Below are 47,193 nucleotides of genomic sequence, written 5' to 3'. Positions count from 1 at the left end.
AACATCGTCGCCCGCAGGGCAAGCTGAAGCTGTGCGGCCAATTCATGGAGATGCTCGGCAAGCCAGCGGGCGACCTTCTCGCCGGGCTGTCCGGTGTCCGTTGACGCCCATGCGCCTGTCTGATTCGGGTTGGCAATGTCCATGTAACGGTGAACCCGATAGGAATTCCCAGAAGCGGGCTGGCATGGGGGCACCGTGGCACCCGCTTGCCAAATTGTACCTATTGTAGTCAGCCGGCACGGCACCGTCTATACGCGCTGTGTATCTCCTGTGGTCATGTTGTGTGTACAGACTGGGCGGCGTGGCGTAAGCTTGACAATAGCTGATACACAACCAGTACAGACAGTGCGCGTAGGAGCCGGTACACTAGATTTGTCGGTCGGCAGGCATGCGAACGGCGCAGTTACGACAGGTGGTAGTACATCACTGCGGTATGATATGCTCAAACTATTAGTCGTCGAGGATGATCCAAACATACGCAACCTGCTGACGCGCCGGCTGAACCGCGAGGGGTTTCAGATCATCACGGCGAGCAATGGCGTGCAGGCGGTCGCGCTGGCGCGGGCCGAGCGGCCCGCGCTCATCCTGCTCGACATTGATATCCCCATCCTCGATGGCCGGAAGACAGCGCAGCGCCTGCGGGCGCACCCGGAGACGCAGGGCATCCCGATCATTGTGCTGACGGAGTCGCAGCTTGAAGAGAGAGATGATCAGCTCGCGGCGTATGGGTGCGATGCCTATGAGCCAAAGCCGATCAACTTTCCGCAGATGATCGCGCGGGTCCGCTGGCTTGCCCGACCGGATGGCGGCGAGCGGCTGCGCGCTCCAACGCCGATGAGCATGTGCTGAGAGCGACTATGCGTTTATTGTCCCATCCCACTCCCGCCGAGCCGCATGCGCTCGCCCAATGGCGCGAGCATATCATGAGCCGGGTCTTCCACCTGATCATCCTGGCGTTTCTGCCGCTGCTCGCGCTGGATGTCATCAGGCTGCTCGCACAGGCCGCCTATGTCGCGGTTGTGGCGGATCTGCTGCTCGGCGTCGCTGGCGTGGCCCTGGCCGTTGCGCGGGGCGTCCCCTACCAGTGGCGCATCTTCTCAACCCTCGGCATCAGCCTGATCTTCAGCACCTATTTGCTGATGAGCGGCGGCCTTGTCTCCGCCGGTCGGGTCTATATCGTCGCCGACGTCCTCATCGCGGCGCTCATCCTCAGCCGCCGCTCAACGCTGCTGGTCTGGCTGAGCGGCGCGGCGGCGCTGCTGCTCAGCGGCATCGCCTTTGCCAGCCGCTCCTCCGCCGAGGTCGCCGCAGTGGCGCAGCGGCTCACCGACCCGAGCACATTGCTGCTGAGCGCCCTGATCACCCTGACGCTGAGCGGGATGGCTGCGCTCAGCATCATCTCGCTGGTCGGCATACTGGGCCAGAGCCTCCGCGCCACTGAGCAGGCGCTCGTCGATCGTGATCGGGCGAACACAACCCTGGAGCAGCGGGTGGCTGCGCACACCGGCGAGTTTGAGCTGGCCGTCGATGAGCTGCGTGCGCGCGAGGTGCGCCTGCGCTCGATCCTCCAGACGGCGCTGGACGGCTTCTGGGCGATCGATATGCAGATGCGCTTCACCGATGTGAATGAGGCCTACTGCGCGATGTCAGGCTATAGCCGCGCCGAGATGTTGACGATGCGCATCCCTGATGTCGAGGCGGCCGAGCAGACAGCGGAGACCGACGCCCGCATCCGCAGGATCATGGCCACCGGCTCGGATCGCTTCGAGACCCGCCACCGGCGCAAGGATGGCCGCATCTTTGATCTTGAGATCGCCGTCACCTATATCTCCGACGGCGCGGGCGAGATGGTCTGCTTCTGCAGCGATATCACCGCGCGCAAGCAGGCCGAGCGCGAGCGCGCCATGCAGCTGCGCTACGCCGAGGCGCTGGCCCATTGCTCGCAGCTGCTGCTGCGCCAGCCTGAGAGCGACGCCGAGCGATGGGAGATCCTCGATGCTGCGCTCACCAGGCTGTGCGAGACGGTCGGCGTGAGCCGGCTCTATGTCTTCATGCCCCCGGACGATCTTCAGGGCGAGATCGCCCTGAAGATCCTGGCAGACACGCACGCGCCGGGTCTGCCCGCCTACATCGAGCCGTCGCCCGTGCAGATCTTGGACGCCCCGCACGAGATGCTCGTCGCGCTTGGCGAGGGCCGCTGGTTCGGCGGGCCGGTCCCCGGCCAGTTCCCCCATAACCCTCACTTCCAGCAGTCGCTCGATCAGAATGATGTTCAGGCGATCCTGATGATCCCAGTGCTTCTCGGCGGGAAGATGTGGGGCACGCTCACCGCCCTTGACCGGGTGCATGCCCGCGAGTGGGATGCGGCGACCATCCAGCTGCTGCGCACCGCCGCCGAGATCATCGCCACCTTCCAGCAGGGCTGGGAGGCGAACCAGGCGCTGCGCGAGCGCGAGCACTTCATCCAGCGGGTGATGGAGGCGACCCCCGATGTGGTTCACGTCGTCGAGCTGGCGACGCGGCGCAGCCTCTTCATCAATCGCCCGATCGCCCCGGCGGTCGGCCTCGCCCCCGAGCTGGTGCAGAGGGTTGATGAGGATGCCCTGCGGCTGATGCTGCACCCCGACGACTACGGGCAGGTGGCCGATCACTACGGCCGGCTGTCCGCCGCCGCCGACGGAGAGGTCTCCGAGGTCGAGTATCGCGTCCGTCTCGGCGACGGGCGCGAGCGCTGGCTCCTGAGCCGGGCCCAGGCCTTTGCCCGCGATGACGCAGGGCGCGTCACGCAGATCCTCAGTATCGTCCAGGACATCACCGAGGACAAGCACACTTCGCATGCGCTGGTGTCCAGCGAGGCCCAGCTGCGGGCGCTGCGCGATGCCCTGCCCGACATGCTGTTCATCGTGCGCGCCGACGGCACCATCCTGGAGTTCTACGCGTCGCGCCAGGATGATATGCTGGCGTCGCCAGAGTCGTTCCTCGGCCAGAGGCTCGACCAGGTGCTCCCGCCGGAGGTCGCCAGGATGGCCTACGCCGCCATAACGCGGGTGCAGGCGTCGGGCGATATGCAGCTGTTAGAGTATATGCTGTCGCTGGGCGTGGGCGAGCGGGCGTTTGAGGCGCGGATCGTGCCGATCGCCGGCGACACGCTGCTGTTTGTCGTGCGCGACATCACCGAGCGCCGCCAGTCCACCGAGGCGCTGCTTCGAGCTAAGAATGCCGCCGAGGCCGCCGATAAGGCCAAGTCGACCTTCCTGGCCCACGTCAGCCACGAGATCCGCACCCCGCTCACCGCGATCATCGGCATGGCCAGCCTGCTGCAGAGCACACACCTCTCGGCGCAGCAGCGCGAGTATCTGGCGACTATCCGCACCGGCGCCGAGACCCTGCTGACGATCATTGGCAACATCCTCGACTTCTCAAAGATCGAGGCGGGCCAGATCGAGCTCGACTTGCAACCCTTTGATCTGCGGGCCTGCCTGCACGATGCGGTCGATCTCGTCGCGCTCGACGCCGGGCGCAAGGGGCTCGCGCTAGAGTATGTGGTCGATGCGGCGGTGCCCGTCTCGCTGGTGGGTGATCGCGGGCGGCTGCGCCAGGTGCTGGTGAACCTGCTGGGCAACGCGGTGAAGTTCACCGAGCGTGGCTCAGTGCGGCTCGCGGCGGGCGGGCGGGCGCTCGCCGATGCCGAGTACGAGCTGGCGCTGAGCATCCGCGACACGGGGATCGGGATCGCGCCCGAGTATCTGTCGCAGATCTTCGAGCCGTTTGTACAGGCCGACAGCACGACGACCCGGCGCTTCGGGGGCACCGGGCTGGGCCTGACGATCAGCAGGCAGATTATCGAGCGGATGGGGGGCGAGATCCGTGTGACCAGCGGGCCGAGCGCGGGCTCAACCTTCATGATCCGCCTGCCGCTGCACATCGCCGCCCTGCCCATGCCCGCACATGTGGGCGCCGCAGATGCTGGCCTCAGGCCGATGCGGAGCCAGCTGCGCGTGCTCCTGGCGGAAGACAACCCGATCAACCGGGAGGTGCTGTCGCGGCTGCTGGAGAGCCTTGGCATCGTGCCCGACCTGGCGCAGCATGGGCTTGAGGCGCTGTCCGCCGTGGCCCGCCAGACCTACGATGTCGTGCTGATGGATATCCAGATGCCTGAGCTCGACGGCGAGCAGGCGACCCAACGCATTCGCGCGCTGCGGCATATTGCCCAGCCCCATATTATTGCGCTGACCGCCTCGGCGCTTCGCGGCGACCGCGAGCGCTACCTGGCGGCGGGCATGGACGACTACCTCAGCAAGCCGGTGCAGGTCGAGGATCTGTGCGCCGCCTTGGACCGGGCTGGCCTGCGCGGCGGTGAGCCGGCCCGATCTGAGCCGGCCCTCGCCCCGGCGCCGTCTGCGGATGCGGCGCGGCCAGATGATATGATCGACTGGCACATGATCGATCGCCTGCTCGCATCGGTGGGGGGGGGGCAGGATCAGGTGTCGGCGATCGTGCTGGATCTCTTCCGCAGCGAGCTCTCGGCCCAGGTGGAGGATATCGCCGGCGCGATCGCCGCCGATGACCGGCCCCGCATCCGTCTCCTTGCCCACAAGCTGCGCGGCGGCAGCCGGCAGCTCGGCGCAGCGCTGCTGGCCGATCACTGGGAGCTGATCGAGGCGGCGGCGCAGATTTCGGGCGAGCCGCTCGCCGAGCTGCTCGCCTATGCCCGCCATCTCTACGCTGCGACGCTGGCACAGCTCACTGAGCGTCTGGGCCATACCCCATCGGCGTAGCATCGCCTGGGGCGACCGGCAGGCTCAGCGTGAAGACCGACCCCTGGCCCGGCGCGCTGCTCACACTGATCGTGCCGCCCATCAGGCTACTGAGCCGCTGGCAGAGGGCGAGCCCGATGCCCATGCCGCCGTGCTGCCGCGTGCTCCGCATATCGCCCTGGGTGAACTCGGTGAAGATCTGGCTGATCTGCTCGTCGGTCATGCCGATCCCGCTATCGGCGATCACGAAGCGGATCATCGCCGCAGGCGCGCCCGGGGTGAGCGATCCGTCCTCGCGGGTCACGCGCAGGCAGACGCTGCCGTCTGCGGTGAACTTACAGGCGTTCGCTAGAAGCTGCTGGAGGATCTGGCGCAGATTCGCCAGATCGGTGATCACCACGCCGAGATCATCGGCGCACTCAACGCTGAGCGTGTTGTCGTTCTGCGCCGCGAGCGGGCGCGCCCCGGCGATCACATTGGCGACGAGGGTGCCGAGCTCAACCGGTCCCAGGCTCAGGCGGGCCTGGCCGGCCTCGATCTGTGAGAGCTCGATGACATCGTTGACCAGGGTGAGCAAGTGCTGGCCGGAGGCCGTGATCTGGTCTAGATCGCGGAGGGCCTGCTCATGCGCGGCGGCCCCCAGCTCTTCAATGAGCAGCTGGCTGTAGCCGATGATCGCATTGAGCGGGGTGCGCAGCTCGTGGCTCATCGTGGCGAGGAATGCGCTCTTGGTGCGGCTCGCCGCATCGGCCAGCTCGGCCAGCTCGCGCTGGGTCTCGTACATCTGTGCGTTGCGCACCGCCAGCGCGATCTGCCCTGCCACCGCCCGCATCAGGCCAGCGTGCTCAGCGGTAAAGAAGCCTCGGTCTTGGTGCGCGAGCGTGATCACCCCCAGCACCTGCGCGCGATCCAGGATGGGCACGGCCATCGCCGCGCCGGCCGCGCCCTCCAGCTGGAGCCAGCGCGGGTCGCGGGTGGTGTCGTCGATGATGGCGACCTCGCGCTGGCGCACGGCCCACCCGGCGAGGCCATCCACAAGCACACGCGTGATCACCGCGCGCTCGACCTCGTAGGGGGCGGCGCTGCTCTGGAGGCGGATGCTCTCGAAGACGCTCAGATCCTCGGCGAGCAGGAAGATGCTGCCCCGGCTGGTGCCGACGAGGGCGGCCGATGTCTCAAGCACGCCGCGGAGCGTCTCGCGGAGGGTGGGCCGCGCGGCGGCGGCCTGGGCGACGGCGGCAAGCCCGGCGAAGAGATCTTTCTGGGCGCGCAGCTCGGCCTCCCCGCGCTTGCGCTCGGTGATGTCGCGCAGGACGATCAGGCAGCCGGTCTGCTGGCCGCGCCGGTTGCGCAGCGCCTTGCGCCGCACATCGTAGGTCCTCGCGCCCGCCCCCGCGCCGAGCGTCAGCTCCTGGAGGGCATCGTCGGCGCGCTCGGGCGCGGCGAGCAGCGCGGCGAGCTGTGGCGCGACGGCGGCGAGCGGCTGCGCGACGGCCGCGCCGAATGCGGCGGCGAAGATCTGCTGCCCGACCGGGTTGATATCGGCCACGCGCCCGGCGTCGTCGAGGACGAGCACGCCGTCGCCCATCTCCTCGATCAGGCGGTTGCGCGCCACGGGGACGATCGTCAGCAGGCGCGAGCTGTGGCTGGCCCAGCTGCACAGGATCCCGCTGGCCGTGAAGAGCAGCGGCGTCAGGTCGACGTCCAGCGGCAGGCCAATCTGCGCCAGGTAGAGCAGGTTGCCGGCCAGCGGGATGAGCCCGGCACCCATGAGCGCGGCCCCCTGGGAGCGGTAGAGCGGCGCCGCGTGCCAGGCCGCCCGCACGAAGAGCGTGCTGCCGATCAGGATCAGGGTGTAGGAGTAGAGCGTGTGGACCCAGAACCACCAGCCGTGGGCCGTGTCGAGCAGCAGCATGTCGCCGACGGGCTTCAGGGCGACCGTGGCCCAGATCAGGCCGTGGGCATCGTTCGACCAGGCCAGGGCCAGCGTGATCAGGGGGGTGAGGGCCAGGGCGGCGAGGCGGCGCGGGCGGAGCCAGCGGTCGTGCCCGCCGTAGCGCCAGGCGTAGATCAGCCATAGCGGCGGGATGCTCACGATCGAAAGATACTCGAGCCGCACCCAGAGCATGACCCGGTCGAGGTCGCGGCTCGCTAGCTCCATGGCGTACGCCGAGGACCACCAGCTCAGGGCGAGCATCAGCAGCGCGAAGCTGAAGTAGCCGCGCGTGCGGTGGTACATCGCCCACGCGGCCAGAGACGCCGTGAGGGCGGCCGCGCCGATCAGCGCCACAGCGAAGAGGGAGACAAACTGCGCGCTCATGAAGTGCTACTTTGGATGTGTTGTTGCGGAATGCGCGACCGGGAGAGTGAACGAGAAGGTGCTGCCCGCGTTGGGGGCGCTGGAGAACCAGATCCGGCCGCCCTGGAGCTCTACGAGGCGGCGGGTGATATTGAGCCCCAGGCCGCTGCCCGGCTCACCCCCATCGCGCGCGCTCATTGTACGGAAGAACGGGCTGAAGATACGATCTTGCTCATTGGCGGGGATGCCGATGCCGCTGTCGCGCACGGACACCTCGATCATCGCGGCGTCGAGCTGCGCGGCGCTGAGCACAATGGAGCCATACGGCGGGGTGTACTTGCCGGCGTTGCTGAGCAGGTTCGTCAGGATCTGGATGAGCCGCACCTCGTCGGCCATCACGAGCGGCAGATCGGGGGGGATGTCGATGCGCAGGCGGTGGTGCCGGTCGGCGAGCAGCGTACGCATCGTGTTGCTGGCGGCGGCGGCGGCGACGGCGAGCCGGGACGGCGACGGATCAAGCCGCAGATGGCCCGAATCGATCTCCGAGAGATCGGTCAGGTCGGCGAGCAGCGTCTTCGTCAGGTTAGCGAGGCTGCGGATCACGCGCACGCCCTCCTCTTGCTGCGCGGTGATCGGGCCGAACACCTGGAGCAGCAGCAGATCGGCGTAGCCGGCGATCCCGGTGATCGGGTTCTTCAGCTCGTGGGAGAGGATCGCGACAAAGTCGCTCTTGGCGCGGTTGGCGGACTCGGCCGCCGCCAGGGCGGCCTGCTCGCGGTCGTGCAGCCGCTTGCGCACGAGGCAGGCCTCGACGCGCGCATCGAGCAGCACCCGGTCGACCGGCTTGAAGAGGAAATCATCGGCGCCGAGCGAGATGCATCGGGCGACATCCTCGGTGCTGTTGAGCGCGGAGACGACGACCACTGGCGTGTGCCGCAGCGCCGGGTCGGCCTTTAAGATGGTGAGCGTCTCGAAGCCGTCCATCACCGGCATCATGATATCGAGCATGATCAGGTCGGCCCGCTGCGTGCGGAGCAGATCGATCGCTTCGCGGCCATTTGCCGCCTGCATCACCCGATGCCCCAGCCGCACGAGATAGAGCTCGATGAGCTGCCGGTTCTGCGGCAGGTCATCGACCACCAGGATCGTGGCGGGCTGGGGCATCTCGTTGATCATCGCGGGCTCGCATCGGCGGATGTGAGCCGCAGCCATGCCGTATAGGTGGGCGCCCGCTTGCCCGCGATCTCTCTCGTCGGGGGGGGGGCTGCGGGAGCGTTGCGGTGCTCCAGCTCCTCGCCGATCAGATCGCTGGTGGAGCGTCTGATCGTGACGGGGTAGCTGCCGCTCGCCGGGTCGGGGCTGTAGCTATAGTGGCCGCTGGTCCATGTGAAGAGATCGAGGATGGCCTGCTCGCCGGCGTGCAGCGGGCGCCGGTCGCTCTTGCTAAGGATGATCGCGCTCACGACCTGGCCATCCCGTAGCCAGAGCAGCGCCCACGCGGTCTCGTTCGAGATCTGCAGCTTGCCGCTGCGCGCGTTTCGCCCAAATATATAGAGTAGGCGCAGTGTAGAGATATTCGCTAGTGTACCTTCGGTTTCCATAAGAGCCCCCTTGTATGTATGTATGCCCTGCTCGGCTGAAAGGTGAGCGCGTAGCCGCCCTGCGGCGCGCTACGACACGGCCGCCATGATCCGCGGCAATGGCTCTGGGTAGATCGCTCCCAGCGAGACGATCATTCCAGGGCGGTAGAGCCCCTCCTGGATTACAACCTTGTTCAGCGCCTCGATCACCTGCGGGTCGTAGCGCGAGCCGCTGCACGCACGGAGCTCAGTGAGCGTCTCATCGACGCTCCAGGCGTGCTTATACGGGCGCTCGTGGGTCAGTGCGTCGAAGGCGTCGGCCACCGCGACGATCCGCGCCATGATCGGGATGTCGTGGCCCCCGATACCCTGAGGGTAGCCGGCGCCGTCCCATCGCTCGTGGTGGTAGAGGGCGATCTCGTGGGCCGCCTGGAGCAGCGGGAAGCGGCTATCCTCAAGCATGCGCGCCCCCATCGCCGCGTGCTCCTGCATCCGCCTGAGCTCCTCTGCGGTGAGTCGGCCCGGCTTGCGCAGGATGTAGTCGGGGATCGCGATCTTGCCGATATCGTGGAGCGGCGCGGCGCGGCGGATGAGCTCGACCTGCTCCTCATCGAGGCCGATCGACCGGGCGATCAGCGCCGAGAGCCGGCCGACGCGCTGGGTGTGCAGGCCCGTCTCCTCGTCGCGGTACTCGGCGGCCTGCGAGAGCCGTAGGATGACCTCGGTCTGGGCCTCGTCGATGTCGCGCAGGCCACGCTGGACCTGCTGGCTCAGGTGATGGTTCTGCGTCTGGAGCTGCAGGTAGAGGCGGCGCGTCTCCAGCAGGTTTTGGATCCGCAGCACGACCTCGGTCGGGTCGAAGGGCTTGGTCAGGAAGTCCTTCGCCCCCAGGGACAGGGCGTGCCGCCGCGTCTCGGGGCTCATATCGGCGGTGAGCACCAGGATGGGCAGGTAGACGCCTTCGGGGATGCACTGGTTCAGCAGCTGCATGATCGTGATGCCGTCGAGGCCGGGCATCATCAGGTCGAGCAGGATGATATCAGGCTGGTACTCGATATAGGTCGACAGGGCCTGGTAGGGGTCGCTCAGGCTCTGAACAGAGGTAAAGCCCTCGTGCTGAAGAATGCGCTTGAGCAGCTGGAGGTTGATCTCCTGATCGTCAACCAACAATATCTTTTTATCAAAAAGGCTTACGCCCCGATTCATAGAAGGCCCCCTTTGCTCACGCCCAGATACCCGTTGGCTGTACTATGGTATACGCTGGGGGCGGGGAGGTCTATGCGCTTTCTGTGTTAGTTGTGATGTGATCATGTGCGAGGTGCCAGGGGTGATGGCCCTATCGCAGCACAAACAGCGTCCCGATGGCCTGCTGTAGCGTCGCGTGGGTCTGGAGTTTTGACAGGTCGACCCCCAGGCTGACGAGCGCCTGGGCGACCTCGGGCCGGATGCCGACCAGGATGGAGCGCGCGCCGAGCAGGCGGGCGGCCTGCGCGGTGCTGAGCAGCACCCTGGCCACGTGGGTGTCGATGATCGGCAGCCCCGTCACATCCAGGATCAGCGTCCGCGCCCGCTGGGACTCGATCTGCGCGAGCACGCGCTGGAGCAGCAGGCTGGCTCGCGCGCTGTCGAGCGCGCCGACGAGCGGAACGACCAGGGCGTCATGGCTGATCGGGATCATTGGCAGCGAGAGGTCTGTGATCAGATCGCTCATGCGCTCCCGGGCATCCAGCGACTCCTGGAGGGCGAGCGCGTGCGCCTCGCTCTCGGCCAGCGAGACGCTCAGCGCGGCGGTGCGCTCGGCCACCTGTCGCTCAAGGCTGGCGTTGCTCATGGCCAGGGACTGGTTGGCCAGCTGAGTCTCGGCGCGGGCCTGCCGCGCATCGCGGAGCGCCCGCGCGGTGGTGACCATGTTGATGACCACGATCATCGCGGCGAAGGCCTGGAGTATGCCGGCGTTGACGCTTGTGACCAGGATGCTCGGCGCTACTTGGGCCTCCTGCCGGCTGAGCAGGGCGGCCATGATCAGGGCGGCCAGATTCATCGCCACCATGCCCCAGGTGGCGATCGGCGACAGGATGACTCCGGCGATGAGGATGTTCAGGAGGAAGTAGTAGGCGCTGGCCGAGAAGTCCGCCGAGCCGAATATCGGGACAAGCACCAGGCTTGCGGTGGTGGAGATGATGACGAGCGTCGCCACGAGGCTCACGTGGCCCCGGTGCGTCAGCACGATCAGCCACGCGCCCAGGGGTAGCGCGATGATCGAGTTGATCAGCGGGCCGTTCCGGCCGTTCAGCACTGTGATCGGTAGGGTCAGCAGCGTGATGCCGATCAGCCCCCAGAGTATCGTGAGCAGGTTCTGCCCTCTGCGTCGAAGATCCTCGTCGGCGTGGATCATGACGAAGATGCGGGACAGTCGACGTGCGTGGAGCATGACGTTACCTCAGAGAAGGTCTTTGACACTGGTACTCAGCTGGACGCGGTGTGTGGTCGCTCAGCCGTGACTCCCAGCGGCCAGGGTCATCTGAGGGCCGATGCCGCGATCATTCTACGCCTGGCTCCTGGCGCGCACTATGCGACTTCTGTATCGGCTCCGGTGCGGTTGCGTATCAGCCGCGGGGCATCTCTGCCCCGCGTTTGCGCACTGTGGCGTTCTGTAGCCATTGACAGGCGCTGTCACAGCTCTATGATACATGATATCTGCTGCGGTAAGTGCTCCCCGCGCAGCACATGACACATATCATGATGACGCCCTCTACGCAGGGGACATAGACCTATCATGCGCGATCAGCTACGATATAGATACGCGTGTGGACGGTACCACCCGTCTGATGAACTGACTCATACCATATCCTACACTACAACCATGCCGCTGCACTGGCCCTCCCAAAACCTGACTCGTCAGATCTTGCTCGTGATGTTGATCAGTATTACGGTTGTCTTGGCTATCTCGACCGCCCTGAGCATGCGTGCGTCGCAGGCCTACCATAAGGAGGATATGCTTGAGCGGGCCCTGAGCCAGCTCGACGTGATCAGCTATGCGGCCAGCGTCTACTTTGCCCAGGGGGATACGCACCAGCTGATCTTGACCGGCCAGTCCGCGACGGAGGGCGGCGAGCCGCTCTTTGTGGCCTTCTACGCGCTCGATGGCCAGCTGCTCGGGGCGACGGCGGCCCCGCTTGCGCCCGATCAGGCGCGGGCGGGCTTCGGCGATCTCCTCCAGCGCGCGCAGGAGCGCCACGACTATCAGGAGCGCTGGAGCGGCGACTTTCTTGAGATCGCGCACCCGATCATCTATCAGGGCCAGGCTGCCGGCATGATCGCTATGCGCTTTAGCACCGCCGACCTGTCGGCGGCCTTTCGGCGCGAGCTTGTCAGCAGCATCACCACGGCCGTGCTTCTGATTATCGTGCTCAACCTTGTGGTCGGGCTGCTCCTGCGGCAGCTCGTCCTGATGCCGCTGCGCCGGCTCATCTCCGCGACGACCCAGATCAGCGCCGGGCGCTGGGTCGACCCGCCCGGCCAGGATCGCCCCGACGAGTTCGGCGCGCTCGCGCGCTCGTTTGGCCACATGCTCCGCGCCCTCCGCGCCCGCGAGTCAGAGCTCCATGCGCAGGTGGCGGCGACCCACCGGCTGAACGCCGAGCTGGACGCGCGGGTCGCCAAGCGCACCAGCGAGCTGGCGCTGGCCAAAGAGGCCGCCGAGGATGCGAACCGCATGAAGAGCCAGTTCCTGGCCAACATGAGCCACGAGCTGCGCACGCCGCTCAACGCCATCCTTAACTTCACGCAGTTTCTCGGCAAGGAGCGCTACGGCACGCTCAGCGAGCGCCAGCATGCGCTTCAGCAGCGCGTGCTGGTGAATAGTGAGCATTTGCTAGGCCTGATCAACGATATCCTCGACCTCTCGAAGATCGAGTCTGGCCATATCGATCTTGTATACGAGGACATCGACCTGATGCCTGTCTTGCGCGGGGTGATGGCGACGACGGTCGGCCTGACGAAGGAAAAGCCGATCCACATCGACCTGGATGTTCCCACAGCGCTGCCCATGGTAAGGGGCGACAAAACCCGCATCCGCCAGGTGCTGCTCAACTTGCTCTCGAACGCGGCGAAGTTTACGCACCAGGGCGCGATCACGCTGCACGTCGAGCGGCGCGATGATCAGATGCTCTGTGTCACCGTCCGCGATACCGGCATCGGGATCGCGCCCGAGCACCACCGCCTGGTGTTCGAGGAGTTCCGCCAGATCCAGGGCGACATGACGCGCGAGTATGGCGGCACTGGGCTGGGCCTGTCGATCAGCAAGCATCTGATCGAGATGCACGGCGGCCAGATCTGGCTGGAGAGCGCCCCCGGGGCTGGGTCGGCGTTCTCGTTCACCCTGCCCTGTGCGGACTCGGCGGCGCGGAATGGCAAGCATAAGGGATGTGTTCCTTGCTCCCCTTGAGGGAGAGGGGATGAGGTGAGGGATGTGCGGCGGCAAACGCTCAAGCGGTTACGAGCCTTGTCTATCTGGAGAAAGGAAGTGTGGGTCATGATCCGGCGGCGCACAGGTTTTACTGCCATCCTCGTATCACTGATCGCGCCCTTACTGCTCGTCGCCTGCGGACGGGCTGAGGCAACGTCACTGCCCGCGACGCCGCTGCCGGCGGGTGCCGTTGACACCACGCGCTACAAGAAGGCCCCGCCCTATACATTCTGCTTTAGCAATGCCTCGGCCTCAAACTCCTGGCGCCTTTCGATGGTTGAGCACGTCCGCTACGAGGCGCGGCACCACGCAGAGATCGCCACCTATCGCGAGGCCGATGCCAAAGATGACCCGGCCACCCAGATCAGCGACATCCAGCGCCTGCTGTCCGAGGGCTGTGATGCGCTGCTCGTCAGCCCGGCGAAGCTCGATGAGCTCAAGCCGTCGATCGACGCGGCGATGGCCCAGGGCGTCCCGGTGATCCTGATCGACCGCACCGTGACGGGTGACAACTACGTCTCCTATGTCTCGGCCAATAACTGCACCATCGGCCAGCTCCAGGCCGAGTGGCTGGTGCAGGAGCTGGGCGGGCGGGGTGATATCGTGCTCCTTTCGGGCGTTAAAGACTCGAGCGTGGCCGAGGATCGTATGCGCTGCGCCCGTGAGGTCTTCGCCAAGGCACCTGAGATCCACGAGCTGGCCCAGGCCTACGCTAACTGGTCGCCGGTCGATGGCAAGAAGGCGATGCAGGGCTGGCTGCAGACGCTCGGCCATATCGACGGGATCTGGTCTGACGGCTCACAGGGCGTGGGCGCGGTGGAGGCATACCTGGAGGCCGGCGTGCCGGTGCCGCCGATCACTGGGGGTGATATTAACTCGTTCCTTAAGCAGTGGAAGCGGAACGGCTTCTCGGCGGTGGCCGTCAGCTACCCCGCGCGGGTCGGCCAGCTTGGGGTGACGACCGCCCTTGATGTGCTCGCCGGTGTGCCGGTGCCACACCACGTCGATATTCCGCTCAAGGTGATCACGAACGATACGCTAGATTCGTATGTACGCATGGACCTGCCAGATGGCTTCTGGGGCGACTCGGACCCCGAGGTCGTTAAGCTGATGTTCCCGCAGTGAGACGCTGGCGATGAAACATCACCATGAGCAGCCACGGGCTGGGTGCCTTCTGTCCATGCCCATGGGCGACATCTTCCTCTTGCTGAGCACAGTGATCCTGCTGCTCATCGGCGGTATCCATCTCTACGCGTGGTTCTGGCTGCGCCAGGATGGTGCGGTGATCGCGCAGCTCCTCCCGCCCCTCTGGGCGCTTATATGGGCGCTCTCATGGCTGGTCCTGATCACGCTGATCCTGGCCCGCCGGAGCGCCGTCCAGCAGGAGGGCCAGCCCCCCATCGACGGCACCGCGGAGGCCGCCGAGCTACGCCAGCAGGTCGACGCGCTCGAGCGGCGCGTGGCAGAGCGCACGGCCGAGCTCCAGCAGGCGAACGCGCGCCTCGGCGAGGCCGCGCGGGCGGCCGAGGAGGCCAGCATGGCGCAGCGCCAGATCCTCGCCGACATGTCCCATGATCTGCGCGCACCGCTCAACGCCATCCTCAACTTGACGCGGTTCCTCGGCAAGGAGCGCTATGGCACGCTCAGCGAGCGCCAGCTGGATCTCCAGCAGCGCGTGCTGGCCAACGCCGAGCGCATGCTGGGCCTAATTAACGCCACCCTCGGCTATCGCGCGGTTGAGGGTGGCGCGGACATGGAGCCGCCGCCGCCCGCGCCGGGGCCGCCGCGCCCCGCGCCGGATGCGGGGCGCGACGCGCCGCCGATGGTCGTCATCGTCGATAATGATCGAAGCTCCCAAGAGATCTGCCGCCTGCACCTTGAGCCCCAGGGCTACGCCGTCACCCCTGTGCTCGACATCCGCCACGCGATCGAGCGAATCCGGCAGATCCGGCCGCAGCTCGTGATCCTCGACGTGCTGATGCCGCACCTCAACGGCTGGGATGTGCTGGGGGAGCTAAAGACGAGCCCCGACATCAGCCCGATCCCGGTGCTGATCTGCTCGACGGCCGATCAGCAGCGGCTGGCGATCACCCTGGGCGCGAACGACTACCTGCCCAAGCCGATCGACGGTGCGGCGCTGATACTGCGCATCCGCCGCCTCATAGAGCCGCTGGCGACGATCCTGGTGATCGATGACGACCCCGACGCGCGCGAGATCGTCCGGCTCTCCCTCGACGAGCAGCAGTGCCGTGTGGTCGAGGCGACCGACGGGCGGGCCGGGCTGGCCTCTGTGGAGTCTGTGCGCCCCGACCTGATCGTCCTCGACCTGATGATGCCTGGCATGGACGGCATCGCCGTGCTTGAGCGGCTGCGCGCCGAGCCGCGCACCGCGCGGACACCGATCATGGTGCTGACCGCCAAAGAGCTGACTGCCAGCGAGCGCGCATGGCTCCAGGCGCGCATGATCTGCTGCGTCCAGAAGGGCCAGCTGTCCGCCGACCAGCTCCGAGATCAGATGACGCGGCTCATACGATCATCTATAGTGTCTCTATGATGGCGCAGCTGCCCTCGTCCCGCCGGTAAACGAAGACTGGATCCCTCGCGCCTTCATCAAAATGAACCCTGGTGGTGACCCAATGACGGAGCTGTCTACTATTCTTATCGTCGATGATCAGCCCGAGCTGCTGCTCGGCCTCCAGATAACCCTAGAGGCTGCCGGGTATAACGTGCTCACGGCGCTTGACGGCAACATCGCCCTCGACATCCTGCACCGCAATACCATCAGCCTCATCCTGGCCGACATCGCGATGCCCGAGCTCAACGGCTACCAGCTCTTCGAGCAGATACGCGCCGACCCAGAGCTGCTGCGCATCCCGTTTATCTTCCTGACCGCGCGGGCGATGGCGAGCGACATCCGCTACGGGAAGACCCTCGGGGTCGATGATTACCTGATCAAGCCGATCAAGCCCGAGGATCTGCTCGCCGTCGTCGAGGGGCGGCTGCGCCGGGCGCGTGAGCTCAAGGCGGCGGCCCCGCCGGATCTGAGCGCGGCGGAGCGCCTGCCGCCTACGCCCTCACCCGCCGCCAGCGCGCCCGAGCTGGCGAGCGACCTGATTGAGGTCGGCGGACTCTGGGTCGCGCCGAGCCAGCACCGGGTCTGGCTCAACGGCGACGAGATCACCTTCTCGGCGCGCGAGTTCCGCGTGCTGGAGTGCCTAGCCCGTCGGGCTGGCCAGGTCGTGCCGCCGCGTGAGATCGTGAAGGTCAGCCACATGATCGACACCGACGACATCGATGCCAGCGGCCTGCTGCGGCCGCTGATCCGGATCCTGCGGCGCCGGCTGGGCTACGAGATCGGCGAGATGGGCTGTATCGAGAATGTGCGCGGGGTTGGCTACCGGCTCGTCGCGCCTGAGGGATAGCCGAGCGCAGGAGCAGGAGCTATGGCACAGATTGGCCACGTCCTCGTGGTGGATGACGACCCGGTGATCCGACAACTCATGCAGCGTTCGCTGGAGGCCCAGGGCTGCACGATCACTGTTACCGGCACAGCGCGTGAGGCCGTTGCTGCGGCGCTGGCCCAGCCGCCCGACCTCATCCTGCTCGATGTGATGCTCCCCGACCTCGATGGGATCGAGCTCTGTCGCCGCGTGCGTGCCGAGGTGCAGCTGGCCGAGGTTCCGGTGATCATGATCACATCGCTCAACGACCCCGACGCCCGCATGCGTAGCCTAGAGGTCGGCGCTGACGACTTTATCACCAAGCCGATCGATTTCATCGAGCTGCGCGCCCGGGTAGGCTCGATCCTGCGCCTGAACCGCTACCGGCTGCTGCTCCAGGAGCGCACGCAGCGGCAGCGCGCTGAGGAGGAGATGGCCCGGCGCAACCGCGAGCTATCGCTGCTGAACGGCTTCATCGTCACGTCTGCGGCCAGGCTCCAGACATCCCTGCAAATGGAGGGCGCCGTCCACCACGCATGTACCGTGCTGGCCCAGGCCCTCGGCCTAGCGGCGGCCGAGGCCTGGCTGCTGCCCGACGATGGCGCCGAGCTGCTGTTCACATCGTCGCTAAGCCTGGCGCCTCCGTCGGCCCAGCCGGTAGCGTCGGCGATCCTGTCGTATGAGCGGGCGCAGCAGCTCGTGGCGGCCTATGGCGCCATGCCGTCGGCCCTCGATAGCGCGCTGGCCGAGCCCATGCGGTGGCCCAACAGCCAGCACGAACCGATGCCCCACGCTGTGCCGATCATGCTCAACGGTCGGGCCTCTGGCGCGATTGTGCTGCTCGCCGAGAGCGAGCGCCGCTTCGACGCCCAGGACCGCGCGTTCGCCCAGAGCCTGGTCAGCGCGCTCGGGCAGGCGATCGAGACCGCCCTGCTCAACCGGCGGCTACAGCGCCACGCCGAGCAGATGGAGGAGATGGTCGCGGTGCGCACCAACGAGCTTCAGGCCGAGCGAGATCGCACCCAGGCCATCCTTGAGGCTCTCGGCGAGGCGGTGTTCGTCACCGACGAAGACTGTATCATCAACTACGCGAACCCCGCGACGACCATCCTGACGGGCTACAGCGGCGAGGAGCTGATCGGTAGATCCTGGTGCCTGCTGCAGCACGACGAGAGCGCCAGGCTGCTCTACCAGACGATCCACAGGCATGTGCGCGCCGGGAAGATGTGGCGCGGCGAGCTGCTGGACAGCCGGCGCGATGGCTCCACCTACGACGCGGCGCTGACGGTCGCCCCGATCTTCGACCCGCAGCGCCCCGACACGCCCGCGGGCGTCGTCAGCGTCCACCGCGATATCACGCCGCTCAAGGCGGCCGAGCGCACGAAGGACCTGTTCATCTCGAACGTCTCGCACGAGCTGCGCACGCCGCTCTCGATCATCGCGCTGCACAGCGGCAACCTCGACACCCTCTACGACCGGCTCGGCGAGGAGCGGCGGCGACACCTGATCCGCGAGGTGCGCGCCCAGGCCCAGCTGCTCGACGATCTGATCAGCGATATCCTCGACCTGAGCCGGATCGACAGCGGCGGTCTGCTGAGCGAGGATCGCCGGATCGACCTTGGCGAGATCCTGTCGCAGGCCGTCGCGCAGCTGCGCCCGCTGGCGAGCAGCAAGGGCCTGCGCATGGAAGTGCAGGCCGAGCAGAATCTGATCCTGTCCGGCGACCCGGCCCAGCTCGGGCAGTGTGTCCGCAACCTGATCAGCAACGCGATCAAGTTCACCGCCGGTGAGGGCGTGATCCGCTGCGAGTGTCGCCGGCTGGATGTCGGCCCGCCCTCGCCCGGATGGCCCGGCTATAGCGCCGCCGACACCGGGTTCTGGGCCGGGCTGCGCATCGTCGATACGGGTATCGGCATTGACGCCAAGCATATCGGGAACCTCTTCGAGCGCTTCTACCGCGTCCAGAGCCAGACCCACGTCCCGGGGACGGGGCTCGGCCTGGCGATCACACGCGAGCTGATCACGCGCCATGGGGGCTGGACGGGGGTGGCCTCGACGCCCGGGAGCGGGAGCACCTTCGCATTCTACCTGCCCCTTATCGATGAGCGCTAAGGCCCACTGATGCTAAAGAAACTGTTCCCGACCGAACAGATCGAGACTCCCATGCTGCACGCATGGCGCGAGCATGCGCTGAGCGGGGTGCTCCGGATCATCATCGCGCTCACCTTCCTGCCGCTTGTCGTCGACACGGTCGGCTCCTACCAGCGCGGCCAGATCGAGCATATCGTCTTCAATGGCGTGTTCTACACCATCCTGGTGGCGTTTGTCCTCGTGCGATCCATCCCCGTCCAGAGGCGCGTGATCGTGATTATTGGGATCTGGCTCGGCTTTAACGGCTATATCCTGATGCACCTGGGGCTCGTCTCATCGGGGCGAGACAACCTCTTCGCCATCGTTATGCTGGCGGCGCTGCTCCTCAGCCGCCGGCAGGCGTTCGTCGTCTGGCTGCTCGTTGCGGCGATGATTGGTGCGGGGCTGACGATCTTTTCACAGCAGCCCGCCGAGCATATCGCCGAGGCGGTCGCGCGGATAACCGATGTGAATACGCTGCTGACCCATGGCCTGCTCATGATCGGCATCAGCGGGGTGATGGCCACTCTGGCGCTCAGGCTCCAGAGCAGCTTCAGCAAGAGCTTACAGGCCGCTGAGGAGGCGCTGGCCGAGCGCGACCAGCTGAACGCCGAGCTGGAGCAGCGCGTGGCCGAGCGCACGGCCCGGCTTGAGCAGGCGCTGGCAAACCTGCACGCCAGCGAGGTGAAGTACCGGACGCTGTTTCAGACGATGCCGGCCGGCGTCGTGATCACCGATGAGCGCGGCCAGCTGCTGGAGCACAATCTGGCCGCCGGGGATATCGGCGACCCGCTCGGCGCGGCGGGCGCCGCCGCCGCGCAGCTGATACGCGCCGACGGCGCCCCGATGGCGATGGACGAGCACCCGGGGGTGCGGGCGATCCGCGAGTCGCAGCCGATCAGCGACGCGGAGGTCGGTCTGCTCAGGCAGGGCGGCATCCCATCCTGGTACGCAGTCACCGCAGTGCCGCTCGATCTGCCCGGCTACGGGGCGATGATCGTTTATAGCGAGATCACCGCGCGTAAGGCGGCGGAGCAGATGCTCAAGCGTCAGCTCCAGATGCAGGCCACCATCGTGCGCAGCTCACAGATGCTGCTCGACCCAGCGCTCACCGACGATGATCAGCAGCGCCTGCTGACGGCATCGTTGGAGGCCATCTATACGGCGACCGAGGTGAACCGGATCTACTTGCTGCGAACGATCGACGACCCGCAGCAGGGCCTCTCAGCCCGCGTGGAGATCCAAGCCGGCCCCGCCGAGACCACGATGCTGCGCGGCCGGCAGATTGCCTGGGGCCACCTGCCAGACGGCGTCCGCCACAGCCTGGAGTCAGGCAACCTCTGGCTCGGCCCCATCCAGGGCATGCTGCCCCCGCTGCCGTGGCTGCACCGGATCTTCGATGAGCAGGAGATCCGCTCTATCCTCTGCTTCCCGATCTTTGTGGGACAGGTGTGGTGGGGGGCGATCTTCTTCAGCGACCCGCAGCCCGACCGGGTGTGGAGCACACACGAGACGCTCCTGCTGCACACGATCTCCGGCGTCATCGGCACCACGCTTCAGCGCTGGCAGACGGAGACCAGCCTGAGTCAGCAGCTGCGCTATGCCGAGACGCTGGCGCACTGCTCACAGCAGCTGATCAGTAAGGGGGAGTCCCAACAGGCGCACGAGACGATCATGCGCGGCGTGCTCGACACGCTGCGCGAGGCGGTTGACGCGAGCCAACTGGCGCTCTACCAGAGCGTCCAGAAGCCGAGAGCTCTCGCCACGGCCCACGCGCCCGACGTGCCACCCCCGACCATCCCGAGCTCTGAACAACGAAGTGATATTCCGCCTGAGATCAACGCGGCTCTCGCTGCCGGTCAGGTGTTCAACGGCCCGGTTGGCGGGCACTTCCCAGATAGCTCAAGCTTCGCGGAGTTCCTCGCACAGAACAGAGCCCAGTCGAAGCTCCTGATCCCGCTCTTCCTCGATGGAGAGCAATGGGGCCTGCTTGCGACGACTGATACACGTAAGGCCCGCACATGGGATGAGCCGAGCGTCCAACTGCTGCGCACCGCCGCCGAGATGCTTGCCGCCGCGCAGCAGGGCTGGGAGGCCACCCTCGCCCTGGCCGAGCGCGAGCACTTCATCCAGCGCGTCATGCACTCGACGCCCGATATCATCTATGTCTTCGACCTGACCACCCGCCGCACCGTCTACATCAACCATGATCTATCGACGATGGTCGGCCACACCCCTGAGCAGATCCAGGTAGATGGCGTCGTGGCGTCTGATCTGCTGCTCGACGACGAGGATCTCGCCCGGCTGGAGGCGCACCGTCGCCGCCTGATCGCGGTCGGCGACGGCGCGGTGTCCGAGCTGGAGCACCGGGTGCGGCTCGCCAACGGCGAGCTCCACTGGGTGCTGAGCCGCGACCAGATCTTTATGTACGATGAGGAAGGGCGCCCGAGCCAGATCCTCTGCATCGCCCAGGACATCACCGAGCGTAAGGTTGCCGAGCAGGCCCTGGCTGCCAGCGAGGCCCAGCTACGAGCGCTGCGCGACGCCCTGCCCGATGTGCTGCTGATGATTCACGCTGACGGCACTATCCTCGACTACCACGCGCCACCTCATTCGCCGCCGCTGAGCCCGCCCATCGAGATCCAGGGACAGTCCATCATGGACCTGCTCCCCATATTCCAGATCCCCGACTCAATCATTGCCCAGATGCAGACGGCGATGTCTCATGTGCTGACGGCGGGCGGGGTCGCGACCTTCGAGTTTCAGCTGGGCCTTGGTATCGAGCAGCTCGTCTACGAGGCGCGGGTGGTGCCGGTGGTCGACGACACGCTGCTGTTTGTCGTCCACGATATCACCGAGCGCAAGCAGGCGACCGATGCGCTGCTCCGGGCCAAAGAGGCGGCTGAATCCGCCGACCGGGCCAAGTCGACCTTCCTGGCCCACATGAGCCACGAGATCCGCACCCCGCTCACCGCGATCATCGGCATGGCCGGCCTGCTGGCCGAGAGCTCGCTGAGCCCCTCGCAGCGCGAGAGCGCCGCGATCATCCGCACCGGCGGCGAGACTCTGCTCAGCCTGATCGGCAATATCCTTGACCTCTCGAAGATCGAGGCCGGCCAGTTTGATCTCGTCACGCAGCCCTTCGATCTGCGGGCGATCTGCCAGGCCGCGATCGACCTCGTCAGCTATGGCATCGCGCGTAAGGGTATCGGCCTCACCGTCCAGATCTCCCCGAACACACCCGACATGGTGATCGGCGATGGCGTCCGGCTGCGCCAGGTGCTCGTCAACCTGCTCTCGAACGCGGTGAAGTTTACCAGCCATGGCGCGGTGTGGCTCACACTGGACAGCCGTCAGCTTGACGCCGAGCAGTATGAGATCGTGATCGTCGTGCGCGACACGGGCATCGGGATCGCCCCCGAGCAGCTGGAGCGGATCTTCCGGCCCTTCGTACAGCTTGAGCGCGTGCTGGCCCACCAGGAGAGCGGGACGGGGCTGGGCCTGACGATCAGCCAGCACCTTGTCAAGCTTATGGGCGGGCGGCTTGAGGTGATGAGCGAGACTGGCGTCGGCACGGCGTTTACGCTGACGCTCCCCATCACCGCCGCGCTGGCCCCGCCCTCAGCGCTCGATGCGACGGTGGCGCGCAAGCCGATCACCGCGCTGCGCGTGCTGGTCGCCGAGGATAACCTGATCAACCAGGAGGTGCTTCGGCGCATGCTCGAGCAGCTCGGCGTCACGCCGGTGATCGTGGGCGATGGTGAGGCCGCCCTTGAGCACGTGCGCGCCGCGCCGTACGATCTGGTGCTGATGGACATTCAGATGCCGATCATGGACGGCGAGACGGCCGCCAGGCGCATCCGCAGCCTGGCGGATGAGATCGTCCAGCCCTCCATCATCGCGCTGACCGCCTCGGCGCTCCGTGGCGACCGGGAGCGCTACCTGGATGCCGGCATGAACGACTATCTGAGCAAGCCGGTGCTGCTTGATGATCTCCAGCGTGTGCTGGAGCCGCGCGCGTACGGTGTGCTCCCAGCCCCGCAGGCGGCGCCGACCCCGGTCGCCCCGAGCCCCACGACGACAGACCCTGCGGAGCTGATCAACTGGCCGGCACTCATGCGGCTGATGTCGTCATTCCAGATGCCGCTGGCAGATGCGGCTCATCTCGTCTCCAATCTCTACGAGCGCGAGCTCCTGGTGCAGATCTGCGCCATGGGCCCGGTGGCGCGGGCCGATGACCTGTCTTCGGTGGCGCTCCTGGCCCACAAGCTGCGCGGCGGCTGCCAGCAGCTCGGCGCGAGCGCGCTCGCGGACGTGTGTACCGCGCTGGAAACTGCCGTAAAGCACCTCGACAGACCCGCCATCGACGGCGAGATCGCGCAGCTGCGCGCGCTCTATGATCGCACATGGGCGCGCCTTCAGGAGCATATCCGCTCACTCGGCTGAGATTGGCACACACGGCGGCCGTCGCACGAGAATGCACCATAGCTGATACACAGCAACTATATATCCGCCGCCCCGCCCTTGCTATGATAGTTAGGGTTCATAACGAGATTAATCCTTTCACCACAGTACCGCAGAAGTCACGCGGTCGATGGTATCATTTCTCGCTGTGCTCAGAATGACACCATTGACCGTGGTGGGAAGACCCTTCGCTTCGCTCAGGGTGACATGGGGATGTGGCTTCCTGGGGGACAGCGTGACTTCTGCGGTATTGCCTTTCACCCCTCAGCCTGCGTAGCGGGCTTTGTACCAGTAGCCCGCGGCTTCAGCCGCCGGGCGGGTGCCGGGGGCCTGAAGGCCCCGGCTACGGTTACGAAGGCCGCTGAATCAGCCTGAGGGACGTTATTCTTTTATGAGCCCTTAGGGCGGCGCGGTGCGTACCCGTTTGCCTGGCAGCAGCGAGGCGTAGGTGCGGCGATGGCACACAGCATAACCGGTAAGGTGATGATCGGGGTCGGCGTCTTTCTCGCCTTCCTCACGCTGATCGCCGCCCAGGCGGTGTACGGGATCACGATCACATCTGAGGCGCTGAGCCATCTGACGCGCACGGTGCTGCCACAGGTCACCCTCGACGGGCAGTTCGAGCTACGCATGCTGCGTGCAACCGCTGACATCTCACGGGTGTTCTACGACCGCTCGCCCGATGAGCTGGCCATCGCCCAGGAGCAGGTCGCGCTCGCGCGACAGGCGATGGACGCCCTAGCGCAGATCGAGGATGGCGATGCCGACCCGCTGTTTGCCCAGCTGCGCGCGCGGCGGCTCGTGCTGCTGGGCAGGGCCGAGGCATTACTGGCCGAGGCCGCGCTACTGGTGGACGACCACGACGCGACGATCGCCGCCTCGCAGATCGATGCGCTGGAGCAGATGGAGGTCGATCTCGACGACCTGATCGCGCAGCACAGCATGCAGACCGCCCAGGCGATGAGTGCGGGCGCGCGGGAGGCTGAGGCGCCGGTGCGGGCGGCGCGCAACGCGGCCCCGATCGGATTCGGCGTTATCGGCCTGGTGGCGATCCTGGTGAGCTGGCTCTTCCACATCCAGATCGTGCGGCCGGTGCGCGCCCTGGCCGGCGTGGCCACCGCAATTGGCGCGGGCCAGCTCGATCAGGACATTGACACCAGCGGGGTCGATGAGGTCGGCCACCTCCAGCTCGCCCTGCGCCAGATGGTGATGAACCTTCGCGACCGCGAGCGGGCGCTGATGGAGCACACTGCCCAGATCATCGAGCATCAGCGCGTGGAGCTTGAGCTCACCAAAGAGCGGGATATCGCCGAGGCCGCGAGCCAGGCCAAGAGCTCCTTCCTCTCGGTGATCAGCCACGAGCTGCGCACTCCCCTCACCGCGATCATCGGCTACAGCCAGCTGATGGAGCACCTGGTGGCCGCCGACGACTACCGCAGCGTCGCGACGGATCTGCACCACATCTACGATGCGGGGCGGCATCTGCTCACGCTGATCAACGATGTGCTCGACCTCTCGCGGATCGAGGCGGGCCGGCTCCAGCTCTCCGCCGAGCGTGTCGATGTCCCCTACCTCATCCACAGCGTCGTCTCGACGGTCAAGCCGCTGATCGAGCAGAACGGGAGCACGCTCCAGATCAGCTGCCCCACGCACATGGCGATGATGTACACCGACCCGCTCAAGGTGCGCCAGGCGCTGCTGAACCTGCTCGGCAACGCCGCCAAGTTCACCGAGGCGGGGACGATCTGGCTTAGCGTGGCGCAGGAGCGGGACGGTGATGCCGACTGGGTCACATTTGTGGTCGCCGACACAGGGATCGGCATCGCCGCCGACCAGATGCCGAAGCTGTTCAAGCCGTTCTCGCAGATCGACGACTCGCTGAACCGAAGGTATAGCGGCACCGGGCTCGGGCTGGCCCTCAGCCAGCGGCTCTGCCATCTGCTCGGCGGCGACATCACGGTGGAGAGCATCTTTGGCGTGGGATCGACCTTCACCATGCGGCTGCCCGCCATCGCGCCCACCGAGCCCGCCGCGCAGCTGGAGCCTCTCGTCAGTCTGGCCGCCGCACCCGCCGTCGCAGAGGCTGCGCCCGAGGAGCCGGTGCCGATTGTCAGCGAGAACCTGGTGCTGGTGATCGACGGCGACCCGGCGGTGGGCAGCCTGATCGCGCGCGCGATCGGCCCCGAGCACGCTTGTGTCGTCCACGCCGCCAGCGGTGCCGGGGGCGTCGAGCTGGCCCGCGACGTGCTACCCGAGCTGATCTTGCTCAACCTGCTCATTCCCGACATGGACGCCTGGCACGTGCTGGCGACTCTGAAGGCCGACCCTGCGCTCGCCCCCATTCCGGTCGTGATGATCAGCATCGACAACCAGCGGCAGCGCGGGCTTACCCTTGGCGTGGCCGACTTCATCACCAACCCGTGCGATCAGGCCACGATCGCGGCGGCGCTGCGCTGGCTCCCCGCGCCCACGCCAACGTCCGGGTACATCCTGGTTGTCGAGGATGACTCCGCGACCGCCGACCTGTACCTGCGCGCGCTGGAGGGCGAGGGCTGGCGGGCCGTCGTCGCCGAGAGCGCGCGCGAGGCGCTCAGCGCGATCACCGTCCACCACCCCGCCGCGATCGTGATCGACCTGCTGATGCCTGACATGGACGGGGTACAGATGATCAGCACGCTGCGCACGCGCCCCGGCAGCATCGCATGCCCGATAATCATCATGGCAGCCAGCGATTTGAGCGGGGCGGAACGCGCCCAGCTCAAGCGCTCGGCTCGTCAGATCCTAACCAATGGCGCCCACACTCTCGATGATCTGCCCCGACAGATGCATAGCTACTTCGCGGCGCACATCGGCGCTTCTTTGAAGCATACGACGGAGATTCCCAATGACTAAGATTCTGATCGTCGAAGATGATAAGACAAACTGCGATATGCTCGAGCGGCTGCTCAGCATCCACGGGTACGAGGTCATCACCGCGCCCGACGGGGCTAAGGCGCTCTCGGCGGCCAGGGATCAGCAGCCCGATCTGATCATCATGGATATGGGGCTGCCCATCCTCAACGGCTGGCAGGCAACCTATCGTCTGAAGTCGTCCTCCGCAACCTGCCATATCCCGGTGATCGCCCTCACCGCCTATGCGCTCACCGAGGATCGGACGCGCTGCCTCGCGGTCGGCTGCGACGACTATGACACCAAGCCGATCGATCTGCCCCGGCTGCTCGGGAAGATTAAGACGCACCTGGATCGTGCGACCGCCGTCGGCTTTGTTGTGTCGATGCCCACGGGCGGCTCTGACGACGATAGCTAAAGAGAGGGCCAGAGAGGGCTTCACCCTCACGCAAACTCACCACAGTTGATACAGACATAGCATAGACCTCGCCGAGACGCGCGCGTACTATGAGTATGGCACCTTGTCTGCGTCCGAGGTGATGCCCGCCACACGCAGGCGACCATCTCCGTCACAGCCATGCGGTTCCGCCGCCGCAATCCCTGAAAGGGACGCTATGCTCAGCCTAGTCCGCAGACCCACGAGCGATGAGGCGTCGCACCCAACCATCAGCAGTGCTACCGCTGCCCGGTCGATCTCGGCCGGGCAGCGCCAACACGTCTCCCGGCTGCTCGGCAAGCTGGGCTACGAGGTCGGAGCAACACTCGTAATCATCACCGACATGAGCGGCGCCCCCATAAGCTCATGGAGCCGGATGAACGAGATCGACACTGATGGCGTGGCGACGCTTAGCGCCGCGAGCCTGATCGCACGCCTCGCCCTAAGCGGCCTGCTCGGATCGGCCTCATCGAACGTGGGCATCGTCCAAGAGCACGATACCCATAGCCTGTTCCTCTTCCACATCGCCACAGACATGGCCATGGTCGTGGTCGTCGAGGGGCCGGCGCAGCTGGGCTGGGTGCGAGTCGCCGCGCGACGGGTTGGCCAGATGGTGGTCGGCCTGCTCGCGGCAAATAACCTCCAAAGCTAACCATTGAGCATCGAGAAGCGCGGCCCCGGTGTGATCATCGACGTTGCCTTGGGCCTGCCGACTACCGGCCATCGCGAGATCATGGCCGGCTCGCCGCCGACAGCTCTGGCCACGTCCACATATACCAGAGGTATAGCCGCGCGGCAAGCTCCTGGTTGCTGAGCCCCTCGTCGACAAAGATGCGGACATAGCCCTCAGGCTCGGCGCGGGCCATGGCGCGATCATGCGCGTCTATGGCCGAAACCGGATCGCCTGCAGCCTAGAGAGTCAGCGCCTGCATAATCAAGATCTCGATCGCGCTGCCGACGGCCCCCGGCATCCGCCGCCCCGAGCAGCCGGACGAGCAGCGCCAGCGCATCCTGGAGATGTCCGTCGGCGCGCTCCTGGCCGGCGCATCGCCCTGCTCGTGCGCGACCAGAGCCAGCCCCAGATGCAGGTGCGGGGCGGCGCACCTGAGCGCCTCCCTGGTGGTACGCTACGGGCCGTAGAAGTTCTTCATCACGGCGCGCGTCATCGTCCAACCCTCTCTCGTAAGTGATACCCATTTCTACATCACAAATGACACACAAAAGCACTATACGTGGCTCGTGCTCGCTGCTACACTGTGGAAAGAGTTGATGTATTTGCACTCAGGCAAGGCTTCAGATTGCAGATTGCAGATGTGGTGTCGTAGAACGCCATGCACGGCATCAAACTGTAAAGTAACCTGAAACCTTGTCTCATCTCAAAAAGGGGCCTCTATGGCCTGTGAACCTACGACAGCCGCAGTGATCGTCGTCGAAGATAACCCGGACAACCTCTTCATTGTTATGGACCTGCTCAACGCGGAGCTGAACGTGCGCTACGCCAACAGCCGCGCCTCTGGCTACCAGCTCTTCAAGCTGATCGCCAGCCAGCCCACGCTGGAGGTCGACCTGATCCTGCTGGATATACAGATCCCCTATGAGGACGGCTACACGGTGCTCAAGCAGATCCGAAGCCACCCGCGGCTTCAGGAGACAAAAGTCGTCGCGATCACCGCCAACGTGCTCCCCGACGATATCCAGCGCGCGCACGACTCTGGGTTCGACGGCTTCATCGGCAAGCCGCTCAACGCCGATCGTTTTCCCGCGCAGATCGAGCGCATCCTGCGCGATGAGCCGGTATGGGAGCCGCGCTAGGGCCCGCCCATCGGTATGGTAGAGTTCAGGGCCCGCCCGCAGACTATCCGTACGCGCACCAGCAGGAGCACGCATCTATGCATCACATCAGCGGCTACCGCCTCATTGAGCAGGTTGCGGAACACACCCACTGCGCTATCTACCGCGCCCACAGCGACCGCGACAACCGCCCGGTCATTCTCAAGCTCCTCGCCGACCCTCGCCCCTCGCCGGAGGATCTGGACCGCTTTCAGCGCGAGTACGCGATTCTGCGCGCCCTCGACGTCCCGGAGGTCATTCGCTGCTACCGCATGGAGCTGGTCGACCGCCGGCCGATGCTGGTGCTGGAGGACTTTGGCGGGACGGCGCTGAGCCAGCTCGGCCTGGCCGGGCGGCTCCACATCGAGCAGTTCCTCGATATCGCCATCGCCATCGCCGCCAGCATCGGCCAGGTCCACCAGGCTGCGGTCATCCACAAGGATATCAACCCGGCCAACATCGTCTACAACCCGGCCACAGGCGAGCTCAAGCTGATCGACTTCAGCCTGGCCACCCGCCTGCGCCGCGAGGAGGTTGGCTTCCAGAGCCCGGCCACCCTGGAGGGCACCCTGGCCTACCTCTCGCCCGAGCAGAGCGGGCGTATGAACCGGCCAGTGGACTACCGCACCGACCTCTACTCGCTGGGGGTGACGCTCTACGAGCTCGCCACCGGCCGGCGCCCGTTTCGCAGCGAGGACCCCCTCGAGCTGGTCCACGCCCACCTGGCGCGCCAGCCCCAGCCGCCGCAGCAGCTGAACCCGCAGCTCCCGCCCGCCGTCGCGGCAGTCATCATGAAGCTGCTCGCCAAGAGCGCGGATGATCGCTACCAGTCGGCCCAGGGCCTCCGCGCCGACCTCGCCTACTGCCGCGAGCACCTGGGTATGCCCGAGGATCTGGCCGGCTTTGTGCCGGGCCTGCACGACCGCGCCGAGCGATTCCAGATCCCGCAGGCGCTCTACGGCCGCGATGCCGATGTCACGCAGCTGGTGGCGGCCTTCGCGCGGGCCGCCGACGGCGGCCGTGAGCTGCTGCTGGTGTCCGGGCCGCCCGGCATCGGGAAGACGGTGCTGGTCCACGAGATCCACCGGTCGGTGACCGCGCGGCGCGGCTTCTTTGTGGGCGGCAAGTTCGATCAGCTCCAGCGCACCGTGCCCTACCGGGCCTGGGCGCAGGTGTTCACCGACCTGATCGCCCATCTGCTGACCGAGAGCGCGGAGCGCCTGGCCGCCTGGCAGGCCACGATCCAGGCGGCCCTGGGCGACAGCGCGAGCGTGCTCATCGCGCTCATCCCCAACCTGGAGCTGGTACTCGGCCCCCAGCCTGATGCCCCGCCCCTGGAGGGTAAGGAGGCCCAGAGCCGCCTCGAGTTCCTCCTGCGCGGCTTCGTCCGCGCCCTCGCGCGGCCGGAGCACCCGCTGGCAATCTTCCTCGACGACCTCCAGTGGGCCGACGCGGCCTCGCTGAGCCTGCTCCAGCTCCTGCTGAGTGAGGCGGACACCGGCTCGCTGCTGCTGATCGGGGCCTACCGCGACGCCGAGGTCGGCCCGGCGCACCCGCTGATGATGACTATCGCCGATATCCGCCAGGCTGGGGCAACCATCACCAGCCTGGAACTGCAGCCGCTCAGCCGGGATGAGGCCAACCAGCTGATCGCCGATACGCTGGCCTGCCCCACCGATCTGGCGCAGCCTTTTACCAACCTGCTCTACCAGAAGACCCAGGGCAACCCCTTCTTCACCACCCAGCTTCTGCAGGTGCTCCACGTGGAGCACCTGATCACCTTCGATACGGCGGCCGGCCGCTGGGAGACCGACCTGGCGCAGGTGCGGGCCTTCGCCCTCACCGACGATGCGGTGGCCTTTCTGGCCCAGCAGCTGCAGAAGCTCCCGCCGGAGACCCAGGCGCTGCTGGCGCTAGCGGCCTGCATCGGTGGCCAGTTCGACCTGGCGACGCTGGCCCTGGCGGCGGGGCGCCCGGCGGACGCGGTCGGCGCTGACTTTTGGCACGCGCTGCAGATGGGGCTGGTACTGCCCACCAGCGAGCGATACCAATTCCGCTCCGTGACTAGCGCGGAGGTGGCGCAACAGGGCACGGCGCAGGCCGGGCCGACCTACCACTTCCTGCACGACCAGGTACAGCAGGCGGCATACTCGCTGCTCGCGGAGAGCGATCGCCAGGCCACCCACCTGCGCATCGGGCGGCTGCTGCTGGAGCACACCCCGGAGGCGATGCGCGAGGCACGGCTCTTCGACATCGTGTACCAGCTCAACCAGGGCCGCGCGCTGCTGACTGAGCAGTCCGAGCGCGATGCGCTCGCCCGGCTCAACCTGCGGGCCGGGCAGAAGGCCCGTGCGGCGGCGGCCTTCCCGGTGGCGCGAGCCTTCTTCACCACTGGACTTAACCTGCTGGACGCAGATGGCTGGCGGCACGACTACGAGCTGACACTGCGGCTGACCGAGGCCGCGGCCGAGGCCGCCTACCTCTGCGGCGACTTTGCCACAATGGAGCAGCTGGGGGCGGTGGTGCTCGCCGAAGCGCACTCGGTCCTCGACCAGATCAAAGTGTACGAGGTCATGCTCCAGACCATGCTGGCGCAGAACCAGCTCGTGGAGTGCGTCCAGCTGGGGCTGCGCGTGCTGCGCCAGCTGGGGGTAGATCTCCCGGATGAGCCTGGCCCGGCCGACATCGGCGCGGCGCTGATGGGGGCGCAGGCGGCCTGGCAGGCGCAGGGGATCACAACCCTGGGCGATCTGCCGCCGATGAGCGACCCCACCCAGCTCGCTGCCATGCGCATCTGCTCGAACGTGCTCCCGGCGTCCTTCATCTGCTCGCCCGCGCTCTACGTGGTTCTCACCTTCACCGAGGTGAGCCTCTCGATCCAGTATGGGAACACCGCGATCTCAAGCCACAGCTACGCCTGCTGCGCCCACCTGCTCTGCGGTGTGTTCGGCGACATCGAGACCGGGCATCAGTTTGGTCAGCTCGCGGTGGATCTGCAGCGCCGGCTGCAGGCGAAAGAGTTCGAGTGCAAGGTCGAGTCAATCGTCTACGCCTTCGTCAACCACTGGAAGGCGCCGATCCGCGACTCGCTGCTGCCGATCCGCACGGCCCACTTTAGCGGGCTGGAGACCGGCGACTACCAGTTCGCCGGCTACGCGGCGGTGATGTATTCGGGGTTCATCTATGTGCTCGGCATCGAGAAGGACCTCGCCCAGCTGCGCGCCGAGACGGTCGCGCTGAACGAGACGATCTACCGAACCCGGCAGATGACCTCATTCCAGTACAGCCAGATGCTGCGCCAGGCGATGCACGACCTGATCGAGGGGCGGGCCGCGACGACCAACCTCCAGGGCGACTACTATGACGAGCATGCCATGCTGCCCCAGCACATTGCGGCGAATGACCGCATGGGCCTGTTTGTCCTGCACAGCCACAAGCAGCTGCTGAACTACCACTTCGGCGCATACGCGCAGGCGGTGGAGGACTCCGCCCAGGCCGAGCAGTATCTGGATGCCGTGGCCGGCTTCCCCTACGTGCCGCTCTTCGTCGTCTACGACTCGCTGGCCCGCATCGCGGCCTACCGCGTCGGCCACGGCGACGCGGAGGAGGTTCAGGCGCAGGTCGAGGCCAACCAGGCGAAGGTGGCGGGCTGGGCCCAGCACGCGCCCATGAACTGGCAGCACGCATGGGAGCTGGTCGAGGCCGAGCGCCAGCGCGTCTTCGGCCAGGCCTGGGAGGCCATGGAAGCCTATGACCGGGCCATCGCCGGCGCGCGCACCCACGGCTTTCTGCGCGAGGCGGCCCTGGCCAACGAGCTGGCCGCAGGCTTCTACCAGGAGCGCGGCAAGGAGCAGTTGGCCCAGGCGCATATGCAGGCGGCCCACGCCGGCTACCTGCGCTGGGGGGCAGACGCCAAGGCGGCACAGCTGGAGCAGCGCCACGCCCACTGGCTGGCTCCAGACGGCGCGGGGCACCGGGCCGGGCCGTACACGACCAGCCACACCGTCAGTAGCACGACCTCGGGCGCGCCGCTCGACCTGGGCAGCGTGATCAAGGCCTCGCAGGCGATCGCTGGTGAGATTGCGCTGCCGCGCCTGCTCGACCGCATGATCCGCATCGTGATCGAGAACGCCGGAGCCCAGCGCGGGGCGCTGCTGCTTGCGCGCGGCGACGGCTGGGGGGTGGCCGCCTACGGTGAGGTGGACGCGCCCGACATCATCATCCTCCCTGAGGGCGAGCCGCCGGACAGCGCGGGGGTGTCGCCCGGCCTGGTACACTATGTGGCCCGCACCCGCGAGCGCGTGGTGCTGAACGACGCCGCGCATACGGGAGCCTTCACCGGCGACCCGGTCATCCAGCAGCGCCAGGCGAAGTCTGTCCTCTGCGCCCCGCTGCTCAACCAGGGCCAGGTGAGCGGCATCCTCTACCTGGAGAACAACCTGGCGGCGGGCGCGTTTACCGCGGATCGGGTCGAGCTGCTCACGATGCTGTCGGCGCAGATGGCGATGTCGCTCGACAACGCCCACAGCTACGCGCGCCTGGAGGCCAAGGTCGTCGAGCGCACCCGCGATCTGGCCAAGGCCAAGGAGGTCGCCGAGCGGGCCAACGACCTCAAGACCAAGTTCCTGGCGAACATGAGCCACGAGCTGCGCACGCCGCTCAACGCCATCCTCAACTTCACCCGCTTCCTCTCGAAGGAGCGCTACGGCACGCTCAGCGAGCGCCAGGTGGAGCTGCAGCAGCGCGTGCTGGTCAACGCCGAGCACCTGCTGGGCCTGATCAACGACATCCTCGACCTCTCGAAGATCGAGGCCGGCAAGATCGACCTGCACCGCGATGAGGTCGCCGTGCTGCCGCTGCTGCACGGCGTCATGGCGACCGCGATCGGGCTGACCAAGGACAAGGAGCTGCGCCTGGACCTGATCGCGCCGGAGGCGCTGCCGACGGTGCGCATCGACAAGACGCGCATCCGCCAGGTGCTGCTCAACCTGCTATCCAACGCCGCCAAGTTCACGCAGCAGGGCGGGATCACCGTCCGGGCCAGCAGCGACGGCCAGATGCTGCAGGTCGATGTGCAGGACACGGGCGCGGGCATCGCGCCCGAGCACCAGACGCTGGTCTTCGAGGAGTTCCGCCAGATCCAGGACGACAGCCAGCCCGAGCAGCAGGGCACCGGGCTGGGGCTGCCGATCAGCAAGCGCCTGGTCGAGATGCACGGTGGGCACCTCTGGCTTGAAAGCACGCCGGGCGTTGGCTCGACCTTCTCCTTCACGCTGCCCCTGGCGGGCCTGCCGGACAGCGATCCGCCCGCGCCGCACCCGACGCCCCCCCAGGTCGCCTGACGCGGTGGATGCTCGGCGGGGCCGCAGGCCCCGCCGAGCATCCACCGCGTCGCAATACGTAAAGGTACCCTATGCCGCCGGTGAAGGGCAATCTGCTTGTCGCTGACGACAATCGCGACGATCTCCGCCTGCTCGTCGAGATCTTAACCGAGTGCGGACATGAGGTGCGGCAAACGCCCGACGGCACGGCGGCTCTGGCCACAGCCCGCGCCTCCCCCCCTGACCTGATACTGCTCGATGTCCAGATGCCACAGCTGGATGGCTACGCGACATGCCGTCAGCTGAAAGCGGACGAGCGGACGAGCGATATCCCAGTCCTCTTTATCAGCGCGGGCAACGAGATCTTCGATAAAGTACACGCCTTCAACGCGGGGGGCGTGGATTACATCAGCAAGCCGTTTCAGCCAGAGGAGGTGGTCGCCAGAGTCGAGGTCCAGCTGCACATCCACTTCATGCAACAGCGCCTCGAACGGCAGAACACCCTGCTCCAGCAAGAGATTGCGGAGCGCGTGAGGGTCGAGTCTGAGCTCCAGCACCACCAGGATCACCTGGAAGCACAGGTGGACGCACGTACCGCAGAGCTCCAGCGGGCCAACCTCCAGCTTCAGCAAGAGATTGCCGAGCGCACGCGGGCCGAGGCAGCGGTGCAGGCGCACGCCGAGGAGCTGAGCCGCACCAACGCCAAGCTCACCCGGGCGCTGCGGCTCAAGGACGAGTTCCTGGCCATGATGAGCCACGAGCTGCGCACCCCGCTCACCGCCGTGCTGGGCATCTCTGAGGGGCTCCAGGAGAATCTGTACGGCCCCATCAGCGCGCAGCAGCAGCAGGCATTGGCGCAGGTCCTCCAGAGCGGGCGGCACCTGCTCGGCATTCTATCGGACATCCTCGACCTGACCCGCATTGATGCGGGCGTCACACCGCTAATTACAGAGCCCGTCTCCATCATGCACCTCTGTCAGACGGCGCTGCAGCTGGTCGCCGAGCCCGCCCGGAAGAAGAATCTGCGGCTGATGCAGTCTGTGGCGTTCGGGGTGGTGGGGGTGCGGGCGGACGAGCGGCGTCTGACCCAGATCCTGGTCAACCTGCTGGACAACGCGGTGAAGTTTACGCCAGCGAAGGGGACGGTGGAGCTGGATGTCGAAGCAGACGCCGACCAGGAGTGCATCAGGTTTATCGTGAGGGACACCGGGATCGGGATCGCCGCAGAGGACATGGAGCGGCTGTTCCATCCCTTCACCCAGGTGGACGGGCGGCTGTCACGCGCGTACGAAGGGATCGGGCTTGGGCTCACCCTGGTCCAACGCCTCACCGCGCTACACGGGGGCAGTGTGCAGGTCACGAGCTCCCCTGGCGCGGGAAGCCGCTTCACCGTCACGCTCCCCTGGTCTGAGGACGACAACGATAGGCCTCGTGCGCCGACAGCAGCCAGGCCGAAGGCGCACGAGGCATGGGCGACACCCCCGCGCGTGCTGGTGGTCGAGGACCACGAGCCGACCCTGGAGCTGTACATCGCACAGCTCGCTCACCTGGGCTGCACGGTCATCATTGCTCGCACGGGGGCCGAGGCGCTGGCGCTGATCCGGGCACAGCGCCCCACCATCGTGCTGCTCGATATCCAGATCCCTGATCTGGACGGAATGGGCGTGATCCGGCAGGTGCGAGCGGATGCCTCCGTCGCCGCCACGCCGATCATCGCGGTGACGGCGCTCGCGATGTCGGGCGACCGTGAGCGTCTACTGGCGGCGGGAGCAACCCGCTACCTGGCCAAGCCGGTCAGCAATCAGACGTTGATGCGCGAGATCTCTGAGGTGCTTGCCAGCGTCCATGGAGAGCCCTAAAACGTCGGGGGCAGGCCACCAACGACGGAATGTGCTCCCCAATCCTCATGGATCACCTGCACGCGGACTTGGGGCAGCAGGTGTGCGCCTTCAGGCGTCCACTGCATCTGCTGCTGCTTGAGCATGCGGACGCCCCTCGAAGATATGTGCTGGTCACCCACCAGGCGTGAGCGATGTGCAGAAAAACGACCGTTTCTCTGGTATTATTGCTGACACGCGGGAACACCCGCCTGTGGAGCCTATCGCCCCACAGGCGCATACCATAAAACTGGTCTATCATATCTACGTACCAGCCGAAGGTAGCGCAGATGGGTTTCGTGTGATCCATGCCCGCCGGCGGCATACGGAGGAGGCCAGGCCATGCGGATCGGCTATGCCCGCGTTTCAACATCCGACCAGAACCTGCATCTCCAACATGATGCGCTCCATGCCGCAGGGTGCGAGCGCCTATTTAGCGACACGGTGAGTGGCGCCCGCGTGGATCGACCGGGGCTGACCGCAGCGCTGAGCGCATGTCGGTCGGGCGATACGCTCGTGGTATGGAAGCTCGACCGGCTGGGTCGCTCACTCCCACACCTCGTGGAGATTGTGCAGGATCTCTACGCGCGCGGCGTGGGATTCACGAGCTTGCAGGAGCAGATGGATACGACGACCTCTGGCGGGAAGCTGATCTTTCACATCTTCGCGTCACTGGCCGCGTTTGAGCGCGATCTGATCAGGGAGCGAACCAACGCAGGGTTGGCGGCGGCACGGGCCAGAGGCAGGCACGGCGGGCGTCCGAAAGGCGTCGACCAGAAGAAGCAGAAAGCGGCGCTGGCGCTGAAGAAGGATGCTGGATACAGCATCCGCGAGATCTGTGAGATCGTCGGGATCTCGCGCAATACGTACTACAAGTACACACGTGCGGATGCGGCGACGCCCCCCCAAGCACGGCGTGTGCCAGGGTCAGGCGAGCCTACCTCCGCAGCGGAATCAGCGGAGAACGGTATCGCGGAGGGACGCAATGATGGATGATGCAACGCCCACCACTTCGCCTACTAGTGAGACCTCTGCTGACGCCCCGATGATGCGCCGCATCTGCTGCGTCGCGGCTCCCCGTCAACGCACGCCATCGCTTGCCGATCAGATGCGCGCCGCCGCAGTGTGGGCGCAGCTTTTCCAGGAAGCCAGGGCCGCACGGGAGCAGGATCAGCAAGCGCCTGACGATACACCATGCGGGTAGCGATGACCTTGACCGATTAAACCTGCCTAGCAAAGGCCCGGTCGGGTGAACCCTACGCACAAGGAGGGGCGGCTCGTGAGCCGCCCCTCCTTGTGCGTAGAGGGTACCGTACGCCCTACGCCTACGATTGCGGCGGCGGCTCGGCGGGCGGAGCGGGCCGCTTGGCGCGCTGCATGAGCTTCGTCCCGATCTTTGTGGTGTAGACCGCGATCACCTGCTGCTCGGCGTCCCAGACCTGTGTCCCTTCAATGATCAAGCTGTCCTCCGGATCCTTGATAGGCTCGGCCACCCCGCGCCACTGCTTGGCTGCCACATACACGACGTAGCTTGTTGTCGGCACCTCCGCCGGGGTGGGGACGCCTTTAGGCAGCGATGGCAGCGGGCCACGGTGGGTGAGCATAAGAATCACCGTGTTGCCACGCTCGACTATAGACTCTGGCCGGCCAATAACCGTTACTTTCACTGTTGTCGCCCTTCCTTGTCCTACTCGTGCCTCATCGATCAGTGGCCCGCGCATTTCCCACGTGATGGGCTGCGGCGCAGGCTGCGGCTGCTGTGGCTGCTCTGTCTGTTCCTTGGCGGGCCGTGTGCGCCGCACCTTCCATGGCTTCTTCGGGAAGAGATTTGCCCGATCTTCAGGGGTGAGCCGATCTCTGGCTAGAGCGAAGAACACACCGCCAGGTGTCCGGCGGCGAGACTTATTAGGGAGGAGCATGCCGCCCTGCGCCTCAAGCTGCTCCGTCTCATCGAGGACCGTCCACGCCACATCCGGGCCGAGGTGTTTAACTAGCCGGCGGATCAGGTTGATCGGCTCCGACTCGCGCTCGCCGAGGCGCCTGGCGATGGTGAGCACGATATCTTGCATTGGGCTGGCGGGCGGCGTGGTTGGTGCCGATGGCATCTCAGTTGAGCCCTCGTGGAGCACCCGCACCTGATCAGCATAGCGGCCGCGTCTCCCCTTCCTGATACGCACGTGGACGCGCTGTCCTGGCTCCAGCCGCTCACGCCCCTCCTCAAGGTTAGAGACGTGGACGAAGACCGAGCCGAAGCCGGGGGCGCGAATGAATCCGTGGGTGCGGTGAAACACCACGACATCACCCGTCGTCTCGCCGAGAATCTGGTCTGTGTTCGTGTCGGGTTGCCCCAGCGGGTGTTCTATCGGTGAATCAGTCATCGTGCCCTCTTTATAGTGGCTCAAGTTATCAAGACACATTCGTGCACCGGTCACGACGTTGCGGTGGGCAGGTCATGCGGGCCGCCGGATGCGCCTGGTGTCACGGGCGGCGGGCGCCGCTCCGCGCCTCGCGCAGCCTGCGGCCTACCCGCGCCTCGAGTCGCTCATCTCCCATCGCCGCCCCCCATCTCAAGGCCGGCCTGCTCAACCGCCTCCAGATCGCGCCCCGTCACGGCGCGGTACTGGTCCTTAATATAGCCCACAATCTCATCATAACGGGCTGCCGGCAGATCCGTGTAGGTGCCGACGTTGAATGCCTCGTTGAGCTCTGACCAGCTCTTGCGGATCGCAACGCCGGGCGCGAGGCTCTTCCCATGCTCGGCGCGGGCCGTCCCCCAGCGCTGCACCATGTGATAGATTGTCCCCCGCTGGGACGGGCTGAGCGTTGATTCGAGCCGCTGCTCTAGCGCCCGCATCCGATCACGGAGATCGCTGAGGATCGTGCGCAGATCGCGGTAGGCGCCACGTGCGCGATCCTGGCTCTGCTCAATGACATCCTGGCGGCGCGTCAGCTCAGTGATCTGGGTAAACGCCCTATCGATGCGATCCAGCTCGCCGAGATCTTCGATGTCGCTACTTGAGGTGGCAGGTAGTCCCGTGAGCTCTGCGAAGGCGCGCTGGACCGCCGTGACGAGGTAGGCCTTCACGTAGGAGAATCGCTCCTGGGCCTTTTCCGTAACGCGGCGCCGCTGCACGCTCAGCAGCCAGACAGAGACATCCTCTAGCAGCAAGAAGTCGATGGCGCGGAACTGCCCGCCGCTGAGCACCCGAAACTGCACCAGAAGGAGCGACTCATCAAGGACGATGCGCCGGCGCTGCGGGTTCACCGCGAGGCCCAGCGCGTCACAGAGGTCGCGCAGGCTCAGGTAGATGCGTGCGTCGTCGGCGCGGACGGCGAGTACAACGCTCTCAAACAGCGTGATGGGTAGCTGCTCCCGCGGGCTTGGGGGCGGGGGATGTGGCTTCGGCACGGACATGCGGGCTCCTCATATCATGGAGTGCTGAGCGGTGCATGCTGTACACCGCGCGGTACTCTAAGGTACCGCGCGGTGTACAGCATGCACCGCTCAGTACCTATACTCGCTACAGCACGCGATCCTCAAGCTCATGAAGCGCCAGCTTCATCCGCTCGATCAGCGAGCGGCCCTCCTGGGAGCCGGCGAGGCTTGGGGCCAGATCCCAAAGGCCCTCAATGGCGCGCGTCGTCTCGCGCAGCACCTCAAGCGCCAAATCTGCTGCTGATAGATCCGCTGCGTCATCTGCCCTGAGACGCGCAGCAGCCTCGCCCGTATCGGCTGTCTCCGATTGACGCTCAGCCCCGCGGCTCGCAAAATCCGCAAATTGCGGATTTTGGGGCGGGGCAAAATCCGCAATTTGCGGATTTTGCCCCGCCCCCTTACCCCTGCGCGATCCGCGTGATCGTGCGATCGCACCACGCACATCCTCGACGCTCGGGGCCGCCGCCTGGCCGAGCACGTCGGCGACAACATCAGGTGGCGTGGAGGGTCGGGCGAGCAGCGCGGCGGCCGACTGACCCAACCAGTTGCGCGTAACCGCGTCAGCGAACTGCGGGTTCTGCATCGCCATACTATGGATGTTCAGCAACCGCTCAGCGCTGTCCGCGCTCGTCACGGTGGCATCGAGAAAGATCTGCCACTCGCCATGTACGGCGGTGTTGCGCGCCTCGGTCAACCAACGTGCGGCATCCAACAGCGCCTCGCCACTTCGACGACGGGCACCCACATACCGGCGTGCGATGTCCTGGAGCGGCACGCTCAGCTCACCTATCGATCCTTGGAAATCTGGCTCTGCCGCTGTGACAACGGTCGAGACCTGAAAGGGCACGCCCTTCTGGATAGGCTTTGCCGGAGGCTCAGGCTCGCCGCCAGCGAGGATCCCCTTGAGGCGACTCTTATTACTGCTCATAGCGGGCGACAACCTCCTGCGCCAGATCGCGGTAGGCCCGCGCCCCGCTGCTATCGCCAGCGTAGATGCTAATCGGCTGGCCTGTGGCGGGCGCCTCCACGAGCTTCACATTGAAGGGGACGGTTGTCTGGAAGACAAGATCGCCATACTGCTGGCGAATCGTATCTTCGACCACCATATTGACGCTGGTTCGACGGTCAACCATCGTCACCACGATGCCGCCGATGGAGAGCATCGGGTTGAGCTGGCGCACAATGCTGATCGTCTCCTCGAGCTGCGGCATTGCCTTGAGGGCGAAGACGTGGGCCTGGAGCGGCACCAGCACCGCATCGGCAGCAGTGAGCGCGTTGACGGTGAAGACCCCGAGCGACGGCGGGCTGTCAATCAGGATGTAGTCGTACTCCTTGCGGGCCTCGGCGAGCGCTGTGCGGAGCAACAGCTCGCGCCCAAAACGTCCAGCCAGCGTCAGCTCGGCACCAGCCAGCGTCAGAGTCGCAGGGACAAGGTCAACACCGTAGCTCGTGGGTATCGTGGCGAATTCCGGCCCGTAGGTAGGGTTGAGCAGCACCTCATAGACGGAGTGCTCGATCTGGGTCGGGTCATGTCCAACCGCCTGGGTGAGGTTACTCTGCGGGTCGATGTCAATCAGCAGCACGCGCCGCCCCATACGCCCGAGCTCCACGCCGAGCGAGAGCGTAGTCGTCGTCTTCCCAGTACCACCCTTCTGGATCGCAACGGCAAGCACGGTCATTGGCGATTCCTCTCCATAGCGGCGGCATCGGACCGGCGCCCCTTGCGCGGCGGGTCGTGTGTGCGAGCGACGATCAGGCAATTCAGGCTCTCCTCGGTGATCACCCAAGGGGCGGTGGGGTAGTCGCCGATCTGCTGTGCGACGAGCTGCCCGGCAACCACAAAGCGACGCACTTGGCGCTGTGTGACTCCGAGGCGCTCGGCGGCCTGACGTGTGGTGAGCATAGGCCACTCTATCTTAGATGCTTGTCCGATGTGGGACATTATATGAGAAGGCGAACGAACGTGCAAGCACAAGCGGTACGAAGACATCATCACATCCTGCTCAGCGTACGGACGATATCTGGCGGCTGCTCAGGCTACGAAACTGGGTGGTCGCACGATCAAAGCGCAGCGTTGCCATCCCCGTCTCTCCGTTGCGATGCTTCGCCACGTGGATCTCGGCCATACCGGGATACTCCGTCTGGCGGTTATACAGCTCGTCCCGGTAGATGAACCAGACCTGTGAGGCATCCTGCTCAATGCTACCCGAGCCCCGCAGGTCGGAGAGCATGGGGATGTGCTCCGCGCGCCCCTCTACCGCTCGCGAGAGCTGCGAGAGCGCCAGCACCGGCGTGCGCAGCTCGCGGGCGAGGCTGGTCAGCCCCTGCGAGACCGCCGTGATCCGCCGCACCTCATCGTCGCGCTCGCTCGGCCCCTGGGCCAGCTGGAGGTAGTCAACAATCCAGAGGTCTATCCGCCGCTCGCTGGACAGGCGCCGCGCCCGATCACGGATGGCCATGACGTTCAGCGAAGGCGTGTGGTCAATATGGATCGGTAGCTCAGACACCCGCGCCAGCGCGTTGATCGCCGTCTGGTCGCCACGCCGCAGCAGCCGCAGCGCATGCGGCGTGGCGAGCCCCAGCTCCATCGCCACGAGCCGCTGCGCCAGAAGCTCACGATCCATCTCCATTGAAAAGATGCCGACCCGGTGCCCGCGTAGGGCCACATAGCGGGCGATACAGAGCGCCATTGCGGTCTTACCCACCCCAGGGCGGGCCGCAAGCACCACCAGCTCGCCCGGCTTCATCCCCTGGCTGATGATGTCCAGATCTGGGTAACCCGTGCCCAGCCCGAGCAGATCGCCTTCGTCAGCGGTATCCTGGATCGTATCAAAGTACTCGCTGACAATCTGGGAGAGCGCGACAAAGTCCTGGCCGATCTGGCGCTTTGCAGCCAGCTGGTAGATATGCTGAGCCGCCGCGTCTAAGCGATCCTCGATCGGGCGGCTGTCGTCGTAGCCCAGGCCCGCGATCTGCCCGGCGGCCTCGATCAGCGCTCGACCGACGGCGGTGCGCTCGATGATGCGGGCGTAGTACTCGATATGCACCGCCGTCGGAACCTCCGCCGCAAGCTCGCCAATCGCGGACATGCCGCCCACGAGCTCAAGCTGCTCCTGCCGCCGCAGCTCGGCGGCGACTGTCGTGAGATCGGGGGGCTCACGCCGCTGGTAGCAAGTCAGCATGGCCTGAAAGATCTGGGCGTGCCGCTCCAGGTAAAAGTGCGCCGGGGTTAGGAACGAGGCGACAACGACAATGGCATCACGCTCCAGGAGGATGGCCCCTAGTGTCGCACGCTCGGCGGCGAGATCGAAGGGCGGGCTAGGCGGTATTGACATGCGATTCCTCTTCGGGGTGCTGCGCATGGAAGCGGGCGAGGATGGCCGGACGATCTGCGAGGTCGGCGCTGCGGAAGATGGCCAGCCAGCGCTGGCGGTCATAGCCAGAGATGCCTGAGTGGAAGAGGATCGCCCGCTCGGAGACTTTCGGGGGAGGGGGCATGATCTCCTCGGCGGCGGGGAGCGCACGAAGCGCACTGACGACCCACGCGGCGAGGTCGCGCACGCCCTGCTGTGCGCGCGCCTTGGCAATCACGTTGTGGATGTGATCACCTGGTCGGTTCGCAAATGTGGCGGCGACGTCGGCGCGTACGCCGATGGCGCGCAGCAGACGTACGCTCTCGTTCTGCGGCGGCGGCTGATCGGGCCGGGGCTCTGATGTACGTATTTCTCCACCACCACCATCTACGGCTGTTGCTGCACGCGTGTCTGGCTGGGTGGTGGTGGTTAGGTTAGCTCCGTCTGATTCTGTAGATCCATGTGATCTCGCGGGCGGCTCGATGGGAGGTGTTTTGACGCATTCTAGTCGGCTATTCTCGATCTCATCACTACAGGACATGCCGATCATGTCCCCGATCATGTCCCCGATCATGTCCCCGGACAGGTGACCGATCTCCCCCTCGAACATGCTCCCCCCGTCGGGCGCGAAAAAAAGTGCTTGGCCCCTTGGAGGTGCCGGGGTGCGCAATGTGAAGCCTGCGTGCTGCCAGCCAGCGGGGGTGAGGCCGCTGGCGGCATCGGTCGCCGCGCGTTGGGATGCGGCAGCAAGGATGGTGGCGTCATCGGGGAGCGGGAGTGGCCGTCCCGTCGCATCGCACAGGCCGAGGGTGGCAAGTGTGGTGCTGCGGATGGGAATGCCCGCAAGGGCCAGGGCATAGGTCCCGATGGTGCGGAGGCTGATGAGCGGGGCGGCGACATAGCGCTCGATCACGGCTGGGTGGTCTGGGTGGGGGCGCAGGCGTCCCATACAGACATCGAGCAGGCGGTCGTCAAGGCGGACGGCGGCGATGTGACGAGGCCGCCCCCAGCCCGGCACCGTACGATCCCATGGGCGCGGGGCGGCGTCCACTTTCCCCCAGCTGGGCAGATAGCTGGTTTTACGACCGGAGCTGTCGGTGACAACTGCGTAGCCGGTGTCGACGAGGCGGTCGAGCGCGCGCCGCGCCGCGCCGTAGCTGAGGGCGGGGTCGTAGAGCTGAAGATCGCCCGGCGAGAGCGGGGTTGGCGCGGCGCTGATCTGGTAGCGGCGCGCCAGCAGCGCATACGCGCCAAGGGCGACGGGTGCGTTGCGCAGATCTTCCATCAGGCGGCGCGGCAGCGGAACATAGGTCGCCGGCGAGTCGGCGGCGACGCGAGATTCTCGCTGAGGTGTTTGTGGCGTGTAGGCTGCTACAGACATGCTCGTCGCTCCTGGCGTTGCCTATTTATGGCAACACAACATTAGGCTCCCCGGTCAAGGTATTGACAAGGAGATCGTTCGGATGCTACTATGGCAACAGAATTCTCTCTCTATCTCTATTGCCATTGCCATTGCCATTGCCTTACAGATGTGAGAGGTTCCACGAGTGCTCGAATGGTTGGGAATCCGAGACGGGCGCTCGTAGTCTGGTCTTCCTTCCTTGTCCTTTTTGGCTGGGCCGTGCAGTTGACGCTGCGCGGCCCAGCCTTTTTCTTATCAAGGTGGATCGGGCGGATGGGGCATTTGCGGAGGGTGAGACCCTTCCGCTACATCACCCTTTAGCGCATAATTTTATCAGAACAGATGGCGCAACTCAATACTTTTTCGCGCCATATTCGCGACAGTTTCGGGCGCATGCAATGTCGCAAAAGGCATTTCGCGACATTGACGCCTCATCTGGGAGACGTAGTCGATACGCTATTCTCTGCGTCTGGATGCGCAAAAGCTCTGAATCGGCGAAAAGCGTTTCGCGACATCTGGCCCTTTCGCGACATTCTGTGAAATACGTGCCAGCCCGTAAGCGTTTTAGCTCATTGTAAAGGGCTAAAACGCCATCGATCACGAGCCGGTCTGCTCGCTGCGGCGCGGTTTTGCGACATGACCAGCCCCGTGGCGTATGGGGGCTCGGGGCCGAGAATAGCCCGTCCTGATGCGATTTTTTTACCTACGCGTTGTTCGGGTCGCGCGTGACGCGATAGCGCCGACTCCGCGTATGTCCCTCTGCGATGATCATGCCAGCCTCTAGGAGGCCGCGGAGGTCGCGCTGGATGGTGCGCGGTGTCTCCTCGAGGGCTTCGGCCAAGGACTGCACTGTCTGCGTGGCGGGGTTGGCGAGGAGGCTAAGGATGCTCTTCTGCCGCTCGCTCATCTTGATCGGAGTGATCACGCGATGTTCCCCAGGGAGGTCTTTCCCCCAGACGCAGACGCTGAACTGCTCGGGCCTGCTTGTCACAACAGGCGTGCGGGGCGCATCGCGCATGGCCTCAGCCACCGAGTCGTAGCCGAGCCCGAATGCCTCTAGCCGCTCAGAGAGGTAGAGCAGCTGGGCCAGGTAGTGGTTGCGCAGCTGGTGCTCGTTGAGGAGCGTCTCGAACGATATGGTCTTGCGCCGGCCCGGAAACCCTCCGGGGCTGATCCACTCGATCCGGTCGGGGAAGATCTGGATGCGAATGCGCGAGCCGGTGATGCCCCAGTCGCGGTGCAGCACCGCATTTGCCGTAAGCTCGCGGAGTACGACCAGCGGGTAGGCGTCGAGCTCGGCCCTGCGGGTGCCGCGCAGGGTGATCCGGTGCTCGGTGCGCGCCCAGAGCAGCTCGGCCGCCTGGTCGATCAGGCTCACCACATCGCCGCGCACCTGTCGCGAGAGCAGCATCTTCGTCGAGTTCGGCAGCGGGCTGGCGAACTGAATCACGTCGATGCCGGCATGGGGTAGCCAGAGGTTAGGGTCGCGGGCGAAGGTCAGGATGCCGAGCACGGTGGGGATGAGCTGCTCGCCCACCTCGACGAGGCAGTGGTGCTGTAGCAGGTAGGTGCGCGGGTCGGTCGAGTCCTTGTAGGCGCGACGCCGCACGGCCGTGGTGATATGTTCGCGCACCAGATTCTCGTTCAGGTCGCTGAACGTGGCATCGGTGACGGGCTGAAGCTCAACGGTCGCTCGGTTCATGGCTCGGTGTCCTAACAGACAGGGTACGGCTGCCTGCTGCCATGATACGACACGGTTAACTATCGCGCGTGGGACGGCAGCGGGGCGATCACGCTGCACATCGACCACGGCAGCGATGGCACGATTGATGCGACGCTGGTGCTGGTCAGCCAGGCTCAAAAGAAGTATCTGCCGCGCTACGTGCCTAGCGCACGCTCATCGTATCGGTGTACGAACGGCATAGACTGCGGGAAGTGTGCGGTGAAGGTCGATCCGACGCCGAACTCGCTCGTCACGTCGATCATGCCGCCGATCCGCTGGCAGAGCCGCTGGCTGAGCGCCAGGCCGAGCCCCGTGCCGCCGTGTCTGCGGGTTAGCGACTCATCGGCCTGCGTAAAATCCTGGAACAGCTTCTCGATCATCTCGGGCCTGATACCGATGCCGGTATCGATGATACTGATCGCGACCCACTCCCTGCCATCGCGTAGCTCGCGCTGCGCGCGCAGGGAGACCCGGCCATGCTCGGTGAACTTGGCGGCGTTGCTCAGCAGGTTGAGCACGATCTTTCGGATCTTTGTCATGTCCGAGTGTATCAGGCCGATCGTGTCCGGGAGCTGGATCTCAAAGGTGTTATGGTTCTTCTGGATCAGCGGGGCGGCCGTCGCCTGCACCTCGATCAGGAGCGCGCTGAGGTCGAAGGTCTCGGTGAAGATCTGCGTCTCACCAGACTCAATCTTCGACAGGTCGAGGATATCGTTGATGATCGCCAGCAGTTGCTGGCCGGCCGCGTTGATCTTGTCCAGATCCGCGATCATTTCGGGGTAGCCCCGCTGCCTCGCGTCGTAGCGCAGCAGCTCGCTGTAGCCGATGATCGCGGTCAGCGGCGTGCGCAGCTCGTGGCTCATGTTAGCCAAAAAGGTGCTCTTGGCCCGGTTCGCCGCCTCAGCGGCGTCTCTGGCCTCGCGCAGCTCCTGTGCGGTGCGCTCATGCTCCCCGAAGATGCGGGCGTTGCTGATCGCGTTGGCGAGCTGGCCCGTCGTAGTCTGGATCACGGCGAGGTCCTGCCCCAAAAAAGCGCCGTTGTGGCGGCTCTGAAGCGCCATGGCGCCAATAACGCGGCCGCGCGTGCTGAGCGGGATGACCATCTCGGAGTGGATGTCGGTCAGGACGGGGATATCAAAGCTGATCGCCTCCGCGCCGACATCGAGGGCGATGCGGTACTCGCCGTGGGCGATGCACCAGCCCACCAGCGACTCCCCGCCGATACTCAGGCGGTGGCCCGGGCGCAGCGGCGCATGGCCGGCCTCGCCGGCGCTGGACTGGAGGCTGGCCCAGCGACTCTCCGGGTCGGTGAGGAAGATCGCGACGTAGGCGAAGCCAAACCGCTCGTGGAAGAGATCGACGGCGGTCTGCAGCAGCTCGTCGAGGTCGAGGATAGATGTGGTCGCGCGGGCGATATCGGCGGTGCCGTCCAGGTGAATGGCGTAGCGGCTGGCCGCGCGCTGGATCGCTGATCGAATCTGCTCCTGCTCTTCGCGGGTGATGGCTGTGTGGGCCTCGATGAACCCGCAGATGATCTCACCCTGGTAACGATCGATCAGGTCGATCGCGGGGATGCGTAGGTGCTCGGGGGCGTCGCTGAGGAAGAAGTGGCGGGCCGTCTGGGCGAGCATGACGACGCTCCGCTCGCCGAGACCGGCCCGGCAGAGCCGCTGGCCGCGCGCGCGCGCCGCCGGCTCGTCGGGCCGGGCCACAAACGCGGCGAGCGCCTGGGCCTCCTCGTCTGCGACGCCGCCGAGCTGCGCGGGGGGCAGCTCGCGACGGTTATGG

Annotated in this window: 31 protein-coding genes; 15 read left to right on the top strand and 16 right to left on the bottom strand. The window is 65.9% G+C overall.

The window, feature by feature from the left end; translation table 11 throughout:
* The first annotated feature begins 438 nt into the window (after positions 1-438).
* Positions 439-849, top strand: a complete 411-nt coding sequence (locus K2Z83_RS23245; protein WP_220597564.1) for a PleD family two-component system response regulator — start codon at positions 439-441, stop codon at positions 847-849.
* A gap of 8 nt (positions 850-857) precedes the next feature.
* On the top strand, positions 858-4,778 hold the full coding sequence (locus K2Z83_RS23240; RefSeq protein WP_370650268.1) for a PAS domain S-box protein: 3,921 nt from the start codon (positions 858-860) through the stop codon (positions 4,776-4,778).
* On the opposite strand, the gene K2Z83_RS23235 is transcribed toward K2Z83_RS23240, so the two are convergent.
* From K2Z83_RS23235 to K2Z83_RS23215, 5 genes are all read right to left on the bottom strand, one after another.
* Complete coding sequence (locus K2Z83_RS23235; RefSeq protein ID WP_220597562.1) at positions 4,744-7,077, bottom strand: histidine kinase N-terminal 7TM domain-containing protein; 2,334 nt, start codon at positions 7,075-7,077, stop codon at positions 4,744-4,746. The genes K2Z83_RS23240 and K2Z83_RS23235 overlap by 35 nt on opposite strands.
* 6 nt (positions 7,078-7,083) lie before the next feature.
* A complete protein-coding gene (locus K2Z83_RS23230; protein WP_220597561.1) occupies positions 7,084-8,232 on the bottom strand; it encodes a hybrid sensor histidine kinase/response regulator in 1,149 nt (382 codons plus the stop codon).
* Entirely contained in the window at positions 8,229-8,657 is a 429-nt protein-coding gene (locus K2Z83_RS23225; RefSeq protein WP_220597560.1) for a DUF4388 domain-containing protein, read from the bottom strand. Before K2Z83_RS23225 ends, K2Z83_RS23230 begins: the two co-directional genes overlap by 4 nt.
* A 69-nt stretch (positions 8,658-8,726) precedes the next feature.
* The gene (locus tag K2Z83_RS23220; protein ID WP_255604437.1) at positions 8,727-9,803 is read right to left on the bottom strand and encodes an HD domain-containing phosphohydrolase; all 1,077 of its coding nucleotides are present in this window, start codon (positions 9,801-9,803) and stop codon (positions 8,727-8,729) included.
* 169 nt (positions 9,804-9,972) lie between these two features.
* The gene (locus K2Z83_RS23215) at positions 9,973-11,067 is read right to left on the bottom strand and encodes an STAS domain-containing protein (protein ID WP_220597558.1); all 1,095 of its coding nucleotides are present in this window, start codon (positions 11,065-11,067) and stop codon (positions 9,973-9,975) included.
* Positions 11,068-11,550: 483 nt separating this feature from the next.
* On the opposite strand from K2Z83_RS23215, the gene K2Z83_RS23210 reads away from it, so the two are divergent.
* From K2Z83_RS23210 to K2Z83_RS23170, 9 genes are all read left to right on the top strand, one after another.
* Positions 11,551-13,083, top strand: coding sequence for an ATP-binding protein (locus K2Z83_RS23210; RefSeq protein WP_220597557.1), 1,533 nt, complete (start codon positions 11,551-11,553; stop codon positions 13,081-13,083).
* Between the two features lie 87 nt (positions 13,084-13,170).
* Positions 13,171-14,229, top strand: coding sequence for a substrate-binding domain-containing protein (locus tag K2Z83_RS23205; RefSeq protein WP_255604436.1), 1,059 nt, complete (start codon positions 13,171-13,173; stop codon positions 14,227-14,229).
* Positions 14,230-14,284: 55 nt separating this feature from the next.
* On the top strand, positions 14,285-15,658 hold the full coding sequence (locus K2Z83_RS23200; protein WP_305082520.1) for a response regulator: 1,374 nt from the start codon (positions 14,285-14,287) through the stop codon (positions 15,656-15,658).
* Between the two features lie 82 nt (positions 15,659-15,740).
* On the top strand, positions 15,741-16,526 hold the full coding sequence (locus tag K2Z83_RS23195) for a response regulator transcription factor (RefSeq protein WP_220597554.1): 786 nt from the start codon (positions 15,741-15,743) through the stop codon (positions 16,524-16,526).
* Between the two features lie 21 nt (positions 16,527-16,547).
* On the top strand, positions 16,548-18,656 hold the full coding sequence (locus K2Z83_RS23190) for a response regulator (RefSeq protein WP_220597553.1): 2,109 nt from the start codon (positions 16,548-16,550) through the stop codon (positions 18,654-18,656).
* A gap of 9 nt (positions 18,657-18,665) precedes the next feature.
* Entirely contained in the window at positions 18,666-23,120 is a 4,455-nt protein-coding gene (locus K2Z83_RS23185) for an ATP-binding protein (RefSeq protein WP_220597552.1), read from the top strand.
* 474 nt (positions 23,121-23,594) lie between these two features.
* The gene (locus K2Z83_RS23180; RefSeq protein ID WP_220597551.1) at positions 23,595-26,030 is read left to right on the top strand and encodes an ATP-binding protein; all 2,436 of its coding nucleotides are present in this window, start codon (positions 23,595-23,597) and stop codon (positions 26,028-26,030) included.
* Complete coding sequence (locus K2Z83_RS23175) at positions 26,023-26,445, top strand: response regulator (protein WP_220597550.1); 423 nt, start codon at positions 26,023-26,025, stop codon at positions 26,443-26,445. The genes K2Z83_RS23180 and K2Z83_RS23175 overlap by 8 nt, the downstream gene beginning before the upstream one ends.
* Positions 26,446-26,839: 394 nt before the next feature.
* Positions 26,840-27,115, top strand: a complete 276-nt coding sequence (locus K2Z83_RS23170; protein WP_220597549.1) for a hypothetical protein — start codon at positions 26,840-26,842, stop codon at positions 27,113-27,115.
* Between the two features lie 79 nt (positions 27,116-27,194).
* Here K2Z83_RS23170 and K2Z83_RS29365 read toward each other — a convergent pair whose 3' ends face one another.
* A complete protein-coding gene (locus K2Z83_RS29365) occupies positions 27,195-27,329 on the bottom strand; it encodes a hypothetical protein (protein ID WP_255604435.1) in 135 nt (44 codons plus the stop codon).
* A 526-nt stretch (positions 27,330-27,855) separates the two neighbouring features.
* Between K2Z83_RS29365 and K2Z83_RS23165 the strand changes: the two genes are divergently transcribed.
* The 3 genes from K2Z83_RS23165 (at position 27,856) to K2Z83_RS23155 (ending at position 35,473) form a co-directional block, all read left to right on the top strand.
* The gene (locus tag K2Z83_RS23165) at positions 27,856-28,275 is read left to right on the top strand and encodes a response regulator (protein WP_220597548.1); all 420 of its coding nucleotides are present in this window, start codon (positions 27,856-27,858) and stop codon (positions 28,273-28,275) included.
* A gap of 77 nt (positions 28,276-28,352) precedes the next feature.
* Positions 28,353-33,635: an AAA family ATPase gene (locus K2Z83_RS23160; protein ID WP_220597547.1), complete on the top strand. Its 5,283-nt coding sequence runs from the start codon at positions 28,353-28,355 to the stop codon at positions 33,633-33,635.
* Between the two features lie 71 nt (positions 33,636-33,706).
* On the top strand, positions 33,707-35,473 hold the full coding sequence (locus K2Z83_RS23155; RefSeq protein ID WP_220597546.1) for a response regulator: 1,767 nt from the start codon (positions 33,707-33,709) through the stop codon (positions 35,471-35,473).
* Here K2Z83_RS23155 and K2Z83_RS29360 read toward each other — a convergent pair.
* Complete coding sequence (locus K2Z83_RS29360; RefSeq protein WP_255604439.1) at positions 35,470-35,598, bottom strand: hypothetical protein; 129 nt, start codon at positions 35,596-35,598, stop codon at positions 35,470-35,472. The two genes, K2Z83_RS23155 and K2Z83_RS29360, sit on opposite strands and share 4 nt — an antisense overlap.
* Positions 35,599-35,833: 235 nt before the next feature.
* On the opposite strand from K2Z83_RS29360, the gene K2Z83_RS23150 reads away from it, so the two are divergent.
* On the top strand, positions 35,834-36,487 hold the full coding sequence (locus tag K2Z83_RS23150; protein ID WP_220597545.1) for a recombinase family protein: 654 nt from the start codon (positions 35,834-35,836) through the stop codon (positions 36,485-36,487).
* A 329-nt stretch (positions 36,488-36,816) separates the two neighbouring features.
* Here the strand turns inward: K2Z83_RS23150 and K2Z83_RS23145 are convergent, their stop codons facing one another.
* The 9 genes from K2Z83_RS23145 to K2Z83_RS23105 form a co-directional block, all read right to left on the bottom strand.
* On the bottom strand, positions 36,817-37,869 hold the full coding sequence (locus K2Z83_RS23145) for a cold shock domain-containing protein (protein WP_220597544.1): 1,053 nt from the start codon (positions 37,867-37,869) through the stop codon (positions 36,817-36,819).
* Between the two features lie 164 nt (positions 37,870-38,033).
* The gene (locus tag K2Z83_RS23140; protein ID WP_220597543.1) at positions 38,034-38,906 is read right to left on the bottom strand and encodes a phage antirepressor N-terminal domain-containing protein; all 873 of its coding nucleotides are present in this window, start codon (positions 38,904-38,906) and stop codon (positions 38,034-38,036) included.
* 106 nt (positions 38,907-39,012) lie between these two features.
* Positions 39,013-39,855 (bottom strand): hypothetical protein, encoded by an 843-nt coding sequence (locus K2Z83_RS23135; RefSeq protein ID WP_220597542.1) that lies wholly within the window; start codon positions 39,853-39,855, stop codon positions 39,013-39,015.
* Complete coding sequence (locus tag K2Z83_RS23130) at positions 39,845-40,606, bottom strand: ParA family protein (RefSeq protein WP_220597541.1); 762 nt, start codon at positions 40,604-40,606, stop codon at positions 39,845-39,847. Before K2Z83_RS23130 ends, K2Z83_RS23135 begins: the two co-directional genes overlap by 11 nt.
* Positions 40,603-40,830 carry a helix-turn-helix domain-containing protein gene (locus tag K2Z83_RS23125; RefSeq protein ID WP_220597540.1) on the bottom strand — a complete coding sequence of 76 codons (228 nt, stop codon included), beginning with the start codon at positions 40,828-40,830 and terminating at the stop codon, positions 40,603-40,605. Before K2Z83_RS23125 ends, K2Z83_RS23130 begins: the two co-directional genes overlap by 4 nt.
* A 100-nt stretch (positions 40,831-40,930) precedes the next feature.
* The gene (gene dnaB, locus K2Z83_RS23120) at positions 40,931-42,262 is read right to left on the bottom strand and encodes a replicative DNA helicase (protein WP_220597539.1); all 1,332 of its coding nucleotides are present in this window, start codon (positions 42,260-42,262) and stop codon (positions 40,931-40,933) included.
* Entirely contained in the window at positions 42,246-43,661 is a 1,416-nt protein-coding gene (locus K2Z83_RS23115; protein ID WP_220597538.1) for a hypothetical protein, read from the bottom strand. The genes dnaB and K2Z83_RS23115 overlap by 17 nt, the downstream gene beginning before the upstream one ends.
* Before the next feature lie 724 nt (positions 43,662-44,385).
* Entirely contained in the window at positions 44,386-45,384 is a 999-nt protein-coding gene (locus K2Z83_RS23110) for an ATP-binding protein (protein ID WP_220597537.1), read from the bottom strand.
* Positions 45,385-45,560: 176 nt separating this feature from the next.
* The coding region (locus K2Z83_RS23105) for a GAF domain-containing protein (RefSeq protein ID WP_220597536.1) at positions 45,561-47,193 on the bottom strand (1,633 nt) is incomplete at its 5' end.

The sequence above is a fragment of the Oscillochloris sp. ZM17-4 genome (assembly GCF_019599295.1).
Lineage (GTDB): Bacteria > Chloroflexota > Chloroflexia > Chloroflexales > Chloroflexaceae > Oscillochloris.
This window is presented reverse-complemented; position numbering and strand designations above follow the sequence as displayed.

Bases quoted from the DNA above. Each gene is read 5' to 3' on its own strand.
- K2Z83_RS23195 (WP_220597554.1), top strand. From the start codon at position 15,741: ATGACGGAGCTGTCTACTATTCTTATCGTCGATGATCAGCCCGAGCTG.
- K2Z83_RS23230 (WP_220597561.1), bottom strand. From the start codon at position 8,232: ATGATCAACGAGATGCCCCAGCCCGCCACGATCCTGGTGGTCGATGAC.
- K2Z83_RS23240 (WP_370650268.1), top strand. From the start codon at position 858: ATGCGTTTATTGTCCCATCCCACTCCCGCCGAGCCGCATGCGCTCGCC.
- K2Z83_RS23180 (WP_220597551.1), top strand. From the start codon at position 23,595: ATGGCACACAGCATAACCGGTAAGGTGATGATCGGGGTCGGCGTCTTT.
- dnaB (WP_220597539.1), bottom strand. From the start codon at position 42,262: ATGTCAATACCGCCTAGCCCGCCCTTCGATCTCGCCGCCGAGCGTGCG.
- K2Z83_RS23170 (WP_220597549.1), top strand. From the start codon at position 26,840: ATGAACGAGATCGACACTGATGGCGTGGCGACGCTTAGCGCCGCGAGC.
- K2Z83_RS23130 (WP_220597541.1), bottom strand. From the start codon at position 40,606: ATGACCGTGCTTGCCGTTGCGATCCAGAAGGGTGGTACTGGGAAGACG.
- K2Z83_RS23245 (WP_220597564.1), top strand. From the start codon at position 439: ATGCTCAAACTATTAGTCGTCGAGGATGATCCAAACATACGCAACCTG.
- K2Z83_RS23190 (WP_220597553.1), top strand. From the start codon at position 16,548: ATGGCACAGATTGGCCACGTCCTCGTGGTGGATGACGACCCGGTGATC.
- K2Z83_RS23205 (WP_255604436.1), top strand. From the start codon at position 13,171: ATGATCCGGCGGCGCACAGGTTTTACTGCCATCCTCGTATCACTGATC.
- K2Z83_RS23175 (WP_220597550.1), top strand. From the start codon at position 26,023: ATGACTAAGATTCTGATCGTCGAAGATGATAAGACAAACTGCGATATG.
- K2Z83_RS23165 (WP_220597548.1), top strand. From the start codon at position 27,856: ATGGCCTGTGAACCTACGACAGCCGCAGTGATCGTCGTCGAAGATAAC.
- K2Z83_RS23145 (WP_220597544.1), bottom strand. From the start codon at position 37,869: ATGACTGATTCACCGATAGAACACCCGCTGGGGCAACCCGACACGAAC.
- K2Z83_RS23200 (WP_305082520.1), top strand. From the start codon at position 14,285: ATGCCCATGGGCGACATCTTCCTCTTGCTGAGCACAGTGATCCTGCTG.
- K2Z83_RS23150 (WP_220597545.1), top strand. From the start codon at position 35,834: ATGCGGATCGGCTATGCCCGCGTTTCAACATCCGACCAGAACCTGCAT.
- K2Z83_RS23155 (WP_220597546.1), top strand. From the start codon at position 33,707: ATGCCGCCGGTGAAGGGCAATCTGCTTGTCGCTGACGACAATCGCGAC.
- K2Z83_RS23225 (WP_220597560.1), bottom strand. From the start codon at position 8,657: ATGGAAACCGAAGGTACACTAGCGAATATCTCTACACTGCGCCTACTC.
- K2Z83_RS29365 (WP_255604435.1), bottom strand. From the start codon at position 27,329: ATGGCCCGCGCCGAGCCTGAGGGCTATGTCCGCATCTTTGTCGACGAG.
- K2Z83_RS23140 (WP_220597543.1), bottom strand. From the start codon at position 38,906: ATGTCCGTGCCGAAGCCACATCCCCCGCCCCCAAGCCCGCGGGAGCAG.
- K2Z83_RS23115 (WP_220597538.1), bottom strand. From the start codon at position 43,661: ATGTCTGTAGCAGCCTACACGCCACAAACACCTCAGCGAGAATCTCGC.
- K2Z83_RS23110 (WP_220597537.1), bottom strand. From the start codon at position 45,384: ATGAACCGAGCGACCGTTGAGCTTCAGCCCGTCACCGATGCCACGTTC.
- K2Z83_RS23185 (WP_220597552.1), top strand. From the start codon at position 18,666: ATGCTAAAGAAACTGTTCCCGACCGAACAGATCGAGACTCCCATGCTG.
- K2Z83_RS29360 (WP_255604439.1), bottom strand. From the start codon at position 35,598: ATGCTCAAGCAGCAGCAGATGCAGTGGACGCCTGAAGGCGCACACCTG.
- K2Z83_RS23235 (WP_220597562.1), bottom strand. From the start codon at position 7,077: ATGAGCGCGCAGTTTGTCTCCCTCTTCGCTGTGGCGCTGATCGGCGCG.
- K2Z83_RS23160 (WP_220597547.1), top strand. From the start codon at position 28,353: ATGCATCACATCAGCGGCTACCGCCTCATTGAGCAGGTTGCGGAACAC.
- K2Z83_RS23215 (WP_220597558.1), bottom strand. From the start codon at position 11,067: ATGCTCCACGCACGTCGACTGTCCCGCATCTTCGTCATGATCCACGCC.
- K2Z83_RS23210 (WP_220597557.1), top strand. From the start codon at position 11,551: ATGTTGATCAGTATTACGGTTGTCTTGGCTATCTCGACCGCCCTGAGC.
- K2Z83_RS23125 (WP_220597540.1), bottom strand. From the start codon at position 40,830: ATGCTCACCACACGTCAGGCCGCCGAGCGCCTCGGAGTCACACAGCGC.
- K2Z83_RS23135 (WP_220597542.1), bottom strand. From the start codon at position 39,855: ATGAGCAGTAATAAGAGTCGCCTCAAGGGGATCCTCGCTGGCGGCGAG.